This window comes from Sporosarcina sp. P37 (assembly GCF_002109365.1).
Lineage (GTDB): Bacteria > Bacillota > Bacilli > Bacillales_A > Planococcaceae > Sporosarcina.
This window is the reverse complement of sequence record NZ_CP015349.1, coordinates 3097170-3153079: the sequence shown is the minus strand read 5'-3', so window position 1 is coordinate 3153079 and position 55910 is coordinate 3097170. Positions and strand designations below refer to the sequence as shown.

At 44.3% G+C, this 55910-nt stretch carries 71 protein-coding genes (2 of these 71 cut by a window edge); 12 read left to right on the top strand and 59 right to left on the bottom strand.

The features are described 5' to 3' along the window. From SporoP37_RS15750 to SporoP37_RS15680, 19 genes are all read right to left on the bottom strand, one after another. Positions 1-171, bottom strand: partial view of a hypothetical protein gene (locus SporoP37_RS15750; protein WP_085431430.1) — the 5' end (the start) only. The gene continues 210 nt to the left of window position 1, outside the view; 171 of the gene's 381 nt are visible here — the first part of the coding sequence; it begins with the start codon at positions 169-171; its stop codon lies off the left edge, out of view. A 195-nt stretch (positions 172-366) separates the two neighbouring features. After that, on the bottom strand, positions 367-1077 hold the full coding sequence (locus tag SporoP37_RS15745) for a hypothetical protein (protein ID WP_085431428.1): 711 nt from the start codon (positions 1075-1077) through the stop codon (positions 367-369). Positions 1078-1098: 21 nt separating this feature from the next. Then, positions 1099-1500 carry a replication terminator protein gene (locus SporoP37_RS15740; protein ID WP_085431426.1) on the bottom strand — a complete coding sequence of 134 codons (402 nt, stop codon included), beginning with the start codon at positions 1498-1500 and terminating at the stop codon, positions 1099-1101. 20 nt (positions 1501-1520) lie between these two features. After that, positions 1521-1661: a hypothetical protein gene (locus tag SporoP37_RS17140; RefSeq protein WP_157118660.1), complete on the bottom strand. Its 141-nt coding sequence runs from the start codon at positions 1659-1661 to the stop codon at positions 1521-1523. After that, on the bottom strand, positions 1661-1870 hold the full coding sequence (locus SporoP37_RS15735) for a hypothetical protein (protein ID WP_157118659.1): 210 nt from the start codon (positions 1868-1870) through the stop codon (positions 1661-1663). The genes SporoP37_RS17140 and SporoP37_RS15735 overlap by 1 nt, the downstream gene beginning before the upstream one ends. A gap of 40 nt (positions 1871-1910) precedes the next feature. Next, positions 1911-2045 carry a hypothetical protein gene (locus tag SporoP37_RS17635; protein WP_255414203.1) on the bottom strand — a complete coding sequence of 45 codons (135 nt, stop codon included), beginning with the start codon at positions 2043-2045 and terminating at the stop codon, positions 1911-1913. Further along, positions 2038-2262, bottom strand: coding sequence for a hypothetical protein (locus tag SporoP37_RS15730; protein ID WP_085431422.1), 225 nt, complete (start codon positions 2260-2262; stop codon positions 2038-2040). The genes SporoP37_RS17635 and SporoP37_RS15730 overlap by 8 nt, the downstream gene beginning before the upstream one ends. Positions 2263-2285: 23 nt before the next feature. After that, positions 2286-2474: a hypothetical protein gene (locus SporoP37_RS15725; RefSeq protein WP_085431420.1), complete on the bottom strand. Its 189-nt coding sequence runs from the start codon at positions 2472-2474 to the stop codon at positions 2286-2288. Positions 2475-2485: 11 nt separating this feature from the next. After that, positions 2486-3328 carry an ATP-binding protein gene (locus SporoP37_RS15720; RefSeq protein WP_085431419.1) on the bottom strand — a complete coding sequence of 281 codons (843 nt, stop codon included), beginning with the start codon at positions 3326-3328 and terminating at the stop codon, positions 2486-2488. After that, positions 3258-4052: a DnaD domain-containing protein gene (locus SporoP37_RS15715; RefSeq protein WP_085431417.1), complete on the bottom strand. Its 795-nt coding sequence runs from the start codon at positions 4050-4052 to the stop codon at positions 3258-3260. Before SporoP37_RS15715 ends, SporoP37_RS15720 begins: the two co-directional genes overlap by 71 nt. After that, on the bottom strand, positions 4049-4729 hold the full coding sequence (locus SporoP37_RS15710) for an ORF6N domain-containing protein (protein WP_085431416.1): 681 nt from the start codon (positions 4727-4729) through the stop codon (positions 4049-4051). The genes SporoP37_RS15715 and SporoP37_RS15710 overlap by 4 nt, the downstream gene beginning before the upstream one ends. A 65-nt stretch (positions 4730-4794) precedes the next feature. Then, positions 4795-5091 carry a hypothetical protein gene (locus SporoP37_RS15705; protein WP_085431415.1) on the bottom strand — a complete coding sequence of 99 codons (297 nt, stop codon included), beginning with the start codon at positions 5089-5091 and terminating at the stop codon, positions 4795-4797. Positions 5092-5106: 15 nt separating this feature from the next. Next, a complete protein-coding gene (locus SporoP37_RS17630; RefSeq protein WP_255414202.1) occupies positions 5107-5235 on the bottom strand; it encodes a hypothetical protein in 129 nt (42 codons plus the stop codon). 158 nt (positions 5236-5393) lie between these two features. Continuing rightward, positions 5394-5552 (bottom strand): hypothetical protein, encoded by a 159-nt coding sequence (locus SporoP37_RS17135; protein ID WP_157118658.1) that lies wholly within the window; start codon positions 5550-5552, stop codon positions 5394-5396. A 14-nt stretch (positions 5553-5566) separates the two neighbouring features. Further along, a complete protein-coding gene (locus SporoP37_RS15700) occupies positions 5567-5857 on the bottom strand; it encodes a helix-turn-helix domain-containing protein (RefSeq protein ID WP_085431414.1) in 291 nt (96 codons plus the stop codon). Positions 5858-5975: 118 nt separating this feature from the next. Continuing rightward, a complete protein-coding gene (locus tag SporoP37_RS15695) occupies positions 5976-6158 on the bottom strand; it encodes a hypothetical protein (protein ID WP_085431413.1) in 183 nt (60 codons plus the stop codon). A gap of 16 nt (positions 6159-6174) precedes the next feature. After that, entirely contained in the window at positions 6175-6363 is a 189-nt protein-coding gene (locus tag SporoP37_RS15690) for a hypothetical protein (RefSeq protein ID WP_085431412.1), read from the bottom strand. Between the two features lie 237 nt (positions 6364-6600). Next, on the bottom strand, positions 6601-6933 hold the full coding sequence (locus SporoP37_RS15685; protein WP_085431411.1) for a hypothetical protein: 333 nt from the start codon (positions 6931-6933) through the stop codon (positions 6601-6603). A 242-nt stretch (positions 6934-7175) separates the two neighbouring features. Next, positions 7176-7373, bottom strand: a complete 198-nt coding sequence (locus SporoP37_RS15680; RefSeq protein WP_085431410.1) for a hypothetical protein — start codon at positions 7371-7373, stop codon at positions 7176-7178. A 74-nt stretch (positions 7374-7447) separates the two neighbouring features. Here SporoP37_RS15680 and SporoP37_RS15675 point away from each other — a divergent pair, with 74 nt between their 5' ends. Continuing rightward, positions 7448-7684, top strand: a complete 237-nt coding sequence (locus tag SporoP37_RS15675; protein WP_085431409.1) for a hypothetical protein — start codon at positions 7448-7450, stop codon at positions 7682-7684. On the opposite strand, the gene SporoP37_RS15670 is transcribed toward SporoP37_RS15675, so the two are convergent. After that, the gene (locus tag SporoP37_RS15670) at positions 7673-7852 is read right to left on the bottom strand and encodes a hypothetical protein (RefSeq protein WP_085431408.1); all 180 of its coding nucleotides are present in this window, start codon (positions 7850-7852) and stop codon (positions 7673-7675) included. The two genes, SporoP37_RS15675 and SporoP37_RS15670, sit on opposite strands and share 12 nt — an antisense overlap. Before the next feature lie 31 nt (positions 7853-7883). Next, positions 7884-8093 (bottom strand): helix-turn-helix transcriptional regulator, encoded by a 210-nt coding sequence (locus tag SporoP37_RS15665; RefSeq protein WP_085431407.1) that lies wholly within the window; start codon positions 8091-8093, stop codon positions 7884-7886. Positions 8094-8280: 187 nt separating this feature from the next. Here SporoP37_RS15665 and SporoP37_RS15660 point away from each other — a divergent pair, with 187 nt between their 5' ends. The 5 genes from SporoP37_RS15660 (at position 8281) to SporoP37_RS15640 (ending at position 12690) form a co-directional block, all read left to right on the top strand. After that, positions 8281-8673: a helix-turn-helix domain-containing protein gene (locus tag SporoP37_RS15660; RefSeq protein WP_232329776.1), complete on the top strand. Its 393-nt coding sequence runs from the start codon at positions 8281-8283 to the stop codon at positions 8671-8673. Positions 8674-8703: 30 nt separating this feature from the next. Next, a complete protein-coding gene (locus SporoP37_RS15655; protein ID WP_085431405.1) occupies positions 8704-9432 on the top strand; it encodes an SWIM zinc finger family protein in 729 nt (242 codons plus the stop codon). A gap of 96 nt (positions 9433-9528) precedes the next feature. Next, on the top strand, positions 9529-10107 hold the full coding sequence (locus tag SporoP37_RS15650; protein WP_085431404.1) for an ImmA/IrrE family metallo-endopeptidase: 579 nt from the start codon (positions 9529-9531) through the stop codon (positions 10105-10107). Between the two features lie 27 nt (positions 10108-10134). After that, the gene (locus SporoP37_RS15645) at positions 10135-11268 is read left to right on the top strand and encodes a hypothetical protein (RefSeq protein ID WP_157118657.1); all 1134 of its coding nucleotides are present in this window, start codon (positions 10135-10137) and stop codon (positions 11266-11268) included. 18 nt (positions 11269-11286) lie between these two features. Continuing rightward, positions 11287-12690, top strand: a complete 1404-nt coding sequence (locus tag SporoP37_RS15640; RefSeq protein ID WP_085431402.1) for a hypothetical protein — start codon at positions 11287-11289, stop codon at positions 12688-12690. Between the two features lie 118 nt (positions 12691-12808). On the opposite strand, the gene SporoP37_RS17130 is transcribed toward SporoP37_RS15640, so the two are convergent. Continuing rightward, positions 12809-13006 (bottom strand): hypothetical protein, encoded by a 198-nt coding sequence (locus SporoP37_RS17130; RefSeq protein WP_157118611.1) that lies wholly within the window; start codon positions 13004-13006, stop codon positions 12809-12811. 18 nt (positions 13007-13024) lie between these two features. Between SporoP37_RS17130 and tnpB the strand changes: the two genes are divergently transcribed. After that, positions 13025-13378: an IS66 family insertion sequence element accessory protein TnpB gene (tnpB, locus tag SporoP37_RS15630; RefSeq protein WP_085430172.1), complete on the top strand. Its 354-nt coding sequence runs from the start codon at positions 13025-13027 to the stop codon at positions 13376-13378. Positions 13379-13492: 114 nt separating this feature from the next. Here tnpB and istB read toward each other — a convergent pair whose 3' ends face one another. Both istB and istA read right to left on the bottom strand, forming a co-directional pair. Then, positions 13493-14218 carry an IS21-like element helper ATPase IstB gene (gene istB, locus SporoP37_RS15625; RefSeq protein WP_085430033.1) on the bottom strand — a complete coding sequence of 242 codons (726 nt, stop codon included), beginning with the start codon at positions 14216-14218 and terminating at the stop codon, positions 13493-13495. Further along, positions 14215-15633 (bottom strand): IS21 family transposase, encoded by a 1419-nt coding sequence (istA, locus tag SporoP37_RS15620; RefSeq protein ID WP_335696860.1) that lies wholly within the window; start codon positions 15631-15633, stop codon positions 14215-14217. Before istA ends, istB begins: the two co-directional genes overlap by 4 nt. A gap of 213 nt (positions 15634-15846) precedes the next feature. Between istA and tnpC the strand changes: the two genes are divergently transcribed. Together tnpC and SporoP37_RS15610 are read left to right on the top strand one after the other, a co-directional pair. After that, complete coding sequence (tnpC, locus tag SporoP37_RS15615) at positions 15847-17415, top strand: IS66 family transposase (RefSeq protein ID WP_085431677.1); 1569 nt, start codon at positions 15847-15849, stop codon at positions 17413-17415. 134 nt (positions 17416-17549) lie between these two features. Beyond that, on the top strand, positions 17550-19376 hold the full coding sequence (locus tag SporoP37_RS15610; protein WP_085431401.1) for a recombinase family protein: 1827 nt from the start codon (positions 17550-17552) through the stop codon (positions 19374-19376). Positions 19377-19394: 18 nt separating this feature from the next. On the opposite strand, the gene SporoP37_RS15605 is transcribed toward SporoP37_RS15610, so the two are convergent. Then, positions 19395-21662: a DEAD/DEAH box helicase gene (locus SporoP37_RS15605; protein ID WP_085431400.1), complete on the bottom strand. Its 2268-nt coding sequence runs from the start codon at positions 21660-21662 to the stop codon at positions 19395-19397. Continuing rightward, on the bottom strand, positions 21655-22032 hold the full coding sequence (locus tag SporoP37_RS15600) for a YppE family protein (RefSeq protein ID WP_081244570.1): 378 nt from the start codon (positions 22030-22032) through the stop codon (positions 21655-21657). The genes SporoP37_RS15605 and SporoP37_RS15600 overlap by 8 nt, the downstream gene beginning before the upstream one ends. Before the next feature lie 201 nt (positions 22033-22233). Between SporoP37_RS15600 and recU the strand changes: the two genes are divergently transcribed. Together recU and SporoP37_RS15590 are read left to right on the top strand one after the other, a co-directional pair. After that, a complete protein-coding gene (gene recU, locus SporoP37_RS15595) occupies positions 22234-22845 on the top strand; it encodes a Holliday junction resolvase RecU (protein ID WP_081244569.1) in 612 nt (203 codons plus the stop codon). Between the two features lie 24 nt (positions 22846-22869). Next, a complete protein-coding gene (locus SporoP37_RS15590) occupies positions 22870-25575 on the top strand; it encodes a transglycosylase domain-containing protein (RefSeq protein WP_081244567.1) in 2706 nt (901 codons plus the stop codon). 52 nt (positions 25576-25627) lie between these two features. Here SporoP37_RS15590 and SporoP37_RS15585 read toward each other — a convergent pair whose 3' ends face one another. The 14 genes from SporoP37_RS15585 to SporoP37_RS15520 form a co-directional block, all read right to left on the bottom strand. Then, positions 25628-25963, bottom strand: coding sequence for a YpoC family protein (locus SporoP37_RS15585; protein ID WP_081244566.1), 336 nt, complete (start codon positions 25961-25963; stop codon positions 25628-25630). After that, on the bottom strand, positions 25960-26607 hold the full coding sequence (gene nth / locus SporoP37_RS15580) for an endonuclease III (RefSeq protein WP_081244565.1): 648 nt from the start codon (positions 26605-26607) through the stop codon (positions 25960-25962). The genes SporoP37_RS15585 and nth overlap by 4 nt, the downstream gene beginning before the upstream one ends. Before the next feature lie 8 nt (positions 26608-26615). After that, on the bottom strand, positions 26616-27323 hold the full coding sequence (locus tag SporoP37_RS15575) for a DnaD domain-containing protein (RefSeq protein WP_081244563.1): 708 nt from the start codon (positions 27321-27323) through the stop codon (positions 26616-26618). Positions 27324-27367: 44 nt separating this feature from the next. Beyond that, positions 27368-28561 (bottom strand): pyridoxal phosphate-dependent aminotransferase, encoded by a 1194-nt coding sequence (locus tag SporoP37_RS15570; protein ID WP_085431399.1) that lies wholly within the window; start codon positions 28559-28561, stop codon positions 27368-27370. Between the two features lie 37 nt (positions 28562-28598). After that, a complete protein-coding gene (locus SporoP37_RS15565) occupies positions 28599-29078 on the bottom strand; it encodes a cell wall elongation regulator TseB-like domain-containing protein (protein ID WP_081244560.1) in 480 nt (159 codons plus the stop codon). A 69-nt stretch (positions 29079-29147) separates the two neighbouring features. After that, positions 29148-31922: an ATP-dependent DNA helicase DinG gene (gene dinG / locus SporoP37_RS15560; protein WP_085431398.1), complete on the bottom strand. Its 2775-nt coding sequence runs from the start codon at positions 31920-31922 to the stop codon at positions 29148-29150. Between the two features lie 281 nt (positions 31923-32203). Further along, a complete protein-coding gene (gene panD, locus SporoP37_RS15555) occupies positions 32204-32587 on the bottom strand; it encodes an aspartate 1-decarboxylase (protein WP_081244557.1) in 384 nt (127 codons plus the stop codon). Continuing rightward, on the bottom strand, positions 32580-33461 hold the full coding sequence (panC, locus tag SporoP37_RS15550) for a pantoate--beta-alanine ligase (RefSeq protein ID WP_335697318.1): 882 nt from the start codon (positions 33459-33461) through the stop codon (positions 32580-32582). Before panC ends, panD begins: the two co-directional genes overlap by 8 nt. Continuing rightward, positions 33458-34297 carry a 3-methyl-2-oxobutanoate hydroxymethyltransferase gene (gene panB / locus SporoP37_RS15545; RefSeq protein ID WP_081244555.1) on the bottom strand — a complete coding sequence of 280 codons (840 nt, stop codon included), beginning with the start codon at positions 34295-34297 and terminating at the stop codon, positions 33458-33460. The genes panC and panB overlap by 4 nt, the downstream gene beginning before the upstream one ends. A gap of 247 nt (positions 34298-34544) precedes the next feature. Continuing rightward, positions 34545-35528 (bottom strand): biotin--[acetyl-CoA-carboxylase] ligase, encoded by a 984-nt coding sequence (locus tag SporoP37_RS15540; RefSeq protein WP_081244554.1) that lies wholly within the window; start codon positions 35526-35528, stop codon positions 34545-34547. After that, entirely contained in the window at positions 35506-36693 is a 1188-nt protein-coding gene (locus SporoP37_RS15535) for a CCA tRNA nucleotidyltransferase (protein ID WP_085431397.1), read from the bottom strand. The genes SporoP37_RS15540 and SporoP37_RS15535 overlap by 23 nt, the downstream gene beginning before the upstream one ends. After that, positions 36690-37829, bottom strand: a complete 1140-nt coding sequence (gene bshA, locus SporoP37_RS15530; RefSeq protein WP_085431396.1) for an N-acetyl-alpha-D-glucosaminyl L-malate synthase BshA — start codon at positions 37827-37829, stop codon at positions 36690-36692. Before bshA ends, SporoP37_RS15535 begins: the two co-directional genes overlap by 4 nt. A 25-nt stretch (positions 37830-37854) precedes the next feature. Continuing rightward, on the bottom strand, positions 37855-38655 hold the full coding sequence (dapB, locus tag SporoP37_RS15525; RefSeq protein WP_081244549.1) for a 4-hydroxy-tetrahydrodipicolinate reductase: 801 nt from the start codon (positions 38653-38655) through the stop codon (positions 37855-37857). Beyond that, positions 38652-38990: a nucleotide pyrophosphohydrolase gene (locus SporoP37_RS15520; protein ID WP_085431395.1), complete on the bottom strand. Its 339-nt coding sequence runs from the start codon at positions 38988-38990 to the stop codon at positions 38652-38654. The genes dapB and SporoP37_RS15520 overlap by 4 nt, the downstream gene beginning before the upstream one ends. Positions 38991-39165: 175 nt before the next feature. Between SporoP37_RS15520 and SporoP37_RS15515 the strand changes: the two genes are divergently transcribed. Beyond that, entirely contained in the window at positions 39166-40038 is an 873-nt protein-coding gene (locus SporoP37_RS15515; protein ID WP_099662753.1) for a YitT family protein, read from the top strand. Positions 40039-40085: 47 nt separating this feature from the next. Here the strand turns inward: SporoP37_RS15515 and SporoP37_RS15510 are convergent, their stop codons facing one another. The 19 genes from SporoP37_RS15510 to SporoP37_RS15420 form a co-directional block, all read right to left on the bottom strand. Beyond that, positions 40086-40754: a zinc metallopeptidase gene (locus SporoP37_RS15510; protein WP_369922761.1), complete on the bottom strand. Its 669-nt coding sequence runs from the start codon at positions 40752-40754 to the stop codon at positions 40086-40088. Positions 40755-40829: 75 nt separating this feature from the next. Further along, complete coding sequence (locus tag SporoP37_RS15505; RefSeq protein ID WP_232329775.1) at positions 40830-41399, bottom strand: lipoprotein heptaprenylglyceryl N-acetyltransferase LhaT; 570 nt, start codon at positions 41397-41399, stop codon at positions 40830-40832. Positions 41400-41522: 123 nt separating this feature from the next. Further along, the gene (locus SporoP37_RS15500) at positions 41523-42290 is read right to left on the bottom strand and encodes a menaquinol-cytochrome c reductase cytochrome b/c subunit (protein ID WP_081244542.1); all 768 of its coding nucleotides are present in this window, start codon (positions 42288-42290) and stop codon (positions 41523-41525) included. 51 nt (positions 42291-42341) lie between these two features. Continuing rightward, a complete protein-coding gene (gene qcrB, locus SporoP37_RS15495) occupies positions 42342-43016 on the bottom strand; it encodes a menaquinol-cytochrome c reductase cytochrome b subunit (protein WP_081244540.1) in 675 nt (224 codons plus the stop codon). Between the two features lie 22 nt (positions 43017-43038). Then, positions 43039-43542 (bottom strand): QcrA and Rieske domain-containing protein, encoded by a 504-nt coding sequence (locus SporoP37_RS15490; RefSeq protein WP_085431392.1) that lies wholly within the window; start codon positions 43540-43542, stop codon positions 43039-43041. 373 nt (positions 43543-43915) lie between these two features. Next, a complete protein-coding gene (locus SporoP37_RS15485) occupies positions 43916-44365 on the bottom strand; it encodes a DUF2487 family protein (protein WP_158233623.1) in 450 nt (149 codons plus the stop codon). 85 nt (positions 44366-44450) lie between these two features. Next, positions 44451-45011 carry a ReoY family proteolytic degradation factor gene (locus tag SporoP37_RS15480; protein ID WP_081244535.1) on the bottom strand — a complete coding sequence of 187 codons (561 nt, stop codon included), beginning with the start codon at positions 45009-45011 and terminating at the stop codon, positions 44451-44453. A gap of 1 nt (position 45012) precedes the next feature. Further along, on the bottom strand, positions 45013-46275 hold the full coding sequence (locus SporoP37_RS15475) for a tetratricopeptide repeat protein (RefSeq protein ID WP_085431391.1): 1263 nt from the start codon (positions 46273-46275) through the stop codon (positions 45013-45015). A 27-nt stretch (positions 46276-46302) separates the two neighbouring features. Next, complete coding sequence (gene aroA / locus SporoP37_RS15470; protein WP_081244532.1) at positions 46303-47598, bottom strand: 3-phosphoshikimate 1-carboxyvinyltransferase; 1296 nt, start codon at positions 47596-47598, stop codon at positions 46303-46305. Between the two features lie 15 nt (positions 47599-47613). Then, positions 47614-48726: a prephenate dehydrogenase gene (locus tag SporoP37_RS15465; protein ID WP_085431390.1), complete on the bottom strand. Its 1113-nt coding sequence runs from the start codon at positions 48724-48726 to the stop codon at positions 47614-47616. Positions 48727-48738: 12 nt separating this feature from the next. Further along, complete coding sequence (gene hisC, locus SporoP37_RS15460; protein WP_081244529.1) at positions 48739-49830, bottom strand: histidinol-phosphate transaminase; 1092 nt, start codon at positions 49828-49830, stop codon at positions 48739-48741. A gap of 29 nt (positions 49831-49859) precedes the next feature. Beyond that, entirely contained in the window at positions 49860-50225 is a 366-nt protein-coding gene (aroH, locus tag SporoP37_RS15455; RefSeq protein WP_081244527.1) for a chorismate mutase, read from the bottom strand. Then, on the bottom strand, positions 50222-51328 hold the full coding sequence (aroB, locus tag SporoP37_RS15450) for a 3-dehydroquinate synthase (protein WP_081244526.1): 1107 nt from the start codon (positions 51326-51328) through the stop codon (positions 50222-50224). Before aroB ends, aroH begins: the two co-directional genes overlap by 4 nt. 1 nt (position 51329) lies before the next feature. After that, positions 51330-52511, bottom strand: coding sequence for a chorismate synthase (gene aroC, locus SporoP37_RS15445; protein WP_085431389.1), 1182 nt, complete (start codon positions 52509-52511; stop codon positions 51330-51332). A gap of 23 nt (positions 52512-52534) precedes the next feature. Beyond that, positions 52535-53308, bottom strand: a complete 774-nt coding sequence (locus SporoP37_RS15440) for a CheR family methyltransferase (protein ID WP_085431388.1) — start codon at positions 53306-53308, stop codon at positions 52535-52537. Positions 53309-53419: 111 nt separating this feature from the next. Continuing rightward, complete coding sequence (gene ndk / locus SporoP37_RS15435; RefSeq protein ID WP_081244521.1) at positions 53420-53866, bottom strand: nucleoside-diphosphate kinase; 447 nt, start codon at positions 53864-53866, stop codon at positions 53420-53422. A gap of 90 nt (positions 53867-53956) precedes the next feature. Beyond that, a complete protein-coding gene (locus SporoP37_RS15430) occupies positions 53957-54931 on the bottom strand; it encodes a polyprenyl synthetase family protein (RefSeq protein ID WP_081244520.1) in 975 nt (324 codons plus the stop codon). Positions 54932-54957: 26 nt separating this feature from the next. Beyond that, entirely contained in the window at positions 54958-55653 is a 696-nt protein-coding gene (locus tag SporoP37_RS15425) for a demethylmenaquinone methyltransferase (protein WP_099662754.1), read from the bottom strand. A 17-nt stretch (positions 55654-55670) separates the two neighbouring features. Then, positions 55671-55910: the 3' end of a heptaprenyl diphosphate synthase component 1 gene (locus tag SporoP37_RS15420; RefSeq protein WP_081244518.1), read on the bottom strand. 492 nt of this gene lie beyond the right edge of the window; 240 of the gene's 732 nt are visible here — the last part of the coding sequence; its start codon lies beyond the right edge, outside the window; its stop codon occupies positions 55671-55673.

Below are 55910 nucleotides of genomic sequence, written 5' to 3'. Positions count from 1 at the left end.
CAAATTACAATACCGTTCTAAATATTCTTGGGCATCAAAATCGTCATCGAATTTTATGACTGCCCAATTATGATAGTCAACGACAACGACTGGACATTGATCCCACGAATCACTTGTCACGATTTGTTCTACTGCCTTTTTAATCGCAGCTTTTACGATGTTAAATTCCATTTTCCCACTCTCTTTCTGTCGTATTATCCGTCTAATGTTCATCAATACGGCTTGCGTCTTCCAGCCTTCCTACCAGCTCGTTTTCCATCCACCCAGCCATGGTTATAGCCGGTGTGAACACCGGCATGATAACCTACGCTGCGGCCGATCCAGTAACACAAAGGAACAGCCAGTAAGAAAAACAGCCACCAGAGATTAAGCAATAATCATGACCTTCTTCTGCTCGATTAGATCCTGTAGTTCGGTCTGCAGGTATTCTTTGATGCTGTGCATGGCGTTCAATTCCCATGAACCGCCGTCTGCTTGGAAGAGGGCCACTTCTCCACCTTCCCGCAGTCGAAGGATGAAGTCTGATTCTGGCTGGGCAATTTCTACAAAAGTACGGAACGGTTTCAAATTCACCGGGTTAGGAATCGTTTTATTCCCAACGGTTGCCACACCGGTTTTTGCAGTGACGCGCTGTGTGACGCCATCATCGTTCTGCGTAACTGAATTTTCTTCAACAATGGAAGCGATCAGCTCTAAAACCTTTTCCTTCGTGCCGTTGCCTACAAAGCAGGACTGCAGCATAATATTAAATGCTTCGCGTGACATGAACCGTTCAAAATGGATAGTCGGCAACAGAGCTTTTGCTTTGATATAGGTTCGTCGATCATTCATATCATTCAATGAATCAAATACATTCACCTGCGTTGGTGATTCCACGTGAATCATTACAGACCGCTCATGGTCAAAATTTGAACGGATATAGTCGATCAATCCCGACAGACTTTGAATGTGAATCGCTGCTACTTCTTGCTCTACATCCAAACGATTCAAAGCACGGGTAGAGTACGTGTGCCCTCCAGCCTCCACTAACTCAGGTCGCTTCAATTCCAATAAATACTGCACAAATTCTTTCAACATAATTTCATCCTCTTCTCTGTTTTATTTAAAGTTAACGACTTTCCTGTCGGTAGCTTTCGCTTTTTCTTCCTGCACTTTTTCTCCACGGTCATCCAGTACTTCGCCATTTTCATCAGCATACATTTGCCCGACAAGACCGCTCTTCAGTTCAGCACCAGTAACTTTCCCGTCAGCGGCCAAATCAATAATCAAGTCGGTGCTGATCGGCTTGCTAGGCGCGATGGTGGACTTAGCTTCTACTGCTACATTCGCCAGATCTCGGTTTTTATTTGCCTTCAATGTAACGGTCAATGTCACTTTCCTGGCTTTCTTAAAATCGGTATTCGGATCTGCAATGTTATCCAGCACACGCTGCATTTCGTTATTGAATTTTTCCGCTGCGGCTCCGCCGGCGAAATCGTTGAGGTTGATAATAGGTTTCATAAGTTTCACTCCTGATCGTTTTATTGTACTGCTGCTCGTTTGACGGCCAGCAGATATTTCAATTCTTTGTATGTCAGTGTCTCTACAGGTTTCTTTTGATTATTCTCTCGTACATCCATTTGTTTCAGCTGGCAAAGGATATATTGCTTTCGCATGGTCATCAACAGATCTCCTTTCTCACCGGTACCAGTTCATCAGCATAAAATATGCCGTTGCGTAGCACGCCCGGAAATGATACTTCAAACTGATTTAACTGCCGGCTTGTCCGTTTGATCACTTCTCCAGTCCTGCCTTCGAATGACTGGAGATAATAAAACGTCTCTACATCATCCGCTTCGATCGCCTGTCGGACGGTAACTTGATCAAACATTCGAAGAGTACTTGATTCAGCAGTGAATAAGTCGAGCTGTTCATACATGGCTCTCGCTGCATAATCTGCTATGCAATATCCGTAATTCTTTATCAGATAGGTTTTCTAAATAAGACAATGAGTATTTGGTTTTTAACGTGATTTCGGCAATCAATTCTTCGCGTTGTTCAAGCATTCAATTCACCTCCAAATATTCCGTTGGAGCGGTTCTTAATCAACCCTTGCTCCCCCTGCTCTAGTGCCATTAATGCAATTTCTAGCGGCTTTCTTCGCAGTTCTTCTGCAATCTTCAGAATGTGTTCCCCGTCATTCCACATTTCACGAAAACGGTCAGGTTCACCCGGTCTGACGCACCAGTCGATTGCCAGACTGTCCAAGAGTATTTGGTCCATATTCCACAATCCCTTTCCTTTCGTTAAGCGGCGGCTTCATCGCTATTCAGAGACCTCAGAAGTATATGCATTGCGCCGTCGTGATCTGTATCTGTTAGCAACTGCAGTTCAAACAGATATTGGTCAAACTGATTCTCCAGCACCTTGTCCCGCTGTCCTGATTCATTCCAAGCCCCTGCAGTGAGTATGAGTTGATTGATTATGTGCTGCATGTCAGCACCTCCTAGAAAGTAATATTCCGGATCCGTTTGTCTGTTGTCTCCCGAAAACGAATCAGAAAAGTATTTCGCATAAGCCGAGAAACGAGTTTCGGATCGTACATTTTCTCCAAAGCTATAAGTGACAAGTTGCTTGTGATGATTGTCGGCTTGTTCTGCCGGCCGTTTGCAATGCCGTATAGCACGCGCATGGTGAAATCCGTAGCTTTCTTTTCCGTCCCTGTTCCGCCTGTCTCGGCTCCCAGATCGTCCAGTACGAGGAAGTCTGCTTTGGTAAGCAAGTCGATAAAGTAAAATTCCGTGTACTTGCTTTCTTTGTCGCTGAAGCTGCTCCGGATCCGCAGCAGCATTTCATCCACGCTGACGAACAGACAGCTTTTATCACGTGTTCCCATCTCGTTGCAGTTACGCAGGATGCTCATGGCCAGATGGCTTTTCCCGACTCCCGGATTACCGACGAGCCATGTATTGAACACTTGCTCCTGTTTATAGCGCCTGAATGCTTCAGCAGCTTTCTCTTTATTCGCTGTTTCTTCCGGCTGCTCTGCGATATAGGTTTTGAACGAAGCTTCCAGCAGGCCGATATCGGTCAGGATGCTGTCTCGCTTGAACATGCTGTGCTTTTGGTTTTGATCTGCAGCATTCAAACGATCGGACTCCTTTTTCTCCAGGGCCTCTGTTTCCTTCTGGCACTCACAGGCCGGACAGACTTTTTCACCGTCAATGATCATCATGTAAAAGGGCCGTTTTTTATTATTCGGATGGTTATCGCAAATCTCAGAAGTCGATTCCATCGTAATGCCCGTTTGGATGTTGAGCAGGCTTTCCAAGCCTTTCATTTCTGCCATGCTGTTCCCTCCCTGCTGTTCTCTTAGCTTCTGTAGCCAGTACCTGATCTACGGTAACAAGCTTTTTATTGCTCCAATCCCGCAGGACGCTTTCAGCATAATTCCAGCGAAGCGCTGAATTTTCCACTGCTATTTTCAAAGAGTGCAAGACCAGATCTTCTCCAACATCGTCAATCCATGCTCCTATTTTGTCTGCGATGTGAGGTGTCAGGATGCCGAACCCATTCTCTTCGAAAAAACGGAATATGGTTGCGGGAGTCGCGCTCGCGTTGTTGTTGTTATTATCTGTAGTACTCTCTGTAGTACTCTCTGTTAATGTTTCTGACGTTTTGTCAGAATCCATTCCGACATTATGTAAGATTCCATTCTTACCTTTTGTCAGAATCCAATTGACAAGATTGTCAAAACGTAATTTATAATGGACTGTCGGTGCACCGTTCGCTTTCAGCAGCTTCGTCTCGATTAGCTCTTTCTCTTTCAGCTTCTTCGTCGCATGCCGGACTTGCCGCTCAGTCAGACAAATTTCTTCAGCCCATTCCTCGTACTTTTTGTAGAAATAGCCGTCTGTGCGGCTGGACTTGTCCGAGTAAAAAACAATCTGATTCAGCAATATAGCTTCTGCTAGGCTGCCTGTAAGCTCTATGTACAGTTTGGGTATCGTGACGACTCGATCGTGACCGCTGACTTGAGCTAAAATGTGTCGTACTTCACTGTAAGCACTCATGATGCGCCTCCCCAATTAGAGACAAACTGTAGCGCGTCTTTCAGTTGGCTTTGTCTAATATCCCGATAGGAATCGACCTGGTAACGCTCACGTATTTCGGAATAAATAGCCCGGAATATGACCGGACGTGCGCCGGCTTCCTTTCGGGATAATTCATAGACCCGCTCACCTACCGCATTGCGCAGACGCCGCTGTTCTCCTGAGTGCAAAGTAACCTGTTGTAATTGATTCTCCAAAACTGTCAACCTACTTTCCAATTGATTGATGACCTGTTCAACAGCAGGTGGCAAGGCGGGCGTCATATTGACGCCACCCCTATTGAGCTGCTTTGATAACTGATAGTATTGGTCATTCAGCATATGATACGCTTGCCAGGCTCGCTCGTTATTTAAGGACTTCGCGTGAAGAAAAGCCCCCTGTTCCGTCCAAAGATACAGAACAGAAGTATATTTAAGGCTGACGTCACCTTGACGTGACGCTTTAAAAAACTTCAGTTCTTCGCCTGCCAAGACAAAATAATGTGTCCCTGCGATATAGTGATCCTGATTGCGCTGGAAGTTCCGAGCGATCACTTTGCTGTTAGTTACAAATGCTTCTGCCAGCTGGCTCGTCGTCAGCACACGCTTCTCTTCATGCTCGATCACCTTCAGCTGATGCATCGTATCATCCCCTTCCACTTGACACCTCTCCTATGACGCGAGATAATCACAGGAGAACAATTGTTTCGAATTTGTTTCATTGCTCATTCGCATGCCAGTGCGGATGGGCTTTTTATTTGCTGAACTTCGTTGTGATGTACTAATGCTAAAAACAAAATGCCTTCCATTTCTGTGTGCAGTTCAAACGGATAAGGATCTTTACATAAACGATCGACGACATCATAAGTAGAAAAATTTCCAATGAAAAAATCGAGTGTGCAATGGCATCTGAATTGCCCTGTCATCGATTCTAAGGTGATAGAGATAATACCGGTTCCCGCATCGTCCATTACTGAATTAAGCCTTTGTGATAGATCAATCACTTCATGAATGAGATTCATCAAATTCCCTCCTCTTTAAAACATTGTCCATATTCCATGCGCAACAATAGCCGTACCTTTCAGCAAAGCAAACGCTGCTACTTCTATCAATAGAATCGCCAGTATTAGCCAGACAATCTGCTTGCGGTTAATTGCCCAATACATAATGTTCCACCTCCATTCAGATGGCTTGGTATCCATCGAGCAGCCCAGGAACAAGAGTGGTATTTGTCGGTTTTATGATTTTGGGAGGAAATCATTCATTGACAGGTTCCTAGACTGCTCGACGGAAGCCAAAAGCTCCGTCATGTGTTATAATGTTTTTAGTAATGTATGGTGTGCAGATTTTCATTGCCGATTGACGTTCCCGCGTCAGTCGGTTTTTTTATGGCTACAATATCAATTCCGGCCAACTGCATTTTCTTTACGAACAGTGTCAGATCTCTTCTCAGCTTGTCCGACTCCTTCTCCTGTACTTCCATCAGCTTTATCCTCCTCACAACAAGAAATAGATGAATCCCCCTACAGCTTTCGTCAGCATATCTACTAATAGATTGATATCCACGCCGTTGATCATGTAGAGACTCGTTTCAATGGTGACTGCATTCGTCGTCAGTTTCGTCTGAATCGTCTGCATCCACCGGATGAAGTCCTCCGTCGCCAGTGTCATTTCGTTTCGCTCGACTTTTGAAATGGTGCTTCTGGAGATATTGACTAACGGGGACATAGCTTCCTGCGTCAAGCCTGCTCGTTTACGAGTAGCGCGCAAGAGTTGTCCTACGTTCATTCGTCGACCTCCCTTCAAATGTTCAAAATCTGAACATGTTCAGACATTGAACAGCAATTTTCTATGAAGCTGGTAAAATGTTTAATAGAAGCAAAGTACAAAATCTAAACAACCCCCGTTACGCTCCCCGCTTTTGCCGACAGGAATACCAACGGATCTTGTCATTCACCGCTTTCAACTCTCCGGCATACTTCGCCAGCAGCCCCAGACGGAACCTCATGACCTCTTTGGAGGGGCTGTTGGCAACTGCCTTCATCTCCTTGTTCATGCGCTTGATCAGCGCCTGCCTCTCTTCTTGCATGCTGAATACCCCCTGTTCATGAACTGAATTTTACTTCGTATGGTGCCAGAGCATCGGTTACTTCTTTCCAAAGTGTCCGCAGCGTCTTTGTTCCGTCACCCCATGCCTGCAGCAATTCGAGTGCAGTGTCAGGTTCCGACTTGGCCAGCTCTGCCAGCTTCACTGGCATATACGCGTTCATTTCAAGCAGTTCTTTTGCGATCATGTTCCTTCTCTCCTTTCCTCTCTATGAATGTGTTACGATTTTCATAGAAGGTTGGGCGCTAAATTAAGGAGGAAGCCCGTGTCCAAAATTGTTAGCGCCGTCTGTCCCGAATGCCAAACGCCTATTCAAATTGGAAATAGCCAAGACTTAGTAATTGGTTACGTGCAGTGTGCCAACTGCAAAAGCCAAGTTGCTATTGAAGGTCTTTACAACCTCAACCAAGAATTGACCGAAAACTCACTCGCAACTAGAATAATCATCCTGTTGTTTATCCATCGAATACATCAATAGAAAGCTGTTAAGCAGTGAATACAACGGCTGCAGTCTATCAATAGACTCTTCAATCTGCTTGTCCGCAAACTGTACTAAAAATGTAATCGTATCCTCCAATACAGCCTTCAGGTTCACCTCTTCTGATGAACGATCAGTTAAGCCGTATAGTCTTACGTACATATAAAAGGCAGAGTACATTTTCTCTACTTCTTTGATAGAGGCAGACTTTCTTTCCTTTTGAATCTTCTTATGCAGCAGCGGTAAATGATTTTGTACCAACGAGTTGATATCTTCCACTTCCCTCACCTCCTATCCAACTTCTTTCCTTTTTATGAATGTGTTACGATTTTCATAGAAAGGTGGTGAAAATATGCTGAATTCAAATCCTTACTTTTTTGCAATTGATGTCGTTCCTATGCCAGAAAATGAAAACTACGGAAGTATTGCTGGTGCAAAGGCACACATCTGGGTAATGTAACATGATAAAGAAAGTGCAAAGCTGCGTGCAATTGACTATAATGACCGTTTCAATTGGAAAATCATAAGCTTTGAATACGAATTTGAGATTCACGAAGAGCAGCTTCCTTCGTTTCATAAAGACGAACAGCGCATGTATCAGTCTGCTTTACGTCATGGCATCGCAGCAGAATACATTGCCCATCCGAGGCCTTTGAAAGAAATGTAGTTTTATCATTAGCCATCGTTCCAGCGGTGGCTTTCTTCTCAAATGGTTCCACTTTTCTCACCCCCTATTCAACTTCTTTCCTTTCTAAGAATGTGTTACGATTTTCGTAGAAAGGTGGTGATGAACTTGTCAGAACCTAAAAACTTTGCTGTTGATGCTCAGGCTTTTGCGCTCGCTGTTGTTCAATCCGTAGATGTGAATGGAGACTCCCCAGAATCCATTGCAGAACAAAAGCTGGAGTTGTACTTAGCTGCTATTGCTAAAGTCGTTGAGCACAATCAACCGATACTGGATGCTAGAAAAAAAGCTTCTAAAGAGAAAAACCGAAATAACCGAAGAGTAGTGAATAATTTAGACCTTTGATCGTAATTCAAGGAGCGAGAGAGCCATTTTAGAAACCCGATAAATGTCAGCCTCGCTCCAACCTTGTTCCTGAGTCCATTCAAGGAATTCCAAGAAAATTTCACTTGCTTCTTTGAGATCTTCAATATCTGCTGTGAACTCAAGAGGTTTAAGCAAATCCACTGCCACTTCCCTCACCTCCTATCCAACACGCCTATTGTTAACTTGTAGTTAAATCTTTAGTTAAAAAAATTTCGTCTGGTGTCTTATTTAATATCTTGGCAATTTTAATCGCCATTTCATAAGATAAACCTCTCTTGCCATTCTCAATCATCCAATACGCCTGAAATGAAATACCCAATTTCGTAGCCATATCCTGATATGAAAAACCAAGTTTATTTCTTACCGTTTGCAAGTTTTGCAAATTCATTTCTTCACTCCTTTAACCTGGTGTTAAATACATCATAATTTAACTAAGTGTTAAAGTCAACACTTTTATTTAATTAATTTTCTATTTAGTTAAATGTTAAGAAATTCATGTAGTTTAACGAACTGTTAAATTACAATACATAGTATGAGGTGATGAAATGCTTGGTCCACGACTAAAGAAATTAAGAGTGGCGAAAAAGCTGACCCAAAAACAGCTTGCAGATCAAATTAAAGTTACTCACGTTTCTATTTCGGGTTATGAAAATGGAAATCGTTACCCAGATACAGATACACTGCAGCGCTTAGCTGATTACTTTGATGTCTCAACCGATTACCTTCTAGGTAGATCAGACAGCGTTCGGGCTCAGTCCATTATCGTCGCCGGTAAAGAAATTGATTTATCGGCTGAGGAGCTGGAGCTTTTCAATGAACTAAAAAAGCATCCGGTGATGTTCCATGATCTTGCTTCGAACCCGGAGAAGAGCGTGAAGGAATTTTTGCAGTATTACAAGATGAAGAAAATGTTTTTAGAAGATGAAGAGGAAGAGTATGGCGATGGGTTTGGGGAGCTGGAGGATTAATCTAGTGATTTAACAAAAGGGGGATGCTGTATGACATTAGAAGAGTTGTGGGCAATCTGGGGAGATATCCACGATGAAGAAAGTCAAACTAAGCGTATTGTTTCTGCAAAAAAGGTCGAATGTACACCTTTAAAGTTGGACCGCGAAAAGGTTGAAGCGATTTTCAAGGGACGGGCTTCTCAATATAATTCATCGCTAGAGTATTGTGAATGTATCGACTTTAGGAGAAACAAAAAACCTTGCAAACACATGTATCGGTTGGCAATGGAGATGGATTTGATAGAAGAACAATTCGAGTCAAATCTTTTAAAAATTATAGACCAACTTGCTATTGATGATGCGCTTGTTGTTATTGAATCGGTATCTGAAGGCGCCCAAAAGGTACTCCAAGAATTTTTATACAATAACCTTTATCAAAAACGAGAAAATTTTGGTTTTATTAGAACTGCGGAAACAGAAGAGCTACTTGACCATAATATCATCATGAATGTGGGCTGCCAGCATTCACTATTCGATCCATATGGTCGTAACGAGATAAATAAATTAGTTACGCCTTTCAACATTGAGGGGTTCAAGAAGAACTGGAAAAAAGAGATATTGGTTGATTGGGTGGTTGCTGAAGCTCCCGAAATTGTTCCACAGATCACACAGGACTCTATCTCAGTTACTATTAATCCAAAATTTCATAAAGTTAAAAGAAAAGTCTATTCCCACCTTAACCAGAAGTTCCAAGAAGATGTGAGCTGGTTATGGGAATAAGCACTTTTTTGCGGTCTAATAAGCCGTATTTATTTTTACCTAACACATGGTAATATCTCACTATGTTGTGCATGTGAGACAAAAGGTTGTGAATTCATGAAGCTCAGACAACATACAGATTACTGGAAGGAACGGGCCGACAAGGTCCTCTCCCATTTTCATTATACATATCCGGACGAAATCGACATGTACGATATTTGTTGGCGCTACGGCATCCGCATTCTGCCGCTGGACAAGCCGTTCATCGAGCCGCTGGTCCAAGACAACATGCTCCATCATCTCAAAGCCTTCTCTCTGCCCAGTGAGCGCAGCAGGCGCGGCACAATTTTCCTGAAGGAAGGACTAGACGCCATCGAGAAGAAGCTCCTGCTCGCAGAAGAGTTCTGTCACCTGTACGCCCATCATCAAACGCAATTCAGCGCCGATCCATATGCCATCGGTAAATGCGAGAACCAGGCAAAGCGAATGGCCGCCTACCTTCTCATGCCTGCACGCTTCATGGAAGAAGTATACGTCGCCGCCTTCGAGCAGCCGGTTGTCATTTCGGAAGTAGCCGATTACTTCCTGGTTTCAGATGAGTTTGCATCTTATCGACTTGAGTTGATATTCAAGCATCGGGTGGATGGGTTTGTTGGAGTTGATGGGAAGTTGGGGACTGTGGAGTGGCTGGAGTGAAATCCATCTAAAAAAACAAGATTGGACGTGAGTAAAATGACACAAAATCAACATAGTGAAGAAGTACAACAAGTAGATGCTGTTGGTAAAAAAGTAAATTTGTTGACTAACCTTTATAATATAGATAGAGAACAAGATGCACCTATCCACAGAGAAGTAAACAAAAATGACGACGCGCAAAGTTACGTAGATAAACTCATTAACGATTCACAAGAAAATCCAAATAAAAGATTTTATCATTTCACAAGTGACTCTTCTCCAATCTATTCTAGTATTATCTCATTTTTCACACAGAAAAACGAAGGTTCAATTGAGACCTTATTTAATTTTGAATGTAAGAAAATAGCAGACAGACTGTTAAGAGCTGAAAAGAATACCGCTGATACTTACCCAGGCATTAGACCACCTAAAAGAGGTAGTCTAATAACCACAATGGAGCAGATAGATTCTGATCTAAGGCTCACAATTGCTAAAATAGAAACCGAAGAGTTCTTGGATGATATTGATTTAAAACTGTTAAGCGGCTTACCCTACAATAAAAAGGCACTTAAAACAGCAATTATAAACGTCACATTATTAGAAGACGATGAACTTCATATTGATATAACTGTGACTGATACTAATAGCACAATATCAAAATACTGGACTACTGATTTTCTTGAAGTCACAGAAGTAGTGGGTGACGCTAAAAATACACTAAATTCATTCACGGAAATTGAAAAAGTTATATCGAAAAGTTTAAAAACCAAATCACCAGCTGACTATACTGAACTAAGAAATAATCTTGTAGGTTATTTTAAAACACAATCTTCATTTCAATTAGAAAATATGATAGAATATGTGTTCGGGGACTATCAAATTGAAAATGAAGACATTAAAATTGATGACATAAGAGGTAAAGTTAAAGACCTGGCAACCAAGCAGAAGTTTGACACACATTTTGATATCATTTCTAAAGAAATTAAAGCAAGATTTAGAAGGACTTATAAAGTTACTAATGATATTGAAATTAGAACGAATGGTCATATAGAGGGTTTAAAACATATGATTCATTCCGCCGTGAATGCAAAAGGTGAGAAAGTTTTAGAAATTAAAATTGAAGATGAAAAAATATTCCAACAATTTAACTTTGATAAAAAAACTGAAGAAAATATAGATTAAGGGGTTGGGAGGAGAAATATGCTCAATATAAAAGAGACTGTTCAAACCTATTCTTTTGAATGGCAATTTACGGATGGCAAAAAAATAGATATGCAACATCTCCTCCCCTCCCATGATTCTTTAATAAGTGGCGACACATTAAAAATTAGTGTTTCAATTGATGGGATGGATCCTTCTTCCTTTGTTATCAAAGTTAGAGAAGATTTAGATATCGTAATCCAACAAAATGAATATATTGATTCCGATTCATCAACCATCATTACAATAGAAATAATAAAAAACACAACGAGCTCTATTAATATTTATAATTTAGATATCTTTGTTAAATATTTAGAGAGTCTTACACTCCAGCAACTCTTTCAAGTACTAAAGGATTATTCAGTATCCAAAGAAAAAGTTTTAATTCACTTTCAGGAGTTTGGTGATGTAAAGTTCTCTTCAAATCTGTTCAGTACTATCCCATCTATTAAGGATATATCTGATAGTATTAAGAAAGAAAGAGTAGAAAATATAAACCTAGTTTCTAATACCTCTGGAATTACTGGTATAAATTTAATACCAGAGGACTTAAAAGTCTATGAGTCTTCTGCTGAATTGAAAAAACTGGAGTCTTATTTCTCTAGAATTTCTACTTTGTTGTGTATTGCTTTTATTTCAGATTGGTCTGAGTTTGATAATAATCAGCTTAATTTCAAAATTCTAGGCTACCAAAAAATAGATTGTTCGTTATCAAGCGAAACAAGTATAGATGATGACTCAATGTTTTTCAAAATTTATCAATGGATTTTCGAGAGTGGTAATGGAAGTATTGAAGATAAACTTGGCTTATCAAGAAATATTATATCAAGGTATATTCGATACAATAAAACATCTCTCTTCTTAGACAAAGATGCTTATACATCCATAATAACTTCTTATAAAATTTATCTTAAAGAAAATGTGGAGAAGTATATTGAAACAAAAAACAAAGTTGCAGAGTTAATGACTGAAATATCACTAAAAAACAAAGACGTTTTAAATTTTATTAATTCTAGTTTTAAAAACAATAACCTTACAATATTGGGTTATTTCATTTCAATTTTCATATTTAATTCACTTTCAAACAATGACGGGCCAGTGTTCAACTTAGAAAGGTACTACTTGTCATTAATATTTTTGCTGATTTCAACAATCTATTTTTTGATAACTGCTAAGCAGTTAAAAAAAGATCTTATTGAAAATGCTCGATATTTTTTTAGCATCAAACGAATATATAAGGATTTATTTAGCCCACAAGACTTAAATAGAATTTTTGATAATAGACAATTTAAATACAATATTAAAAATGTTAAGAGCAATGCTAATAGATACTTAGTATTTTGGCTAATCGAAATAGTGCTTTTGCTTTTCTTGACCATTGCTATGACCTTTTATATACCATAATTTCTCTTGAGATCCTTGCTATTTTTGTAAGGATTTCTTTTATAGTATGAAAAAGAACGTAAGCCCGTAATCAAACAACGCATATATTTTCAAAGCGCCTCCCGGTAAGATCAAATTATTATTTGATTTGGGAGGTGCTTTTCATGCCAACAATAAAACCGTTAACGATTGTCCCCGTGACTTTACATCCGATTTCCTCTCCCAGCCTTCCGGCTGCCCCTGCTAGCAGTTCGCCGGGCACTTGCTCCGTCAAGATAGCGAACGCGGAAATCCATTTCCATAACGGCGTAGAAGAGCGCATCATCCGAGCCGTCATGAAGGAGCTGATGCATCCATGAAACAGGATTATACGGATGTGCAGAATATATATATTGTCTGCGGAAAGACCGATATGCGAAAAGGCATTGATGGACTGGCGACATTAGTCCAAGACTCTTTTGAACTTGACCCTTACAGCGACTCCATCTTTTTGTTCGCCGGTTGGAAAAAAGACCGCTATAAATGTCTCTACTTTGATGGGGATGGATTTGCGATGTTGTATAAGCGGCTAGACACAGGCAAACTGCAATGGCCACGGAGTGAAACGGAGGTCAAGAACCTGACACAACAGGAACTGCGCTGGCTGCTCGAAGGGTTGTCCATCCAACAGCCAAAAGCGATTCCCCCTTCTGCAAGAGGTGTGTTTTAAAAATAGCTATTCACGTCCTGTGAAATCCGGTATACTACTCACTGTGTTTTGCAAGATAAAAGTGCAGAAGAATGCAAAGTAAAATACATAAGCTTGCCAGCCTTCATTTCAGTATTATTTTTGACGTGATAAAGCGTTTGTTACTCTAAAACTATCTCCCGTAAAATTCAATATATGGGCATGATGTATCACCCGATCTACTAATGCTGCAGTCAATCTAGAATCGCTAAAAACGCGATTCCACTGACTAAATTCCAAGTTTGATGTGATGATTAAACTTTTTTGTTCGTACCAGTCAGAAATCAGCTGAAAGAGGAGTTCTGCCCCTTCCTTATTGAATGGTATGTACCCCATTTCATCCAATATGATAAGGTCTACGTTTTTAAAACGCGCTCTAAACTGCGTTGACTTTCCCTCCTGCCAGGATTTCTCCAATGCTTCTGCTAGATCTGAAACCCGGTAAAATCGTACTTCAAGCCCTCTTTTACACGCATCATAACCAATGGCCGTAGCTAAGTGAGTCTTTCCTGTACCGGGCGCACCGGTTAGAATGACATTCTCTTTGCGCCTGATGAAACTTAACGTACATAATTCTTGCGAATCAATATGAGAGGGAAAATGAATCTGTTCATTCCATTGAAATGCCGAAAGGGACTTCTTTTGCAGAAATCTTGCTTTCTTAATCAATCTCTCGGCTTTCGTTTCTTCCCGTAACTGCAGCTCTTTTTTTAATAAAGCTTCAAGAAATTGAGCAGAATTTTCAAATGGGATATCTGAATAAACATCATGCACGTGCGCTAAGCGCAATGCTTTGCACATGGTCTGTAAATCTTGGGTCATTTCCCCTCACCTTCAATCTGAGGAGCACTCTGAAGCTGATCATACTTGCTCCAATCAATGTTATAGGGATGCGCATCTGGCTCTTTTAACTCGTCCGATTGACCACTTAAGAGTTCGTAGAATTGATTATTGATTTCATTCATTTCATACGTAGCTAAAAGCCCGATAATCCATTGAATACGCTCTTTGCGAATCGAAAGATTAGAGATGTTTAGATATTCAAAGAGTCGACCAGGTAAATAAGCTGAATAACGTGAATAGCTTACTGCCCGTGGTTTACTCAACCATGCTTTCAAGATGGATTGCCAAGGAATCTCGCGATTCTTATGCATATAGGGTCGGTTGTCTTGATATAACGGCTCTCCGTGAGGAGACACCACCTTAAAGCGATCCCAGTACTTCACTACGGATAATTGACTGTAATTATATCCTTTTGGAACATACACCTTCGTTTTATCTAACGTGATTTCTCCATACTTATTCGCTTTTGTTTTCTCCTCTTTGAATACTGGATATTCTTCTTCAGGTAATGCTAAAAGATATTGATGCTCCTCCTCCAGTAACTCTTGTAACGGAACTTGCTTCTTATAGTGAATACGTTGTCGATCTGTCGTTAGTTGCTCTTGCAGTAGCTTTGTCAAGTGGTCTAAGTCCTCTATAACAGGGGCCGGAGTGATAAAGTTATATCGAACATATCCCACCTTATTTTCTACATTTCCTTTTTCGTGACCAGAATATGGATTACAGGCTTGTGGTTCAAATCCATAATGAGTGGCGAACTGTAAAAATTCTTGGGTAAAAGCAGCCTCTTCATTTCTATTCCTTGGTTTCACCACTGCAGTTTTCATGTTATCAATACGGATTGTTCTTGGAATACCACCAAGTTGATCGAAGATAAGTTTCATACCGTGTAAAAGACACTCTTGATTTTCTGCTGGCAATGGGATGGCAAATGCACTGTTACTAAAAGGAAGCGTCATAACCAAACAATGAACATCTCGGTATTTTCCATCCTGCACAGCTTGCATCAATCCGAAATCTAATTGTGCCTCAGCAGGGGGATGGATGAGTCTCTCATAGCTTTTGTCTTTCGTTTCATCCTCCAGGTCTTCTCTTCCTTCACGCCATTCTTGAATATAGTTTGAAACAGTCCGATAGGACCCCTCGAATCCCATCTCTTGCAAGGCCTTAAAAATTCCTTTATTAGTTCTTCTATCTTTTCTTTTAAGCTTCTGATCTTCCCAAAGCCAATCTCCAACAATTTCTCCCCATTTTTCTCTATACATCATTCCCGATCTTTTTCTCTTTGCTTCTTTAGGTAATAGATCACCATCAGCATACTTTTTAGCAGTTCTCCAATTAATTCCTAAGGTTTTAGATATCTTGTTGATAGATAATGATTTCTGATTTCTCATTAGTTTGATACAATTAATTTCAGGCATTGTCAGCATTCCTTTCAACCTCCACTGGTTTTGATTCGACACCAATACAGTAGAGAAGTTTGAAGAGGCTGGCAAGCCTTTTTTTATTGAAACTTACGTTGCAATGTTATGTACTTTTTCATTTCAAAACTATGTACTTCTATTTTGCACTAAACACTCACAACGAGAAGGAAAGCGGTGAAGGAAATGGCCAAGCGTTCAGCAGAAGAATCATTGGAAAAAGTCATTGCGCTATTGGAAGAACAACTGGCGTATTCCAATGAACAAAATGAAAAGCTGTCCCGACAGGTGGAGACATTGACTCAACAGGTACAGTATTTGACCAAGCAATTATTTGGTTCCAAAACAGAGAAATCCAAGTATCAAGTGCCCGACGGGCAAGGATCCTTATTCGATGAGGACGAGAACCCTTTTCCCGATTCTGAGCAGACAGAAGAACAAAGCCAACAGATGATTTCTTACACTGTTGTCCGAAAACGTCCGAAGAAACGAAATGATCTATTTGATGAGGGGATCCCCACAGAAGTCATTCATCATCATCCCGAGCAGTTGGAATGCAACTGCTGCCTGCATCCATTGACAGAGATGGGTGAGGGTCAAGTCGTTCGGGAAGAGGCAGAATTCATCCCAGCTAGCCTGAAACGTATTCAGCACGTAGAACATACCTACGAATGTACACACTGCAAGACAGATTCGAACACTTCCTCCATGATTGTCAGAGGAAAGGCCCCGCAGCCCGCCATTCAAAGAAGCGTCGCTGGACCGAGTGTCTTGGCCCACGTCATTTACCAGAAGTTCATGCAATATCTTCCCCTTTACCGACAGGTAAAGGAATGGGCACGTCATGGGCTCAAAGCTAATGACAAAAATTTGTCTAACTGGGTCATCCGTGCAACCGAAGACTGGTTAGCTCCTCTCTACGAGCGAATGAAAGAACTGTTGACTTGTCGGAACGTCCTGCATGTGGATGAAACCTCAGCTCAGGTACTCTTTCGCACAGACGGTAAACCGGCTCAAAGCAAGGCTTATAATTGGGTGTGCAAAACGATTCCTTGCCAAGGTCCTGTCATGGTGCTGTTCCATAGTTCCCTGTCGCGTTCTCGTGCCGTTTTGGAATCTTTCATCCAAGGATTTCGGGGAACCGTCATTTGTGACGGATATTCTGCTTACGGTAATCTGCCGGATATACAATTCGCCAACTGTTGGGCGCACGTCCGTAGGTATTGGCTGAAAGCCAACTCCAAGAATGGACAAATCGGCGTGGATTTCTGTAACCAACTATATGCGTTAGAACGAGAGTTTCGCCAACTACGGCCAGGGAAACGCCGACGGATGCGGAAAAAGTATTCCAAGCCGATCGTGAAAAAATTCTTCGCATGGATAGAAGAGAGTCCTTTTTACGGAACGAATGCGCTGGCAACAGCCGCAGACTATACGTTGAAGCGGAAAAAAGAGCTTCAGCTATTCTTAACAGATGGTCGTCTGGAAATCGATAACAATCCGGCAGAAAACGCTATCCGTCCGAACGTGATCGGTCGAAAAAATTGGCTATTCTCTGTCAGCGAAGCGGGCGCGAAAGCGAACGCCATCTGTCTCAGCCTAGCAGAGACCGCCAAATTACATGGGATTGATTTCTATATGTATTTGAAAAAGGTCTTTTCGGAACTTCCGAATCTGGAATTCGGCCAGAATCCTTCACGACTGGATGACTATCTGCCGTGGTCGCCACAAATCCAACTGGAATGTAAAAAATAACAGCCCGCTGCTTCAAAAACAGGAAGCAATCGGGCTATTTGTGATGACGTACCAAATAGGTACGTTTTTTTATATTACGGGCTTACAAAAGAACATAGGTTCTTATGTATTTATTGGGAAGGGACTGGTTTTAAATGAGAACAGCCATCTACATCCGTGTATCCACCAAGCTCCAAGAAGACCGATACAGTCTAAACGCCCAGACGACCGAACTCACTCGCTATGCACAATCACAGAACTGGCAAATCGTAGATATCTTCAAGGACGTGGACAGCGGAACTAAGCTAGACAAAGACGGATTGGAAGCGATGCTGGATCAGGTGGAAGACGGCAAGATTGATGTTGTCCTTTGCATCGAACAGGACCGTCTCTCGCGTCTGGATACGATTAAGTGGGAGTACCTGAAAGGCGTACTGCGTGAGAACCGTGTGAAGATCGCAGAGCCCGGCAGCGTGGTGGATCTGGCCAATGAGGATGATGAATTCATATCGGATCTGAAGAATTTGCTCGCCCAGCGTTCACGGCGTGATCTGCTTCGGAAGATGATGCGTGGGAAACGGCAGAAGACCCGTGAAGGTAAGGTGTGGGGCAAGCAGCCGGAAGAGTACTGCTACAACAAGGATACCGAGGAAATCACGGTGAATGAGGAGCGTTCCTGGCTGATTCCCTACATCGACGACCTGTACATCGAGAAACGGCTGGGTGCGACTGCTATCGCCACTGAGCTAAACAAGATCAGCAAGACGGCAGAAGGCAAGCGCTGGACGAGCCAGCAGGTGCTCAGCAAGCTGAAGAACCCTGCCTATCATGGCGTTTTGCAGAAGTCATTCAGCAATGGAGAGACGATCACTGTGCCCGGCGTGTATCCCCTGCTTCGCACTGAGCTGATGTATGCCCGGATCCAGAACGAATTGAACCGGCGCTATCGACGTAAACCTGCTGACCCGCATTTTCTCCGTGATGTGACGGTCATCTGCGCGTCCTGCCAAAAGGAAATCAGCGTGAAGAAACAGTACACGTATAGCCGGAACAAGTCTCAGCGATATGGCTTGTACGTCTTGACACATACGAATGAGAAGACACTTTCTGACTGCCCGGCAAAGCCTAGCATTAATGACAAGCGGATCAAGCACCGTATCGCTCAGGCTGTGAAGGATATCCTCACCGATACCGATAAGATTGCAGATTATATTGATTCGGATTTTGACGAAGCCGAACTGGCCAGATTGGATGTCGATGTAAAACGTTTGGAGAAAATGAAGACTGATGTTTCTGGCAAGATGGACAAGCTGCTGGATCTCTATCTGGATGATAAGTGGCCGAAGGAGAAGCTGGATGAGCGTCATCGCTTTCTGGAGAAGCAGGCGCAGCAAATCCAGAATGATTTAGCTGAACGCAAACGGAAACGCGACTTGATCCAGAAAGATAAGCTGAATTTCGATACAGTTGCAGAGTTTTTCGGGGTGGCCAGTCGCTTTGAAGAACTGCTCGATCCAATCGATCAGCAGAAACTAATCGGCAGCCTCTTCCCTTCTGCTACCCTGCAGGGTGATGTATTGATTCTTCATGCTCTGTTGCCTCAGGAAGTGAATGTGGATGTAAAAATACGAATTGAAACGATGGAGGAGACAAAAGAGCGTGAATTACTGGAAAGTTCACGGAGTCGGTATGCGCATGCTCAGAAGACGCTGTCCGAACACAAGGGGCTAACATTAGAAGCACTGGGAAAAATGATTGGCAGCCAGCCTTTTACGCTGAAACAGGACCAGGAACGGTTTGGACCATTCAAACACCTGGCACCGAATAGGCTTTGTCCTAATTTGAAGCAGCAGCGGATAATTGTATTACAGGAAGTGTTGAGAGTAAGTCCCAACTTGAGTGGACGACAATTGGAGAAACAAACGGGGATTAATCGGAAGACGATTTATAAATTATTAGAGGAAGAGGAGCTGAAGCGCTGACCGCCTCGGCTCCCCTTTTTATTTAATCAGATCTCTTAATAACTGCTCAGCATTCGTTTTATTGTGTACTTGTCCTGCTTCCTGGGCGCCAATACAAATCGGGCAGCCGTGTTTGCAGTTACAGTCATTGATATGGTCAGCAGTCATGTCGAGCAGTTCATTCCATCGATCAAAGATATTTTCGCTCAATCCAATACCGCCTGGATAGCTGTCGTAGATATAGAAAGTCGGCTTCTGCGTGTGCGTCGCCTTCACTTGCGGCACAACGTGAATATCATTTCTGTCACACTTAACGAACAGCGGGATGAGTGACTGAATAGCATAAGCTGCAGAGTTCATCGCGTCAGTCAAATTAGACTTATCCCACCCTTCCGGTATATTAAACGCTAGCCAGGTACCATTGGTATGCAGTTCTTCGGCCGGGAGCGAGATTGGACCCGAACCGATATTGTCATGACTATTACCAAACTTAATCTTCTTAAAAATCGTCGGAATCGCAAGCACTGCCAAGTCTCCATAAGCGGTTGTGCGGTCTCCGTCTTCCGTTCGCTTGTCTTCACTGATCACTTTCAGTTCCACTGCCAGATTGGCATCAGTGAAGTAATCGACATCCACCACTGTGACGTATGCTTTCTTCTCTTCCCAATCCAGTTTCTCAACCTGGTATTGCGTGCCTTGATGTAAGTAAATCGCTTCTTCATGCAATAATGTCATGGCGCTGAAACGGTCCATTTCACCAATGACACGTGTCTCTTTCGGGAATGTTTGGTCAATGATAATAACATTTTCCTGAGAAGCGGAACGAAGACTGATTTCACCTGCCGGAAAACGGTCGGTCATCCAGTGCCATTTATCTGATGTCTGCAAAAGCACTCCTTCACTCTGCAAAAACGCCAGCAGCTCCTGCACTTCAAATTCACCGTACGTCTCTGTCGAGCTGAACGGCAGCTCAAATGACGCACATTTTAAATGATCCATTAAGATCAGCATATTGTCTGGATGTATATGAATTTCTTCAGGCTGCCGTCCGAGCAGATATTGCGGATGCTGAATAATATACTGATCAAGCGGCATCGACTGCGCCACGTAAATGATCAGCGCATCTTCCTGACGCCTGCCCGCACGGCCGGCCTGCTGCAACGCACTCGCAATATTTCCCGGGTAACCTGTCATAATACACGCCTGCAATTGACCGATATCAATACCGAGTTCCAGCGCATTTGTGCTGACGACGGTACGGATATCTCCATCTTTCAGGCCGCTTTCAATCTTTCTGCGCTCTGACGGCAGATAGCCGCCGCGATAGCCCATTACAGTGTCATCGAATAATTTTTTCTTTGTCAATTCTTTCATATACGTTACCAGCATTTCCACCCGGACCCGGCTGCGTGCAAAAATAATAGTTTGGATATGCCGCTGATATAAAAATGCGCCGAGATCACGCACTTCAAGCACCGCACTTCTTCGGATGCCAAAGACATCATGGACAATCGGCGGATTATAGAAAATGAAATGTTTCTTGCCGCGCGGTGCGCCGTTTTGATCAATCAGCACCATATCTTTATTCGTCAAGTTCTCTGCCAGTTCTTTGGCATTTGAAATCGTTGCGGATGTACAGATAAAAATCGGATCACTTCCGTAAAACCGGCAAATGCGCTGTAACCTTCTGAGAACATGCGCCACATGACTGCCGAACACCCCTTTATACGTATGAAGCTCATCGACAACGATATATTTCAGGTTCTCAAATAAAGAAATCCATTTTGTGTGGTGCGGTAAAATAGCTGAATGCAGCATATCAGGGTTTGTCAAAATAATATGACCCGACTTTCGTACTTTTGTCCGCAAACCGGGTGCGGTATCGCCGTCATACGTATGACTTAATATCGTTTCTCCGCTCGCCTCAATCAATTCATGAAGGTCTGCCAGCTGATCTTGTGCCAGTGCTTTTGTCGGAAATAAATATAACGCACGCGATGCAGGATTATCGAGAATCGACTGCAGCACCGGCAAATGATAACACAAAGATTTGCCGGATGCTGTCGGTGTGATGGCCGTGATGGAATGCCCTTCCTCCACTGCATCAAATGCCTGCCGCTGATGGCTGTATAGCTGACCGATGCCTTTTGTCGCCAGTGCTTTGCGAATGGACGGATGAAGGGACGGGGGAAATTCGGCTGTGACCGCTTCCTGTTCCTTCAGCGTTTCAATATAGGCGATATTCGGCCCAAAGCGCGGATCAGCGAATAACTGCTGAATTGTCTCCGGTATATTTTGTTTATTCATTCACATGGTCCTCTCCCTTTTCTGCATTCATTGCATCCAGAACTGTCTGCAGCGTATAACGTGCCGCACGGATGGAGAGGATAAAACGCTTTTTTCCGGTCGCTTTGTAAAATGACTGCACAACAAATTGAGTCATAGAATCTTTTAAGGAGTCAATCTGCACTTCATGAACGTAACGCGGTTTTTCGTCCTGTATCCACGTCTTCATCTCTTCAGCCCATTTCGCAATCGCCTGATGGCTGGCGTCAGCATACGGTTTCACCTCTTTAAAGAAATCAGGTTCATGACCGGTCTCTCTCATTCGATAAAATCGCTGTTCGCACTCATCGCAAATCGTCAGCAGTAACCTTGTGTCTTCCACCTTGCTCATATATAGTAAACTCCTTTATAATCAATCATAATAAAACGTACTGTCTTTCATTTTATCAGAAATGCAGCTACACCTCCACTTTCTGCGAACAAACATTCCAAATCGTCACGAATTTGTCCTCATTTACTTCCAATGAAACCTTCTTATCGGTAACTCGTCTACTAGTGGGTATGGTATGATGTAGTGTACGAGGTGGTCACATTGGCGATACGTTATCCGAACGGAAAAAAGTTCAATCCGTCCGTTTCTTCTGCGCAAAAAAAGAGATATGACTACTCCTTCAGTAATCGGGGTAAATCATTAGAGGACGAAATCAACGACACAAATGAATACTATCTGGCCCATGGCATGGCCGTCATTCATAAAAAGCCCGTTCCGGTGCAAATCGTCAACGTCCGTTACCCGGCAAGAAGTGCTGCAGTGATTACAGAAGCATACTTCCGCACTCCTTCCACAACAGACTACAACGGCGTTTGGAACGGCTACTATGTCGACTTTGAAGCAAAAGAAACGAAAAATAAAACTTCATTGCCATTGCAAAATATTCATTTGCATCAGGTGCAGCATATGAAGCAAGTAAATGATCAATCAGGACTTGCTTTTTTTATTGTCAATTTCACACTGCTCGACCGATACTTTTTATTGCCGTTTCAAGAGTTTTACCCCCTATGGAAACGAATGGAGGAAGGCGGAAGAAAATCCATCACGTTACTCGAAATCGAGGAACGGTCCATTGAAATCAAAACCGGTTACCAGCCGCGGCTTGACTATATTCAGGCTGTAGCCGATTGGGTAACACGCAAGACCGATTAATGACAGCGAAAGGCAGGAAATAATATGAGTGACAATATAAACTCAAGAACAGCCAGAAGAAAGCAGCAGGTGACGGAGCAGCCCAAACGTCCGCGAGGTAAATTCCCTAAAGATTTATGGAAGAAAATTTTCATAGGCATCGTTGCATTATTCCTTGCAGTCATGGTAGGCGGAATCTCCTTATTCGCTTATTATGCAAGTACCGCTCCTGATCTCGATGAGGAACTGCTGAAAGATCCATTGACATCCAACTTCGTGACAAAAGACGGAGATGTATTCATGAAATTCGGCGCAGAAAAACGGGAGTTCGTGCCGTATGAAGAAATCCCCGAACAGATGAAAGATGCGATTCTCGCCACCGAAGATGTCCGCTTCTTTAAACACGGCGGTATTGACTTTTACCGGCTGGGCGGTGCTGTACTTGCCAACCTGCGCAGCGGATTCGGTTCACAAGGTGCTTCGACACTGACGCAGCAAGTGATTAAAAACTCTTTTTTAAAAAATGAAAAGACATTGAAACGGAAAGCACAGGAAGCATGGCTTGCCCACAAATTGGAAAAGGAATATACCAAGGAAGAAATCTTTGAAATGTATTTCAATAAAGTGCTGATGTCAGGAAACCGCTACGGATTCGGAACTGGCGCCAACTATTTCTACGGAAAAAAAGTAAGCGAACTGGAACTGCCGGAAATCGCTATGCTTGCAGGAATGCCGCAATATCCAAACGGCTATAACCCATTTAAATATCCGGAACGTGCTGAAAAACGCCGGAATACCGTGCTGACTCTGATGGAACGCCATGGTAAAATTTCGACGGCAGAAATGAACGAAGCGAAAAAAGTGCCGGTCACTTCTACTTTATTGGCAGAAGAGGATCGGCAAACGTTCAGTAAGTACCCGGCTTACGTAGATGCGGTACTCGATGAAATCGAGGCAGCCGGTTTATCCGATATGCTGGCAGAAGGCGTAACGGTTCAGACAGCGCTTGATCCGAAAGTGCAGGAAACTGTCGAGGCAGCGATCAATGATCCGAGTTATTATGAATCGGAAGACATGGAAGCCGGAATGACCGTGCTTGATACGAAAACCGGCGCCATTGTAGCACTTGGCGGCGGGCGGAATTATTCTGGACGAAACATGAACTTTGCAGAGCTGAAACGTGCTCCAGGCTCAAGCGTTAAGCCGATCCTCTCTTACGGACCTGCAATTGAAGAGCTGAACTGGTCAACTGGACAAAAAGTTGTCGATGAACCATACAAATATAAAGGGATGAATAAATCCGTAAACAACGCGGATGGACGTTTCCTGGGAACGTTAACGATGCGTGAAGCATTGTATTGGTCTCGAAATGTTCCTGCAATCAAAACATTTGAAGAAGTCGGCGCAAAAAAAGCCAAATCATTCGCTGGAAAACTTGGATTTGCTTATGAAAACCCGACTGCCGGCAACGCACTTGGCGGTGGGGAGGCAGAGTTCTCCACAGTCCAGATGGCAGGCGCATATGCCGCATTTGGTAACGGCGGAATTTATACGAAACCGCACGCGGTCACAAAACTGGTATTGCGTGACGGGAAAACGGAAAAGAATCTACGCCCTGATCCGGTCACAGCGATGAAAGATTCCACTGCTTATATGATTACCGATATGTTGCGTGACGTGTTGACGGCAAGCGAAGCTACGGGAACACGTGCCTACATCAACGGGATGGATATTGCAGGAAAAACAGGAACGACAAATTATCCTTCTTCGTTAATTCAAAAATACAATATGAAGAGCACTTACGTTCCGGATACATGGTTTACAGGATATACAACCGAATATACGATTTCGACGTGGGGAGGATATGCAGACTATAAAACTCCGATTACGACATATGAATACGGCCGCTTTGTACCGCAAAAGTTATTTAAAACGGTAATGAGCAGCATAGCGAAAAATCCCGGAACATTTGAAAAGCCTGCTTCAGTTGAAGAAGCCGCAATTGTCAGAGGCAGTGATCCTATTATGCTGGCCAGTTCATTCACTTACAGTAATCTAATCCGTAATGAATTGTTCGTCAGAGGAACATTGCCGGATAAAACGTCTATCCCGGAGACGGTGACGATTCCAAGCCCTGATGATTTCACAGCGAAGTTTAATGCCGAGTCAAATACGATTCAGCTGAATTGGAATTACTATGCTTCGGATAAATACAGCAGTCTCGGCAATCCTGCATTTACTGTCAGTGTCTCCGTTGATGGCGGCAGCCCTCAAACCATTACGACCACTTCCAGTAAACAGGCAGCCTACTCGGGTGTAGAATACGGAAAAAGCTATACATTCTCCGTCAGCGCCAGCATGGGAGGCTATACGAGCGGCTCTGTCACAACTTCCCTGTCGATAGAAAATGCAAGTGAACCTGATAGGGAAGAACAGCCATCGGATGACTCCGATACTGATGATGATCAGAACAACGGAAATAATAATCCGTCTGACAATGAAGATAACGATAACGATGGTGAGCAAGACGGTCAAAACCCGCCAGACTCTGATGGCTCTGGAAACCCGGATCAGACTAACCCCGATAATCAGGGGAATCAAGGTTTTCCAAACCGAGGTGAAAATCAAGGGCAAGGCCAGAACAATCAAGGACAAAGCAATCAAGGGAACCAGGGAAATCAGGGACAAGGAAATCAGGGACAAAATCAAAATGATTCCGATAATATTTCGTCCGATTCCTCTTCCAATTAACTAAAAAGAGCGGAACGACAAGTACATTCACTTGCCGTTCCGCTCTTTTATTTTATTGCTGCACACGCAATCGCGCGGCTTTCTTTTTCATTTCATCGTATAGCATCATCAGTTGAATGAGTGCATAATGACTGCTTTTCTGAAGTTTAATAAACTCTATGCGTTCTGTGTAATTATTCGGCTCAAGTGCATGATGCATGTTGCCGGTATGGGGATTTCGCACGATTTCACTCTGCGCGATCAGCCATGCCAGCTGATCAATCGCTGGCTCGATTAAAGTCAGCCGGCGCTCATCACGCACCGCGTACATTTTCTCTAGTTCGGGCTGCTGCTGCTCCCACTCGGTAAGCACCCGCTGTATGTGTTCTTTCAATTCGTCATAGCTCATTTTGCCTTCATCCTTTTTCGGCCTTCACGGCATAGATCCAACAGCGGACATTCCGGACAGTTGGGGTTTTGCGCTTTGCAGTGATAACGTCCAAAGAATATCATCTGATGATGAGTCTGTGTCCATAATTCCATCGGTGTCCAGCGCATTATTTTTTCTTCCACATCAATCGGCCGGTCTTTCCAGCGATTCATGCCAAGGCGCTTTGCCACACGCTCGACATGGGTATCCACAGCGAGGGCAGGCACGCCGAATGCATTCGACACAACCACGTTTGCGGTCTTCCTCCCCACACCCGGCAGCGTCATCATTGTATCGCGGTTCGACGGCACTTCCCCGCCGAACTCTTCGATTAGCCGCAGACTGAGTGCCTGAATATTTTTCGATTTATTGCGGTAGAGTCCGATAGAACGAATATCCTGCTGCAGCTCTTCAATCGGTACGCTGAGATAATCTTCAGGAGTTTCATATTTCTGAAACAGGTCTGCCGTTACACGGTTAACAAGGACATCCGTACACTGCGCAGATAACAGCGTGGCTATGAGCAATTCAAATGGATTTTTATGAACCAGTTCACAGTGCGCTTCAGGAAACATCTCTTCAAACGTTTTCAGGCACGTTTGCCATTGCGTTTTTGTCAGCATCGTTTCACCTACTCCCGTTCTTCGAGCCAATTATAGAAAGGCACATGCTTTATTTCCGTTTTTGTCTGTGGCGCTGTGGCGTTGACTGCCGGACGAAATGCTTTCGTCTGCCTTTCTACATCACGCATCGTTTTGACATTCTTCTTTTTCCATTCAAACAAAATACGGTCAATATACCGCAGGCTCATTTTTTGTGCCAATACTGCTTCACGCAATGCTGCACGGATAATTTCAGCAGAATGGCCGTCTTTATCTATCCACATTCCAATGGTTTCAAATTCCATCGGTGACAGGAACCGGCCGAATTCCTGCTCGAAAAGCGAGAAGATTTCTCCCTCTTCCTGCTTGATCTCCTGTTCCTGCGTTTGCATAGCCTGCTTTTCTACCACATCGATTAAACGCTCCCATAAAGGATAGAATGAAAATCGTTCGTGCAATACTTTATTTTCATCTGTGCTTTGTTCGATGGTAAATAATCCTTTTTGCATCAAGCGCCGCAAGCAATCCGTAACATCCTTCTCTTGCTGCTGCATACGGTTCGCAATGTCAGTAGGAGTCGGGAAATGGTTTCCCGCCTCTTGAAATGCAATCATATGCAAAATTACCATGGCGTCACTATCGGAAATCAGCAGTTGTTTATAGTGTTGAAAAAAGAGCTGGGAAATAGAAACATTTCCCCGCTCAATCCAAATTTTCAGCCGCTTATCTTGCTGCATATTTGAAACTTCCTCTCATCAGCAACATACGTGTTGCTTCTGTATTACGCTTTCCAATGATCTTTTACAAATTTTTCGATTCGTGCAATTCCTTTTTCCAGCTGATCGATTGATGTCGCATAAGACAAACGAATCGTTGTTTCAGAACCAAAGCCTGTTCCGGGAATCACCGCAACATTCGCTTCTGTCAAAAGCGCGTGTGCGAAGTCATCCACGTTGGCATAGCCTGTCTTTTCCACTGCTTCCTGTACATCCGGCAGGAAATAAAATGCCCCTTGCGGCTTCAGCACATGGAATCCAGGGATCGCAGCCAATTTTGGATATGCCTGATTCAAGCGGGATTCAAAGTCTTTCCGCATCGTCTCTACAGCATCCTGAGGCCCGTTGTACGCTTCAATCGCTGCGTATTGGGAAGTGGTCGCAGGATTGGATGTAGAGTGGCTCGCCAAATTCGTCATCGCTCCGACTACTTCTGCATCACCAGCAATATATCCAATTCTCCACCCTGTCATCGAATGAGATTTTGAAACACCGTTAATGATGAATGTGCGTTCTTTTGCATCATCCGACAGCTGTGCAATCGAAATATGCTCTTTGCCATCATAAACAAGTTTCTCATAAATTTCATCTGAAATGATCCAAATATCTTTTTCACGGCAAACATCCGCGATTGCTTCAAGTTCCTCTTTTGAATAGATCATTCCCGTCGGATTGCCGGGTGAATTGATGATAACTGCTTTTGTCTGTGCCGTTACAGCTTCGCTGATCTGTTTGGCTGTCACTTTAAACTGCTCAGCTGCCGTTCCTTCAATGAAGACCGGCTTACCTTCAGCAAGCTTTACCTGTTCAGGATAACTGACCCAATAAGGAGAAGGAATGATGACTTCATCACCTTTATTCAGTAATACCTGAAATAGCGTGAAGAGTACGTGCTTCGCTCCCACACCGATTAATACTTCGTTACGATTGTATGTTAATCCTTGATCTCTTTTCAATTTGTCAATTATCGCATCTTTTAATTCCGGAAGACCGCCGGACGGAGTATATTTCGTCTTGCCATCTTTCATTGATTGATACGCTGCTTCCAAAATGTTTTCAGGCGTATTAAAATCCGGTTCACCTGCTCCGAGCCCGACTATGTCGATGCCGGATGCTTTCATTTCTTTCGCTTTCGCAGTAATCGCTAATGTTGTCGATGGTGATAAAGTAGTAACTCTGGACGCTAATTGCTTTCTCAAATTGACCGCTCCTCTTTAGTTCTAATTCCCATTTTCTCTATAACTTCATAATACGCTTCTGCCACTTTCCATCTGCAAAGTTCAGATAGGCGTAATTCAGGCTGTCATCTTCTGTCAGATAGCTGACTTCCCAAAATACTGCCTCACCTTCGAGTCCAAGAGATGTCCGAAGTATTTTCTTGACGCCCTTTTCCTTCTTTACAATATCAGTGGCTTTCTGCTCAGTAATACCTGATTTCAGTGACACAGCTTTTAGAATCTTTGTAGTTTTTTCCTCTACAAAAATAACCTTTTCCTGATTCTTTTCATCGGTGCCATAGACTGTAACCCATGAATTCTTCCCATGATAGTGATCAGTCTTCTGCACGTTTTTTAGAACTTCATGCTTCAGTACGGCTTTTTTCGCTGTATTTTGTGCATCAGCAAACGGCCTCTCCGCCTGATAGAAAACGATTAGCGTAACCGTGATCCCCAGGGTGAGTAAAAATAGGAATAGAAACTTAATCCAGTTGAGCATAAGCAACACTTCCTATCGAATGAACCGCTGATTTTTTTCGATTCATTTTCTAACCTGCTTTCTAGTAGTTCAACCTTTATTATAGCAATTTTCAATCTCGTTAACTAGACCCTCCAGCGATACTTTTTTTACAAAAGACTGCGGCAGCGCCTCAAGGAACGATTTCCCGTAGGATTTCGTTTCGATGCGCCGGTCCAGTATAATGAAGAATCCCTGCTCATCTGAAGAGCGGATCAGCCGGCCGAATCCTTGCCGAAAACGCAGGATGGCTTCAGGCAGACCGAGATGCGTAAATGCATTTTTATGTTCTGCCTGCAAAGCTGCGGCGCGTGCTTTAAACAACGGTTCTTCCGGTGATGTAAACGGCAGGCGGACCACGACCACGGCCGATAATTGCTCACTTGGCACGTCCACGCCTTCCCAAAAACTTGTCGTGCCGAATAGTATGGCTTTCTCCTGCTTTTTAAATGTTTTCAATAGTTTATGCCGGCTGCCTGAACTGACACCCTGTGCAATCAGCATATACTCTTCGTCCAATGATTCGCTGTCAGCCACAGCCTGATGCGTTTTCCGCAGCATGTCATGTGACAAAAACAGCGCAAAAACTTTGCCTTCAATGGCAACCGCTGTCTGAATTAATGCGTCGGCAACGGAATCAATATACTCATCATCCGATACTTGCTGTATATCGGGCATATCTTCTACAATCAATGTATGCGCACCTTCATAGAAATTGGCAGGTGCCTGAAATGTATAGAGCGGAACGGATGGCGGCAGCCCCGCCTGATCCAGCACGAAGCGGTCCTGCGCTTTAGCTGTCAGCGTGCCTGAAGTCCAGACGATTCCGGCTTCGCCGTCAAGCGTATCTATAAAATCACGGATAACAGCGGAGCCGCTAATCGGACTTTTCTTAATCTGCAGACTGCCCGGCAAGCTGCGGCTGTCTTTTTCTATCCATACCGTTGCGTTGGTCTGGGGCTGCTCCATGAACAGCTCAATCCACTCGCCTGCTTTTATTTTCATTTCATTCACCCAGTAAAACCATTCATTCACGGCAGCCTGCTCTTGCTGCGTCAGTTCATCTTGCATGGTTTGTAATGGAATGCCATAGTTTTCACAAACACTGATGTATTCGTTCATCTTCCGCAATACGATGCCAAAGCTTTCATTTGCCCGCAGGCGTTTGGAAAACGGTTTTATGGAGCGCGTCATTTGCTTATGATCCGTTACCGTTTTTGAATTCATGAGGACAAGCATCGATTCATCAAAAGCCAGCATGAATTCATCAAATGCATGCTGAAGACGTTCAGTTGAATATTTATGATTAACATGAAATTTCGTCAAGATGTCCTGCATGTCGAATAACAACTGGCAGCTGCCCAAGCCATTCAGCTGACTCATGACATATTTCCAATTCGTATAAGAAAACACTTGCTGATGTGTGCGGATGGCCGCCTGATTCATTTGATGCGCTTCATCAATCACCAGTCCGCTGATGGAATGAAATAACGGATCATGCCGCTGCCGATCGTTCATCAGCATGGAATGATTCGTCAGCAGGACCATAGACTGCTGACAGTTTTTTAACGTATGCGTATAAAAATCAGCTGCCCGTTCATCTTCCTTCGCCCGCATGGAACGTTTGCGGATCCGGTCAATAAACAGCTGGCCGCCTCCGGAAACATTGACTTCATCCAAATCCCCTGTGCGAGTCTCTGTCAGCCAGACGAGCAGCTGCATAATCGTAATCGAATCATCGTACACTTCATCAGTAAAATGCAGAAGTTCCTCAAACTTACCGATGGATATATAATTCGCCATGCCTTTAATAATAGTGGCCGGAATCGTCATTTGAAGAGCCTGTTCCAGTCTCCGCACTTCTTCAGCCAGCGTATCTACTAAATGGTTCGTGTACGTACTGATGACCACAGGCTGCCTCATCACATGCGCACGGATTACTGCCGGAACTAAATAACCGATCGTTTTCCCCGCCCCTGTAGGCATTTCGACAGCCACTTGCTTCTTTTCAGTAAAGGACTCCCATGTCAGATCCATCAGCCGGGCCTGACCTTCCCTTATATGAAATGATGGATCGATTTTCTGCATGATTTGATCTTTTGCTGCCTCATCTGCCGGAAAGCCGATGGGCCGTTTCCAGGAGGCAGTCTCCACTTTCGACTTCAAGTATGGAATGCCGCGGAACAGCCCATACATACTCGATGTTTCACGGCCGCGTGCCCGTTTTAGTGCTTCATAGAACAATGTCGACACATCTGATTTCAATGCGAATGAGCGCTCATGCATGTGCTCCAGCGTCTCCCTAGGCAATGTTTCTATCTTCTCTATTGCCTTCAGCAGGAACAGCGCCGTCGCTTCCGCATCATCATCTGCACGGTGTGCCTGAAACAATGAAATGCCGAGTGAATCAGCAATGTCCTGCAGACGGTAGCCCGGTAATGTAGGATACATAATTTTGGCCAGCTCCACCGTATCTACTTTCTTGCCGTGCCACTGTGATACACCGCAACGAATCAATTCTTTTTGCAAAAAAGACACATCAAAATCTGTATTATGTGCGACAAAAATACATCCGGCAAGCAAATCCGCCACTTCCTCGGCGATCTCTTCAAAAGGAGGTGCATTCTTCACATCTTCATCACCGATGGATGTCAATTGGTGAATAAAGGGAGGGATAGAGCGCTGCGGATGCACATAGCGCATATATGTATCGATTATTTTATTATTTTCAATAAAGACAATTGCAATTTGAATGATCCGATCTCCCTTTGAAGGCGAATGACCAGTTGTTTCCAAATCGACAACTGCATATTTGCTTGTAGACATACCATCATCAACTTCCTATTAGGTTTCTAAAGCAAATTGTATCATACTTACCACGGCGACTCACGTCTTGCCCCGGGTAAAAAGAAACTCCGTCAAGTCGATGAAAGGAAAGAGACGGAAAGTGAGTGATCCGCAATTTCAGCATTGGCCGGTGACTAGTTCAGGCGGCTCACCTGAATGAATGTATCTGCCTGAACGGCACGGCTTCTTCCCTATCCAAACTCCAATTTTACAAACTAAACCCCCACTCGATTAAATCAAATGGGGGTACTTCTCTAGCTTTAGTAAATTGCGACACCTGGTTTTTCTGTAATGACTTCTTTTACGCGGTTCTGTTCATCCATAATCAGAACTGTCGGCTGATGCGTGCGTGCTTCCTCGTCCGATACGTAAGCATAGGACAGAATAATGACAATGTCGCCAGGCTGCACAAGGCGTGCGGCAGCTCCGTTGACACAGATTACGCCGCTGTTTCGTTCTCCTTCAATAATATACGTCTCAAAACGCGCACCGTTATTGTTGTTGACGATTTGTACTTTCTCATTCGGCAGCATCCCCGCAGCTTCCAATAGTGCTCCATCGATTGTAATGCTGCCCACGTAATTGAGATTGGCTTCAGTGACTGTTGCGCGGTGTAACTTTCCATTCATCATCATTCTAAACATTTTTCTCATCCTTTATAGTTGACATAATTATATTATCTATCAGTCTGGCTGAAATAAACTGTACCGCGGCGGCAAGGATGACTTCTTCGGCTTCACTAATGTTTTCATCTAATGAAGGGTAAGCCAGAACATGGACATAATCAATCGTACCCGAAGTTTCTTCTTCAATCGTTCTTCTTACAATTTTCTCTACTTCTGTCAATGGCACGCCTTCATAATAGCTGCGTTTGCCTATGCCGAGAGCACGGTAGATTGCACTTGCTTCCTTCCGTTCATGTTCAAGCAAGCGGACATTGCGCGAACTTTTCGCCAAGCCGTCTTCTTCACGCACAGTCGAAACTCGCGTAATCGATGTTCGCAAATTGAAATCCCGAACAAAAGTTTCAATAATTGCGAGCTGCTGTGCATCCTTCATTCCAAAATAAGACTCATCAGGGTCGACAATATTAAATAACTTCAAGAGAACTTTCAGCACGCCGTCGAAGTGCCCCGGCCTTGAAGCCCCGCATAAACGCGACGCCTGCTCGCCCGGCAAAATGCTAATTCCGCTTTTACGCGGATACATCTCCGTGACTGATGGAATGAATAAATAGTCAACACCTGCTGCGGCAGCAAGTTCAGCGTCGCGCTGTTCGTCGCGCGGATACGCTTCATAATCTTCCCCCGGACCAAACTGAGCGGGATTAACGAAAATGCTCATGACAACAATGTCATGATCTCTTCTTGCCTGCTTCACCAATTCGAGATGTCCTTCGTGAAGGAAACCCATCGTCGGCACAAAACCTACCGTGCGGCCTTCACGTTTTCTCGGATTGAGGATGTTTTTCAATTCAGCAATTGACCGGACAATTTGCATCGTTGCACTGGCATTCATAGTGTTTTTCCCCCATACAGCGCATCCAGTTCTTCTTCTTTCATCGTAAAGCGATGGCTTTCAGAAGGGAAAGAACCATTCTTAACTGCACTGTTATATAATCTCATCGCACCTTCAATATCTTTTCCGACTTCCGCATAGCTTTCGACGAATTTCGGCAGTTTGTGATTGCCGTAGCGCACCATGTCATGGAACACGAGCACTTGTCCGTCCGTTTCTGCACCTGCGCCGATTCCAATAATCGGAATAGATACAGCGCGTGCGACTTCTTGCGCCAGCTGGAATGGAATACACTCGAGAACAATCATGAAAGCGCCTGCTGCTTCACAAGCCATAGCATCTTCAATCAGCTGTTTTGCTGCAGCCGCTGTTTTGCCTTGCACTTTATATCCGCCTGTCACTCCGGCAGACTGGGGAAGTAATCCTAAATGTGCACAGACCGGCATACCGGCTGATGTCAGCAGTTTGATTTTGTCGATGACTTTTCCGCCGCCCTCTACTTTCAGCGCATTCGCAGATGTTTCCTGGAATAAACGAAGCGCTTGCTGCAGTGTCGCATCATCAGAGCCGTGATACGTCCCAAAAGGCATATCCACAATGACGAAAGTATCTTTCGCACCGCGTCTGACCGCTTTTCCATGGTGAATCATTTCGTCCAGTGTAACGAGTGCTGTCGAATCATAACCCAATACCACCATGCCAAGGGAATCTCCGACTAGAAGTACATCGATCTCCGCTTGTTCTGCAATTTGCGCTGTCGGATAATCATACGCAGTCAGCATACTGATTTTCTCACCATTCGCTTTCATTTTTGAAAAATCTGTTGTGGATTTCACTGTCAATCTTCTCCTTTACGTCTGATTTCAGCAGGCGTGTAGCGGGCAAAAAAACCAAAAATAAAACCCTGCTGATCCAAAATTGGACAGAAGGGTTGCGTAAGCGTAGGGTTCTGCTTCCTCCGTCCCTGTCTATAAAGATCAAGGCAGATTTCTAATCTCATTCATTTGCCAATCAGGTGCAGCTCTGCAATCGATACCGCCCTATGTTGTATACTATATCAAAACGGTAAGATTCTGTATAGTTTTAATTCTTCACTTCTATGTCTGCAGAATAAATTCCTCGAACCGTGCCGTCTTCCAGCTGCAGTTCAAGCATGCCGTCATGGGAAATGCCAAGCGCCACGCCTTCTACTGTTTCATGGACCATGCTCGCTTTAATTTTCTTGCCTGTAATTGCTGCGTAACTTTCCCAAAGAATTTTAATGGGGGCAAAACCTTTTTCGACATAAAGATCCGTATACTGTTCGAGATACTTCAGAATGGAGGCAACCAGCTGCGCACGGTCTATCGTTTCGCCTTTTTCAATTCGCAAAGAAGTGGCGATTGTCTGTAATTCCTCCGGGAAATCAGAGGGTTCCTGATTGGCATTGATACCCATGCCGAGAATGACCGCTTTCACACGGTCAGGGTCCGCCTGAAGTTCTGTCAGGATGCCAGTGACTTTTTTGCCGTTAATTAATATATCATTCGGCCATTTGATGACCGGCTGAATATTTGCCACTTCTTCTATCGCGCGCACAATCGAAACAGCCGCCACCAATGTCAGCTGTGGAGCACGCTGCGGGGGCAGATCCGGACGAATAATCAGACTCATCCAAACTCCGCGATTCGCTTTTGATTTCCACGGTCTTGCCAAGCGGCCTTTACCTGCCGTCTGTTCCTCCGAAATAATTAACGTGCCGTCTGCCGCACCGTTTTGCGCTTCTTCATGCGCAATCGTCTGCGTGGTCGGAACTGTCGTAAAATACTTGACAGCACGCCCGTATCGTTCAGTCGTTAAATACTCCGTTATGTTCCCTTGGTTCACAAGATCTGGCGCTTCTATTAAATAATAACCTTTTTTACGCTGTGATCCGATTTCATATCCCTCTTCTTCCAGCTCTTTGATATACTTCCAAATCGCCGTACGGGACAGGCCGAATTCATCCGCAATATCCTGTCCGGATACGGGCTCGCCCTGCGCTGCAAACAATCGTTTCAGTAATTCACTTTTCACGGGTGATTTCATCTATAAACCATTCCTTTATCGCCTGTGCGTCATTTTCAATTCGTCCATGGACAACCGCACGCTCAATTTTCTCAATCCATTCACTCGTCCATTTTCCGCCCTTTTTTCGTGACCATGTTAATAAGTCATTTCCGGTGAAAGCCAGATCTGCACGCTGCTGAATGGGCAGGCATTCTTTTTGCTGCTCTATCTGCTGCCTAGACAATCCACTGCTTTCATGATTCGAATGTGTAATTTTTTCTGCCGTTTCCAATACGTCTGCCGGAAACGAATAGTAATCCCAAGAATCAAATTTGCGCTGTGAACGGATCGCACGCGCTTCTTCACATTGTGTTAAAAATCGTTTTTCTTCATTGGATAATTTAAAATACCTCGACAGTTCTGCAGCTGTTGCATCCGTCAGTGCAAGCATTGCCGCATAGCCATGACGCGCGTGGAGAAATGGCGTGCTGGCGTCAAGTGAATTAAACGCTGACAGGAACTCGGGAAACAGCTGCGGCAAACCGATTTCTCGGCTGTAATGAAATGCACGGGATGGATTTTCCCCTTGAAACAGCTTATCCAATTCCGCTTTAATTCGCTCGATGGTAATATGGCGGAGTGAAGGGGCAAGCTTTTTCATTGCGTCCAACGTTTTTGCTTCAATATCAAAATCCAGAACGGAAGAAAATCGCAGTGCCCGAAAAATGCGCAATGCATCCTCGCCAAAACGTTCTTCAGGATCACCCACTGAGCGAATAATTCGTTGTTTCAGATCATCCTGTCCGCCGAATAAATCGATCAGCCGGCCGTCCACCGTCATAGCAAGTGCATTGATGGTAAAATCCCGCCGCTGTAAATCCTCTTTCAAGGATGTGACATAAACAACTTCATCAGGCCTGCGCAAATCACTGTATGTACTTTCTGTACGAAACGTCGTCACTTCAACCGCTTCGCCTTGCATCAGCACTAAAATGGTGCCGTGAGCAATTCCGATATCGACCGTGCGGCTGAATATGGCTTTGACTTGCTGCGGTGTGGCAGAAGTCGTAATATCAATATCCAGCGGCTGTTTTCCGAGCAACGCATCACGGACTGCTCCGCCAACAAAGTATGCTTCATAGCCTGCAGCCTGCAATTCCCGGATCACTTGCCGGCTGGCCGCCGTACTGAATGAAATCGTCATTTCATCGCCGCCACTTCATAGTATAGTTTTTCATATTGCGCTACGATCGCTTCGGAACTGAATTCTTCCTGTACTGTCTGAATCGCTTTTTCTTTCATTTGCTGATGCAGCACCGGGTCGCTTAACAAGTGCGTCACGCGGTCGGCAACCGCTTGTACATCTCCAAGTTGCACCAAGAAACCATTGGACCCGTCCTGCACAACTTCCGGTATCCCTCCAATTGCTGTTGCGACGGCGGGCACACCGCAGGCAAATGCTTCAAGCAGAACAAGTCCGAATGCTTCTTTTTCAGAGAGCAGAAGCATGACGTCGCTGATTGACAATAGTTCCGGCAAATCATCACGTTTTCCGAGAAACAGAATATCATCCTGAAGCCCGTTCTCTTCTGTATACTCTTCTAGATCAAATTTTTCCGGACCTTCACCGACCAGCAGCAATTTCGCTTTATGCTTTCGGTCAATCAGCCGAAAACTTTCAATAATATCCGGAATTCTCTTCACTTTGCGGAAGTTGGATATATGAATTATTACTCTTTCATCCGGTGCCAGTCCGAGCTGTTCACGAAGGTGACTGTTTTTCCGAGGATAATATTTTTCTTCATCAATAAAGTTATAGATGGTCTGAATAGCTGTCGTCGGATGAAGCAGTTCAATTGTCTCATTTCGTAATGACCGTGAAACGGCAGTCACGCGGTCCGATTTATTGATGCCATAAGACAATGTATTTTTTAACGCAGGGTCGCGGCCGAGAATCGTTACATCGGTGCCATGCAGTGTCGTAATGATGCCAATCTCAGACTCCGCCATGTCTTTCGCCAAGATGGCAGAGATCGCGTGCGGCACAGCATAGTGCACGTGCAGTAAATCCAATTTTTCTAATTCGATGACTTGTGCAATGCAGTTGGCAAGGGCTATGTCGTAAGGAGGATATTTGAATACAGCATACCCTTCTATTGTTACTTCGTGGAACTGGATATTCGGATGGACATCTAAAAAGCGAAACGGTTTGCTTGATGTAATATAATGCATCTCGTGCCCTTTATCCGCCATTTTAAGTCCCAGCTCCGTCGCCACCACACCCGATCCCCCAAGAGACGGATAGCAAATGACGCCTACTTTTAATTTTCTATGTTGCATACGTAAACCGCCTCACTGCAAAAGTTTAATCAATAATTTTTTCCAGACCGTAAACGAATTTTGGTGAAGATACCGCTTCACGGACCGCCAATAAAATACCCGGCATGAAGGATTTGCGGTCAAATGAGTCATGACGGATCTTCAGCAATTCGCCTTCGCCGCCAAGCAACACTTCCTGATGAGCGAGCAGTCCCGGTAAACGAATGCTGTGTATTTTCATTCCTTCTACGTCCGCACCGCGTGCTCCCTTCAGTTTCTCCTGCTCTTCCGGATGCCCTTGGATGTGGGCAGCCCGCACTTCACGGATCATTTCCGCTGTTTTAACAGCTGTTCCTGATGGCGCATCCAATTTTCGGTCATGGTGCATTTCAAGAATTTCAACGTCACCGAGATAACGTGCAGCCTGCTGTGCAAATTTCATCATCAGCACCGCGCCGATTGAAAAGTTCGGTGCAATAATACAACTTTTTTTCTGTTCAAGCGCGATACTTTCCAAGTCTTCAAGCTTCTCTGCTGTCAGTCCTGATGTGCCAATGACTACATCCATACCAAGTGACAGTGCTTCACTCGCGTTAGTGAATACTGCATCAGGATCGGTCACATCCAATAATACGTCAGGATGATGTGCAGCCTGAAGCGCCTGCAGAGAAGTGTAAATTGGAATCCCTTCCTTCGTATCAGTTACGCTTCCATTATGTAAAAATTGGCCATCATGTTTATAATCAAGTGCCGCCACAATTTCAATGTCTGCCGCTTCAGTGGCCGCAAGTATTGCTGTTCCGCCCATTCTTCCTCTTGCTCCTGCAATAGCTAATTTAATTGTCATTCCGTTTCCTCCTTTTTAGTCCAGCGGTCTTTATCTCTTGTGTTGAATTTTGTCAGAACTGTTTCCAGCGCTCTAGTTAAATCAATGTTCTGTGAGTTGGCGAAGCAGATTAAGACGAATAATAAATCGCCCGTTTCTTCCTCAAGTGTCCGGATTGCTTCCGTCGATTTTTTCTTTTTCATGCCGTAGCGATCCTGAACTTCACGTGATAATTCCCCAAGTTCTTCAGTCAGTCTTGCTAATAGTTCCATCGGAGGGAAGTAGCCTTCTTTAAATCCAGTTATGTATGTGTCAACTTCCTGCTGTAATTGCTCCATTGTTTTCGTCATCGTCATCAGCTCCCCTTCCTATCGTATGCATTCTGTTGGCTATTGTCAAAATATAATATTTGGCACATACTAGCTATATTGGACGCACGGCAATAAGAAAATACGTCTGTACACAGGACAAGCCGTCCCGAACTAGAGACGCGATTACATCAAGAATGGATTTATGGAAGGAGTGTTGTTTTTGTTCGCTGGAATTCGAGTACGGAATATACTAGTAATTATACTCGGTGCTGCGCTGTTCAGTTTCGGATTGGTGAATTTCACGATTCAGCACGAACTGGCGGAAGGCGGATTTACCGGGATTACGCTAGTATTGTTATTCGCATTTAATTGGGATCCTGCCGTGATGAACCTGGTGCTGAATGTTCCCATGTTTATTATCGGCTGGAAAATGCTCGGCAGGCGCCCCTTTATTTATACGGTAATCGGAACCGTCGCAGTATCAATTTTCATCAAGATATTTATGAAATATAAAGTAAATATTCATATGGAAGGCGATTTATTTCTAGTATCTCTGTTTGCCGGAGTTTTTATCGGCGTAGGTCTTGGTATTATATTCAGGAGCGGCGGTACAACGGGAGGTTCCGATATCATTGCCAGATTGGCACATAAAAAATACGGGATTACAATGGGCAAAACCATGTTCGCGTTTGATGCAGCCGTCATTTTGCTGTCGTGGGCAGTCTACCTGGATTACCGTTCGATGATGTACACGCTCGTTGCCTTATTTGTCGGAGCACGGGTCATTGATTTTGTGCAGGAAGGAGCGTATTCCGCAAGAGGGGCGTTCATTGTCACGAATTCCCCCCATGAACTGGCTGAGAAAATTACGGGTTCGATGGGAAGAGGAGTAACTGTATTCAAAGGATATGGTCATTTTTCAAAAGAAAACCGTGAAATTCTTTATTGTGTCGTTGGTAAGAGTGAAATGATCCGGTTAAAAAACTTGATCACTTCCATAGATCCAGAAGCATTTGTTTCCTTGATAGAAGTTCATGATGTTATGGGTGAAGGCTTTACTTTAGATGAACAAAAGCGCCCGATTGCTGATTAGAAAAAAATCCGTCTGCTCACATGAGCAAACGGATTTTTTGATGGTAATTAGTCGCGGTTTACAAAGATCAATATTAAACGCAATAGTTCAAGGACAGCGACCGCTGTTGCGGCAACATAAGTCATTGCTGCTGCACTCAATACTTTCTTCGCCTGCGGTTCTTCGTCATTACGGATGATACCGAGTTGAACAATTTGGTCCATCGCACGTGACGATGCATTAAATTCGACAGGAAGTGTAACGATTTGGAACAGCACTCCGACTGCCATGAGAAGAATACCGATTCCAAGCAATGAATTCATGCTGGAGAAGATAATTCCAATCATGATGAAAACCCATGCGGCATTTGACGTCAGACCTGCAATGGGTGCGAGTCTGTGACGGAAGCGCAGAAACGAATAGGCTTCTTTGTCCTGAATAGCGTGGCCGACTTCATGCGCTGCCACTGCTGTACCTGCTACAGATGCTTCATGATAGTTGCTTGTGGACAGTGCCACAATTTTCGTCAGCGGATTGTAGTGATCGGTTAAGAACCCCTGGCTTTCCACTACTTTCACATCATGTAAACCATTTTGATCCAGAATTAATCGCGCTACTTGGGCACCTGTCATTCCGGAAGTAGAACGGATCTTTGAATACTTCTTATATGTGCTTTTCACTTTAAATTGCGCGTAGATAGGAAGCAATAAAATGATACCAAAGTAAATCCAGAACACGTCTATCTCTCCCCTTTCTCTCTACCCTTAATTTTATAATGTTTGCTTGCTTACTGCAACTTTTAACTACAAGTCCTAACGGGACAGCACACTTCTTGATTTATAGCTCCACATCGCAATCCCGATACACGCAATCGAGAGCCAAAATGTGAAATAGCCAATTTGCGGACTGAACTGTGCCAGGTCATGATAGATCGGCATTTGTCCGAACACGTAGTCAATTACATCATTATGCAATGTCCAGATCGCCGCAATCGCAATATGCCAGCCGGTAAACTTATATTTCGGCAAATAAAGAATCCCTTGCAGCGCCATTGCAAAATGTGAACCGATCAGCATCCAGCCTACCCATCCAATCGAGCCGGTTACTGTCAGCGTAAGCAAATTCATAACAACCGCCCACAAGCCATATTTCACTAACGTAATAAGCGCAAGTGCTTCCATCAATTTAAAGTTCTGTTTAAGCAGCCAGCCGATAATGGCAAAACAGAAAAACAATGTTGCTGTCGGACTGTCAGGCACGAAAATCCAGAATTTCGGCTCCGTAATTTCAAGCTGCCACATATACCAATCATATCCGTAGACCGAGCCTAATATATTAATAAAAAGAAGAATCCATAAGAAGGATTTATGAGAAAGCATCATACAAGTCTGTGCCCAAAGCATTCGCAAAAACATCACCTCTGTCTATTATGTGCATTTCGTTTATGTATATAATAATTCACCTTGAATATAAAGAAAAAAGAGTCAGTTTCCTGACTCTTTTCCTTACTTCGATTCTAGCTCAGATATAAATTCAGCAAGTACTTGAAGATCTTCATCTGAACCTTCCCATGTACCCGGAGGCATTGAGCCGCGGCCATCATGAGCGATTTCGATAATTTCTTCTGGCGTCATGCCAGTATTCGTTAACGGTAAGCCCAGACCACCCTGGAATGAGTCACCGTGACAGCCAATACAGGAAGAGCCCTGATAGATCTCATATCCTTCTGCTGTTTCATCAAATTCTACTTCGTCAACGATTGCACCTTGAACTTTTGCAGCTTCCCAGTCGTGGTTGACGACTGATTCCCAAGTCAAGTAGAAAATCGCCAAGAATGAAAGAATCATGAAGCCTGTCGGCAATGGACGCTTAAATGGACGTCTTTCTTTTGTTGTGTCCATGAAAGGTACCAGCATTAATGCCATTACTGCCAATCCAGGAATTACAATCGCACCGATCACGTTATAAGGACCGGAAGCGAATTCATATTTCAATAACTGATACATGAATAGGAAATACCAGTCTGGAACCGGTATATACATTGTATCCGTCGGGTCCGCCTGACGCTCAAGCGGTGACGGGTGTGCAAGTGTGACAATCAGGTAGCCGATTAAGAAAATCGATCCGATCATCCACTCTTTCAATAGAAAGTTTGGCCAGAACGCCTCAGTTTTACCTGGGTATTCTGAGTAATCTTTTGGTGTATTCGGCATCCTGCCAGAAGCTTTAATACGCGAATCACCAACAAATTTCATCCCTTTTCCGCGGTGCATGTTATTCCCTCCTTCTTAAATTTCAGATGACCCTAACCAAAAAATTGGTTCTTATAGTGGTCCGGAAATACCTTGTCTTCTGATCATGATAAAGTGTGCCGCAAGCAACCCAAGCAAAGCAGCTGGTAGGAAAAATACATGAATCGCGAAGAATCTTGTTAACGTCTGCGCACCTAAAATCGTGGAATCACCCGCGAGAAGGATTTTAATCTGTTCTCCGATGAAAGGTACCGACGCGGCAATCTCAATCCCAACTTTTGTTGCAAATAGAGCCTTCATATCCCAAGGCAATAGATATCCTGTGAATCCTAGACCTAACATAACGACGAAGATCAATACGCCGACGATCCAGTTCAATTCACGTGGTTTCTTGTAAGACCCTGTAAAGAATACACGCAAAGTATGTAGGAACATCATTACAATAACTAACGAAGCCCCCCAGTGGTGCATCCCGCGCACAAGTTCACCGAATGCAACATCATTTTGAAGGTAGAAAACTGATTTCCATGCGTTTTCAATATCCGGCGTATAATACATTGTCAGGAACATACCGGACAAGATTTGGATAACCGTAACGAAAAACGTCAAACCTCCAAAACAATAGATGAATGCAGAAAAATGATGTGCAGGGTTTACGTGCTCAGGTACTTCATGGTCAGCGATATCTCGCCAAATTGGAGTGATATCTAACCGTTCATCCACCCAATCATAAATTTTATTTAACACTGTGGTCGTACCCCCTTACCCTTTAGACTAATGTGTTCGGTATTACTGCACCAAGATAAACAAATCCGTCGATGATTTCTACTTCATACTCATCAAGCGGTCCAAGCGGTGGTGTTCCTGGAATGTTATCACCATTTTTTTTGTAACGTCCAGCGTGACATGGGCAGAAAAATTCGTTTTTGTGCTCATCGCCTTCCCAGTTTACTGTACACCCTAAGTGCTTACAGACTGGAGAAAGTGCTATGACCTTGTCGCCTTCTTTGTAGACCCAAGCCGTGTTAGATTCATCAGAAGTATACCATGCATCTTGTCGATCTTTGATTGTATAGTCTACACGAACCGGCACTTCCGAAAGATCGGCTTCTTTTTGCGGCGTTGGAATCATGTCAGAACCGCCTGCACTTGCCAGAACGGGATCAATTGCGAAACGAATCATCGGCATCAGCATTGCAGAGGCCATGAACCCACCAGTTCCCATAAGTGTATAGCTAAGGAACGTGCGTCTTGACACTTTATTGCTCATCAGTAATTTCCCTCCTCTTACTCCAAAGTCAGTCCCACGGACATTCTTTTGCTAATTGTAATACTAGGACATATCTATGATATATCAATATGAAACTAAATTCAATAATGCTTTTAGAAGGCACCTAAGTTTGTGAACAAATATTAAGATTTGGTGACAAACAGACACAGTTCTTTTTTTGCTTGCAAAAAGTGCCTGATGCTCTCTCAAGAAGGCGCGTACTGGAAAGCCGGCCAAGGTGAAATGGGCAGCGGCAGATTGACAATAACAGATCAGCGGATCAAGGGGCATGAATGTATGCTAAGGAACTTCCGCTGCACCTTCAGCTCATCCGCAAGCCATTACCACGCAGACGTTTCTATCCGCATGTTCAAAATTACTGCATATTCCAGCTTTCCATGAAATGTGTCAGCACTTGCCGCAGCTGATCTTCCATAATAGTCTGGCGCAAATGGTCATCCATCGTCTCCAGCGGAATGGACGGCAGCCAGACAACTTTTCCTTCTGTGTTTATGCTTGTCCACTTCGGGTCAGTGGTCAGATAGAAGATATGCGTAAATGAAGATTTCTTCAGGTCTTCTGACAGTGTGTCTGCGATCTGCTGCAAGTCGGTTGACTGCGTATAGGAAACAGGCGGCATGAACATCATGCGGCCTTTAAACTGCTTCTCGATGAACATTGACAGATTCATCAGGAACTCTGAGGAAGAAGCACTGTTTTTCATCGTTTCCGGCCGGGTATCGACAGCAATCAGCGGCACAACAATTGTGTCGATATATTCTTTCTGATTTATGTAGGTATCTACATCTTTTGGAACCCAGTTCATTGTCATTCCCCCTAACATTATTCAGTAAAGTGTAGCTCATATGTTCCCGCAACGCAAACCAATGACTTCACCGCAAAGGGCGAAATCATCGGTTGGTGTCCTTGTCTTTTTTCATCTCATTCAGCATTGCCGTCAGGCTGATAAATAATTCACGGTCGCCATTATCCAGCGCTTCATCAATTCTTTTCAGCAACATGTCGTTTGTCGTCAACGTGAAGCTTTCTTCCAGGAGTTTCTCTGCTATTTGCTGATCCTTTCTTTTCTTAAGAAGATCTTCCGGCAAATAAGGATTTTCCTCCGCTACACTGGCATACTCCGGACATTTATTGCTGTCTTTGAAGTTCAGCTGGATGAACATATCTTCATCGGGATGCAGCCTGAGATCATGAAATGATTTTTCCGCATCAGCTGTCATCAGATTCCCTTTATAAAAGCGAAACGGAATGCTGTCAACTTCAGTTGTAGAAATAATCATGGCCCTCGGACAATGATGAGCTTCATCTGTAAAGTGAACATTCGTCAATAGATGTTCATTGCTGAGAAGATAATTTAAAATCCATACACATTCCCGCCGCTTTAATCGATAGCGTTTCAAAAACCACCTCAAGAATTCTTTTTTGGCAGTTACAGGAACCATGGCCATCATCTTATCCCTCCTCTTCAGATTGCGCGATATATGCTGTCCATTCTTCTTCATGCGGTGCGATTCGCACTAATTGCTGAATAACAGGCAAAGCCTCGTCACGTTTACCTTCCTCCAGCAGGAATCGTGCATATTGATCCAAAAAGGCAGCATCTTCGTTCATCCCATCATATGCTTTCAAATACATTTCATACGCCTTTTTAAAATCTTCTGTGCGTTCATAGGCATATGCAAAAAATGCGTGGAGTAAAGGTATCTCTAACTGATCAGCTTCAGCGTAGGTCAGCAGTTCGATTAAGAGGTCATCCTTTTCCTGCTGTTCATAGAGCGACGCAAGCGTTACCAATGCATCGATATATTCCGGATCAAGCACCAGCGCCTCCTGCAAATGTTTTTCAGCCTCTTCAGGCAATTGCAGTTTCAATGCGGATTTTCCGGCAGCAAGCTGTAATTCTTTATCAAATGCATCCCGTTCAATACCTTTCTTGAACCATTCATAAGCCTGCTTATCTTCATTCATCTGCGCGCAGCTTTGTCCTGTAAGCATATAGGCAGAGAAATAATCCGGGTCCATTTCAAGCAGCTGCTCCAGACGCCGGATTGCTTCCGTATAGCGGGCTGTTTGATAATAAGCAAGGCCCAGACCGAACAGCTCTTCAGGATTTTCTTCTTTATCCAGGAGCTCCTCGTAGAACGGGATAGCCTCCTCATACGCAGCACCTGCACTGTATGCTTCCGCAAGACGTGAAGACAGGCGCACACCTGCCAGCTCATCATGCGCCTCGTGAAGTTTCTGATAGATCCTCACGGCTTCACTGTATCTTCCTGAATCCAGCAGCAGTTCTGCCTGCGCGAGCTGAATCACCGGTTCGTGAGGAGCCAGGCCGGCCGCTTCCCGCACTTTGGACAGGGCCGTTTCCGCCAGTCCCACCATCTGATAGTAATCTGCCTGTGCAAGCAGTGCCTGTACATACTCTTCCTCATCTGGTGAAATGTCAGTCAGCAATAATAATGCTTCATCTTCTTCGCCGAGTTCAAGTAATGCTGCGGCACGATCTATCTTGAGCTGTGCTTCGCCGGGAAATACAAGTAATAGCTGAGAGAATATAAAGTCTGCCTGCCCAATAAATCCATAGTCGATTAACATGTTTGCCACATCGTATAATGCGTCATATTCATTGGATGCCAGCAGTTTCTGTATGTTATCCTCAAGGGCATTCAAATCTCCGTCGAGTAAAATTTGCTCCAATTCCTGCAATACATTCATTTTTTCACCTGAGCTTTCTGTTCTGCTTTATTGATTGACTAGCCCCGAAAGGTCCTCGAAAAAACGCGGATACGAAATAGCGATACATGACGGATTCTCTATATGAACAGGACCCGACGTAATCAGCCCAGCGATTGCCGCCATCATGCCAAGACGGTGATCTCCGTAGGATTGCAGCACAGCACCCGTTAAAGGCGTCGGTCCGGTAATAATCATTCCGTCCGGCGTCGTTTCGATATCCGCCCCAAGTTTCCGCAGTTCAGCGGCTACCGCTTCAATACGGTCAGTTTCTTTGACACGCAGTTCCTCCGCATCTTTGATGACGGTCTTTCCTTCAGCTTGTGTAGCCAGCAGTGCAAGCACAGGAAGCTCATCGATTAATCGCGGAATCAGGTCTCCGCCAATTTCAGTCCCTTGTAACTTAGAGTGGCGAATTCGCACTGTGCCGTACCGTTCGCCGGAAAAACCTTGTTCATCCGATTGTTCGATATGAACACCCATCGAAGCCAGTACGTCCAGTATACCTGTTCGAGTTGGATTCAATCCAACTTTTAAGAACGATACATCACTGTTTTCGACTACTGCAGCAGCCACCATGAAAAATGCCGCTGATGAAATATCTCCGGGTACCACTACGTCTGTTCCCGTCAACTGCTGTCCGCCTTTGATCCGTATAGTTTTGTCATGCTGTTCAAGTTTTGCGCCGAATTGCACCAGCATACGTTCTGTGTGATCGCGTGATACCGAAATTTCCGTAACGGCAGTTGTACCTTTGGCTTGCAGACCGGCAAGCAATACAGCGGATTTTACTTGCGCACTCGCGACGGGCATCAAATAGTCAATAGGCTGCAATGGTGTACCAGTTATGGTCAGCGGCAAGTAATCTGCCTCTCCCTCACCAGTAATCTTGGCACCCATTTGTTCCAGCGGGTTTGTCACGCGTTTCATGGGACGCTTGGACAAATACTGGTCGCCGCACATCGTGGAAGTGACAGATGAACCCGATAAAATACCAAGCATTAAGCGGGCTGTCGTTCCGGAATTACCTGCATCGAGCGCTTTGTCAGGCGTCTGCCAATCTGCAATTCCGGGACTTTCCACCGTAACATCGGTCCCATTGCGTGTAATGGATACCCCCAGCTGTTTGAACATCTCAATTGTGCTCAGGCAATCTTCTCCATCTAAAAACCCGGAAATCGTCGTCTTTCCTTTGGCGATTGATCCCAGCATAACCGCGCGGTGAGAAATGGATTTATCTCCCGGCACCTGTAATGTTCCGCGCAGGACGGGCTTTTCATATGAAACAGTCTGTTGTTCTGACATAGCGCTCTCCCCCTTTTAAAGTACGTGCATCGAATAATCAGTTTCTGCTGTCAATACTTGACGGGCCCGCTTACGTTCAGCAGCCGATTGAAAACTGATGACCAGAATACCGTAAACATCTGTCCGTGTTTCCACAATACGGATATTCGTCAGACTGATATTGGCATCTGCAAGGATTTTCGTAATTTCAGAAATGACACCCGGATGGTCCGGAATATCAATGTGTAAATCAAACGTCATATACAATGCGCCTTGAACTGCTCCTTCGTTCGTAGAAGGCAGCTGATCCCGGTACGTTTTTGCTTGCGCGAAGAAATCGAAAATCTGCTCGGGATCGTTCTCCAGCAGCATGTCACGAATATTGTTCATTTCGCCGAGCCAGCCGTCTACTTGCGCCAGCAGCTCTTCCCTATTTTGAATGGTAATATCACGCCACATGACAGGATCAGCAGAAGCAATTCTGGTTAAGTCACGAAATCCGCCGGCAGCCAACTTTTTTACAAACGGCTGTCCTTCTTCCTGCTGCGCCAGGCGGCCGACCAGTGAAGATGCAACCAAATGAGGAAAATGGCTGATGATGGCGGTCATGCGGTCATGCTCTTCCGCCTGCAGAACAATCAGCTTTGCTTTTGTTGTTTCAAGAAGTGTTTCAATTTGAGTGATTTGTTCTTCAGTAGTTGATTCATTCGGAGTCAGGATATAATAGGCGTTTTCAAATAAATGTTCCATGGCAGCAGTGACCCCGCTTTTATGGGAGCCGGCCATCGGGTGCCCGCCAATAAAATTGATTCCTTTTTCTTGTAATGCTTTTGCTGCATCCATGATTGGTTTCTTTGTACTTCCTGTATCCGAAACAATTGCATGCTCTTTAAAATCCCATTCGACAGCTTCTTCAAAAAGCGACACCGTCGTATTCACAGGTGTTGCAAAAAAAACAAAGTCAGCCTGTTCACAGGCTGATTTTGCGGAAGGTGCAACCGTATCGATAATTCCTCTGCGGAATGCCTCATCGGCTGTTGAATACGAGCGGTCAAAACCGATTATATGGATGTCCGGATTTCGTTTCAATGCGAGACCAAGTGATCCTCCGATCAACCCCAGGCCAATTATGCTTACAGTAGTTTTCATTGTCACCTATCCTTACTTGTCAGTTAATAATTGATCGAACGCCTTAAAGAATCCTGTATTTTGCTCATGCGTTCCAATGGTTACACGAATATATCCCGGCGTCCCAAGCAAATTTCCGCTGCGGACGATGAAGCCATTTTTCAATAGATTCTCGCATGCCTCATCCGCATCGCCAGGTACAGCTATCAGCACGAAATTCGTAGCAGACGGATAGATATCCAGCGAATGCTGCTTCGCATAGTCCATAAAACGTGCGCGCTCTTCATCATTTTTCGTTACACAATGCTGAAGAAATTGCTGATCAGAAAGCGCTGCTTCCGCCACTGCCAATGCCAGGGAGCTATTGTTGAATGGATTGCGCACTTTATTTAATTGGGAAATGTTAGCTTCGTTCGTGACGCCGTACCCGATACGGAAACTGGCAAGTCCATATGCTTTAGAAAATGTGCGCAGAACAATCAGATTATCATAGTCATGAATCCACGGGATCGCGTCTTGCTGCGCAGGATCGGTGACATATTCAAAGTAGGCTTCATCAAGAACAATAAGGGCAGTTTCAGGTGCACGGTCAAGGAAATCTCTGATTGCTTCGCTGGATAACAGATTGCCTGTCGGGTTGTTTGGATTACACACCCAGATGACGGCCGTTTCTTCATCCGAAGCTTGTAAGAAGCCTTCCAAATCATGATCACCATTTTCAAGCAGGGAAACTTCACGAATTTCCGCGCCTTCAATTTTTGCATTATGTGCATATTGCGGGAACGTAACAGAAGCCATCACCGTGTTCTTGCCAGGCTGCAGTAAAGCCCTTGAAATAATGGTTACAATCTCATCTGAACCATTGCCAAAGAGGATTTCGTTCGGATCGATCTGATGAAATTCCGCCAGTTTCGTGCGCAATCCCGCCGTATACCCGTCTGGATAGATTTCAAATTGTGCAGCCTTTGAACGTAAATATTCTGCGACTTCCGGTGAAGAACCATAGGGATTCTCATTTGAAGCGAGCTTATGTACTTCATGCAGGCCGTATGTACGTTTGACATCTTCTAATGAACGGCCGGGTGTATAAGGTTTCATCGTGTGTAAAATTGATTTCCATTTCATAGAGCGCCTTCTCCTTTACTTCCAGCAGATTATTTTTGCAGGTCTGGCCGCAGTTGAACGGCTTTATTCTGATAGATATGCTGGATTTCATGTTGTTCTTTAGAAGTATTGACATTCATCATGACGCGGATGCATTTGCGCATTGATCCCGGAACATCGATTTCATGGGTGCACATGACCGGCACGTAAGTCCAGCCTTTGATGGAACGGATAGATTTTGCCGGGAATGCCGCTTTGACATCCACTGTCGTAGAGACGATTACCGATCCGATATCTTCCGGTCCGAACTCATTAGCCTCTGCCATTTCCAATACTAGCAATTCTGTAGCCTTTAGGATTTCCTGTGCATCATCGCTCTCTACTGTTGTTGCTCCTCTGATTCCTCTGACACTCATACAATTCCCTCGCTTTCCAGCTTTTCTTTGAATTCTGCAAAAGCTAGCCGGCAGTCATCTGAACTGATTTCTTTGACAAACGGCTCTCCAATTTTTTTCAGTAAAACAAAATTCATCTTCCCGAAAGAGGCTTTTTTATCTTTTTGCATATAAGACAGTAACTCTTCAAAACTATAAGAGAATACAGGTGCGAAAGTGTAGCCGTTTTTCTTTGCGAAATGCAGATAACGGTCTGTGAACCCTTCAGGGATCTCTCCATACTTTTCACTTAGCAAGAAGGCGTATCCCATACCGATCATGACACACTCTCCGTGACTAAGGCTGCCGAAACCTGAAGCAGCTTCCACTGCATGACCAAAAGTATGGCCAAAATTCAGGAACTTGCGTGTAGAGTTTTCAAATTCGTCTTCTCCCACAATCGCAGCCTTGACTTTGATCCCTTGCAGGAGCTCTTTTTGAAGCCATGGAATCGAAGGTGCAGAAAACTGATCTTTCTCCAGCAGCTGTTCTGTCCACTTCGCATCCGAGATGAATGCGTGCTTGATAAGCTCCGCAAGGCCAGAACGCATTTCAGCAGCCGGCAATGTCTTGAAAACATCCGTATCAAACAGCACAGCGGAAGGCTGGTGGAATGAACCTACCATGTTCTTTCCTTCGGGCATATTAATTGCTGTCTTCCCGCCGACCGCGCTGTCATGCGCAAGAACCGTTGTCGGGCATTGAATAAAACGGATCCCCCGCATGAATGTAGCTGCTACAAAGCCCGTCAAGTCTCCGCATGCTCCTCCGCCAAATGCTATAAGAAGCGAGTTGCGCGTAAATCCTTCCGTCAGTAAAAAGGACTGGCAATCCACATAGACTTGCGGCACTTTGCAGCTTTCGCCGCCAGGCACGATTTTCACCGATACCTCGCGGCCTGAACGGATAAGCGCATCCTGCAGTAACGGCAAATGCAATTCAGCTACATGCGCATCCGCAATAATGCCGATTTTATCTGTCCCGTTTAATAACTCTGCATATTCAGTTGAAAATAAATCATATGTTTTTGATCCAACATGGACATCGTACTGTTGGTCGCGGACGGAAACGGTTAGCTTATCCATCTTAAAACTCCTTTACGTACTGTCTATATTGTTCAATATCCTTCTGTAAGCCGTCCATTGTATCTGAACGGAATTCTTCCATGATTGCTTTTGCCATCTCTGTGGCGATGACATGCTCCGCTACTACGGACGCTGCCGGAACCGCGCAAGGATCGGATCGCTCAATTGTCGCTACAAAAGGTTCTTTTGTGACTATATCCACGCTCTCCAGCGGTTTATAAAGAGTCGGGATCGGTTTCATTACGCCGCGGACCACGATCGGCATTCCCGTCGTCATACCGCCTTCAAGACCGCCTAAACGATTGGACTTGCGGTAATATCCCCGCTCTGCATCCCAGCCAATTTCGTCATGCACTTCACTGCCCGGCATTTTCGCCATCTCAAACCCAAGACCCACTTCCACACCTTTAAACGCATTGATGCTCATCATGGCGCCCGCCAGTTTCCCGTCCATTTTCCTGTCAAACTGCACATAGCTGCCAATTCCGGGAGGGCATCCTTCAATAATAACTTCCACTACACCGCCGAGTGTATCGCCGCGTTTCTTGATATCATCAATCGCTTCCGTCATTTTGACAGATGCTGCTTTGTCTGCACAATATACGGCATCTTCTTCTACGATGGCGCGCAATTCTTCAACTGACAAATCTGCATACGCTGCAGGATCTGTTTCAATGCCGCCGATTTCCGTCACATGGGCTACTGTCTCTATGCCCAGCTGACGGAGAAACTGCTTCGCCACCGCACCGATTGCCACACGCATTGTCGTTTCACGTGCAGAGGAGCGTTCAAGAACATTCCGTAAATCACGATGCCCGTATTTCATGCCGCCGACAAGATCCGCATGTCCCGGACGCGGGCGAGTAATTTGACGCTTTACATCTTCCGGGTTGACGTCTTCAGGAAGAGGTTCGACTCCCATGATTCCTGTCCAATGCTTCCAGTCATCATTGACGACTGTCAGGGTGACCGGTGAACCTATCGTCTTGCCGTGGCGCACTCCGGACGAAATTTCCACCCGGTCTTTTTCTATCTGCATTCTCCGGCCTCTGCCGTGTCCGCCCTGTCTTCTTTTCAATTCTTTATTAATCATTTCAGCTGTCAGTTCCATCTGTGCGGGTAATCCCTCAATGATGGCTGTAAGCTGCGGGCCATGTGATTCACCAGCTGTTATAAACCGCATATTCAATTCCTCCGTTGTATGTTTTAGTGTTTTTTTCGATAAAAGAATGTATCTGCCGATTCAAAATTATATTTTTCAGGGTTAAATATCTGCTCCGTACTTCCTACAAATAAAATTCCGCCCGGTTTAAGTGCTTTAGAGAAGTTCGTATAAATCTGATCTTTTGCCTCTTCCGTAAAATAAATCATAACGTTTCGGCATACTATCAAATCGTAGTTCGTATCGTATCTGTCCTCAAGCAAGTTATGCTGTTTAAACGTGACGGTTTTTTTGATCTCATCCACCACCTGATACGACGGGCCTTCTTTTATGAAATACTTATCAACGATCGGCTTCGGCACTTCTTTCAGGGCACGGTCGTTATATAAACCTATTTTGGCGCGATTCAAGACACCCAGGTCAAGGTCTGTGGCGGTAATCGAGATATCGCGCAGCGGGACGTGTGAGGATAGTACCATCGCCAGGGAGTAAGGTTCTTCGCCTGTGGAGCAGGCAGCGCTCCAAATTTTCAGCCGTTTATTTTTTTCCAGCAGCTGCGGGAAAATCTTCTTCTCCAGCACATTCCAGCGGACTGCATTGCGGTAAAATTCTGACACATTAATCGTCATGCGGTCCAGAAATTCTTCCAGCAAGTCTTTATCCGTCTGAATTGCCTGGGAATAATCCTTGAAATTACGGAAGCCCTTTTTCTCGTATAACGAAGTGAGCCTGCGCTTCATTTGTGCTTCTTTATAGAGTGATAAATCGATTCCGGTCTTCTTTTTTACCCCCTGAATCAGTATCGAATAATCAGACATTTCATCCCCCCTGTTCCTATCTTTCTATGTACGTTCCTATTATAACGGAAAAAGCATGTCCTATGTATAAGAAAAACAGCCTCGCGAAATTCGCTCGGCTGTTTGTGGCGATTAGTTAATCCAGTTATTCACTGTTTTGTCATAAGTCACAAGCTCTTCTTCTTTGAAGAACAAGTTGATCTCGCGGCTTGCTGACTCAGATGAATCTGAACCGTGAATGATATTCTTGCCTACAGTTACAGCGAAATCCCCACGAATAGTACCTGGAGCTGATTCTTTTGGATTTGTAGCACCCATCATCAAACGCGCAGTAGAGATTACGTTCTCACCTTCCCAAACCATAGCGAAAACTGGTCCGGACGTGATGAATTCTACAAGCTCTCCGAAAAATGGACGTTCTTTGTGCTCACCGTAATGCTGTTCAGCAAGTTCTTGAGAAATGTTCATCAATTTCCCGCCAACTAATTGAAATCCTTTGTCTTCAAAACGGCCAACGATTTCACCAATAAGGTTACGCTGTACACCGTCAGGCTTTACCATTAAAAATGTTCTTTCCATCTGTTAAACACTCCTTCATCCGTATATAGGGAATAACCCTTTTAAATACTACCATTGACACCTTTTTCTTTCAACTATTAACAAACATCGTCAATATTTTCGCTGACCGATGAAGTCCGCAATCTGTACCAGCGCCTTTTTGGATTTGCCGTTTGGCAGACTTTCCAGCTCTTTAAGTGCTTTCGCCAAGTAAAGATCACTGATATGCTGGGCTTTATCTATCGCACCGCTCTGACGGATATAACGAAGCATCGCCTGACGGTCAGACTCTTCCATCTTCCCCGTAAATGCACGTTCCATGTACGGTTTGAATTGTTCATCGTCTTTTATGTATAAAACAGGAAGAGTGATATGACCGTTTAATAAATCGCTTCCGGCCGGTTTGCCGAGCTCTTCGTCTGTTGATGTAATATCCAGAATATCATCAACAATTTGAAACGCCATGCCTGTAAAATAGCCGTACCGTTTCAATTTCTGCACAGTCTCTGCATCCGCATCCGCACTCAATGCACCCAGTTCACAGCTGGAGGACAGCAATAAGGCTGTTTTCCGTTTGATGCGCTGCAAATAATCACGCAAATTCTGTTCGGTTTGCTGCTGGAAATCAATCTGAATGATTTCCCCTTTGCATATTTCCAGCATCGTCTCTGCCAATATTTGATGTACAGGCGCTTTTTCGATATTTCCGATAGAAGTCAGTGCGCGCGAAAAGATGAAATCTCCTGCGTACATTGCCACCCGGTTGTTCCATTTCGCTTTAACCGTCTCCAAACCGCGCCGCATGTCAGAGTCATCAATTACATCATCATGGACGAGAGACGCCATGTGAATCAGCTCCAGCGATACAGCTACTTTTGAAGCATTCTCAAGCGAATAGGTTCCGAATTGAGCAGCCAGAATTACAAAGATCGGCCGAATTCTTTTGCCTCCCGCTTTCAGTAAATGCAAAGAAGCTTGACGGACAATGGGAGAAGAAGATTGCACGGAACGTTCAAGCTTTTTTTCAATATAGGACATATCTTTGCGGAAATCCGTATAAAGCGACATTAACTTAATTTTTTCCAACCCTATTACCTTCTCCCGTGTACTCATTATTTGTATGCGATATGGCCCGCCGCCGCACCGCCACTGTAAGACTTATACGATACTTCCTGATAGCCGGCCTCGACAAACAGCTGTGCCAGCTCTTTCATGCTAGGGAAATCATTTGCCGATTCCTGGAGCCATGAATATTCTTTATAGCTCTTTGCAAAGAGTTTACCGAATAACGGCATAATATACTTAAAATAAAAACGAAATGCTTGTCGGTAGACAGGGATTTTCGGCTGGGAAGTCTCTAAACATACTGCCATGCCGCCTGGTTTCAGCACACGGCGCATTTCCTTCAGAACAGTCAGGTAATCCGGAACATTACGAAGTCCGAACCCAATCGTTACGTAGTCAAAAGAGTTGTCGGGAAAAGGAAGTGCCATCGCATTCCCCTGAACCAGCGTAAGATTTGGGTAAGGAGCTGTTTTTTCTCTCCCTGATTCCAACATATTGGCACTGAAATCCAGACCTGTCACTTCACCTGACGGCCCTGCTGCTTCAGCCAGCGCAACTGTCCAGTCTGCTGTTCCGCAGCAAACATCCAGAGCTTTTGCTCCCGGACGAACATTCATGCGAACCATAATATCATTTCGCCATTTTATGTGCTGATTAAAACTGATTACGGAATTCATCTTATCATAGTCTGCCGAAATTTTTTCAAAGACGTTATGAACTTTTTCTTCTTTTGAGACCGCCACAGTTCGCCCTTCTTTCTTCATTTCTGTTTACTTTCTTCTTGCTTCGTCATTTTTTGCAATTCGTCCAGTACGGATTTATGTAAATAAAAGCTTTGCCCTACTTGTTTTTCCAGCTGTTGTCCTAGCTGACTGATCCAATATTGCGTATCATTGTCATCCGGCACCAAGTGCGGGAATTTCATCTGTCCCAAGTTTTGCCGCTTGCTGTCGAGCAGCCACATGTAAGGAAAGAATGTTTCGGCGATATGCGTGTAGCG

Coding starts and splice junctions, on each gene's coding strand:
- SporoP37_RS15745 (WP_085431428.1), bottom strand. CDS start 1,077: ATGTTGAAAGAATTTGTGCAGTATTTATTGGAATTGAAGCGACCTGAG.
- SporoP37_RS15740 (WP_085431426.1), bottom strand. CDS start 1,500: ATGAAACCTATTATCAACCTCAACGATTTCGCCGGCGGAGCCGCAGCG.
- SporoP37_RS17140 (WP_157118660.1), bottom strand. CDS start 1,661: ATGACCATGCGAAAGCAATATATCCTTTGCCAGCTGAAACAAATGGAT.
- SporoP37_RS15735 (WP_157118659.1), bottom strand. CDS start 1,870: ATGTTTGATCAAGTTACCGTCCGACAGGCGATCGAAGCGGATGATGTA.
- SporoP37_RS17635 (WP_255414203.1), bottom strand. CDS start 2,045: ATGCTTGAACAACGCGAAGAATTGATTGCCGAAATCACGTTAAAAACC.
- SporoP37_RS15730 (WP_085431422.1), bottom strand. CDS start 2,262: ATGGACCAAATACTCTTGGACAGTCTGGCAATCGACTGGTGCGTCAGA.
- SporoP37_RS15725 (WP_085431420.1), bottom strand. CDS start 2,474: ATGCAGCACATAATCAATCAACTCATACTCACTGCAGGGGCTTGGAAT.
- SporoP37_RS15720 (WP_085431419.1), bottom strand. CDS start 3,328: ATGGCAGAAATGAAAGGCTTGGAAAGCCTGCTCAACATCCAAACGGGC.
- SporoP37_RS15715 (WP_085431417.1), bottom strand. CDS start 4,052: ATGAGTGCTTACAGTGAAGTACGACACATTTTAGCTCAAGTCAGCGGT.
- SporoP37_RS15705 (WP_085431415.1), bottom strand. CDS start 5,091: ATGAATCTCATTCATGAAGTGATTGATCTATCACAAAGGCTTAATTCA.
- SporoP37_RS17630 (WP_255414202.1), bottom strand. CDS start 5,235: ATGTATTGGGCAATTAACCGCAAGCAGATTGTCTGGCTAATACTGGCG.
- SporoP37_RS17135 (WP_157118658.1), bottom strand. CDS start 5,552: ATGGAAGTACAGGAGAAGGAGTCGGACAAGCTGAGAAGAGATCTGACA.
- SporoP37_RS15700 (WP_085431414.1), bottom strand. CDS start 5,857: ATGAACGTAGGACAACTCTTGCGCGCTACTCGTAAACGAGCAGGCTTG.
- SporoP37_RS15695 (WP_085431413.1), bottom strand. CDS start 6,158: ATGCAAGAAGAGAGGCAGGCGCTGATCAAGCGCATGAACAAGGAGATG.
- SporoP37_RS15690 (WP_085431412.1), bottom strand. CDS start 6,363: ATGATCGCAAAAGAACTGCTTGAAATGAACGCGTATATGCCAGTGAAG.
- SporoP37_RS15665 (WP_085431407.1), bottom strand. CDS start 8,093: ATGAATTTGCAAAACTTGCAAACGGTAAGAAATAAACTTGGTTTTTCA.
- SporoP37_RS15655 (WP_085431405.1), top strand. CDS start 8,704: ATGACATTAGAAGAGTTGTGGGCAATCTGGGGAGATATCCACGATGAA.
- SporoP37_RS15650 (WP_085431404.1), top strand. CDS start 9,529: ATGAAGCTCAGACAACATACAGATTACTGGAAGGAACGGGCCGACAAG.
- SporoP37_RS15640 (WP_085431402.1), top strand. CDS start 11,287: ATGCTCAATATAAAAGAGACTGTTCAAACCTATTCTTTTGAATGGCAA.
- SporoP37_RS17130 (WP_157118611.1), bottom strand. CDS start 13,006: ATGACGGCTCGGATGATGCGCTCTTCTACGCCGTTATGGAAATGGATT.
- tnpB (WP_085430172.1), top strand. CDS start 13,025: ATGAAACAGGATTATACGGATGTGCAGAATATATATATTGTCTGCGGA.
- istB (WP_085430033.1), bottom strand. CDS start 14,218: ATGACCCAAGATTTACAGACCATGTGCAAAGCATTGCGCTTAGCGCAC.
- istA (WP_335696860.1), bottom strand. CDS start 15,633: ATGAGAAATCAGAAATCATTATCTATCAACAAGATATCTAAAACCTTA.
- tnpC (WP_085431677.1), top strand. CDS start 15,847: ATGGCCAAGCGTTCAGCAGAAGAATCATTGGAAAAAGTCATTGCGCTA.
- SporoP37_RS15610 (WP_085431401.1), top strand. CDS start 17,550: ATGAGAACAGCCATCTACATCCGTGTATCCACCAAGCTCCAAGAAGAC.
- SporoP37_RS15605 (WP_085431400.1), bottom strand. CDS start 21,662: ATGAATAAACAAAATATACCGGAGACAATTCAGCAGTTATTCGCTGAT.
- SporoP37_RS15600 (WP_081244570.1), bottom strand. CDS start 22,032: ATGAGCAAGGTGGAAGACACAAGGTTACTGCTGACGATTTGCGATGAG.
- SporoP37_RS15590 (WP_081244567.1), top strand. CDS start 22,870: ATGAGTGACAATATAAACTCAAGAACAGCCAGAAGAAAGCAGCAGGTG.
- SporoP37_RS15585 (WP_081244566.1), bottom strand. CDS start 25,963: ATGAGCTATGACGAATTGAAAGAACACATACAGCGGGTGCTTACCGAG.
- nth (WP_081244565.1), bottom strand. CDS start 26,607: ATGCTGACAAAAACGCAATGGCAAACGTGCCTGAAAACGTTTGAAGAG.
- SporoP37_RS15575 (WP_081244563.1), bottom strand. CDS start 27,323: ATGCAGCAAGATAAGCGGCTGAAAATTTGGATTGAGCGGGGAAATGTT.
- SporoP37_RS15565 (WP_081244560.1), bottom strand. CDS start 29,078: ATGCTCAACTGGATTAAGTTTCTATTCCTATTTTTACTCACCCTGGGG.
- dinG (WP_085431398.1), bottom strand. CDS start 31,922: ATGTCTACAAGCAAATATGCAGTTGTCGATTTGGAAACAACTGGTCAT.
- panD (WP_081244557.1), bottom strand. CDS start 32,587: ATGTTTAGAATGATGATGAATGGAAAGTTACACCGCGCAACAGTCACT.
- panC (WP_335697318.1), bottom strand. CDS start 33,461: ATGAATGCCAGTGCAACGATGCAAATTGTCCGGTCAATTGCTGAATTG.
- SporoP37_RS15540 (WP_081244554.1), bottom strand. CDS start 35,528: ATGAAATCACCCGTGAAAAGTGAATTACTGAAACGATTGTTTGCAGCG.
- SporoP37_RS15535 (WP_085431397.1), bottom strand. CDS start 36,693: ATGACGATTTCATTCAGTACGGCGGCCAGCCGGCAAGTGATCCGGGAA.
- bshA (WP_085431396.1), bottom strand. CDS start 37,829: ATGCAACATAGAAAATTAAAAGTAGGCGTCATTTGCTATCCGTCTCTT.
- dapB (WP_081244549.1), bottom strand. CDS start 38,655: ATGACAATTAAATTAGCTATTGCAGGAGCAAGAGGAAGAATGGGCGGA.
- SporoP37_RS15520 (WP_085431395.1), bottom strand. CDS start 38,990: ATGACGATGACGAAAACAATGGAGCAATTACAGCAGGAAGTTGACACA.
- SporoP37_RS15505 (WP_232329775.1), bottom strand. CDS start 41,399: ATGATGCTTTCTCATAAATCCTTCTTATGGATTCTTCTTTTTATTAAT.
- SporoP37_RS15500 (WP_081244542.1), bottom strand. CDS start 42,290: ATGCACCGCGGAAAAGGGATGAAATTTGTTGGTGATTCGCGTATTAAA.
- SporoP37_RS15485 (WP_158233623.1), bottom strand. CDS start 44,365: ATGAACTGGGTTCCAAAAGATGTAGATACCTACATAAATCAGAAAGAA.
- SporoP37_RS15480 (WP_081244535.1), bottom strand. CDS start 45,011: ATGATGGCCATGGTTCCTGTAACTGCCAAAAAAGAATTCTTGAGGTGG.
- SporoP37_RS15475 (WP_085431391.1), bottom strand. CDS start 46,275: ATGAATGTATTGCAGGAATTGGAGCAAATTTTACTCGACGGAGATTTG.
- aroA (WP_081244532.1), bottom strand. CDS start 47,598: ATGTCAGAACAACAGACTGTTTCATATGAAAAGCCCGTCCTGCGCGGA.
- SporoP37_RS15465 (WP_085431390.1), bottom strand. CDS start 48,726: ATGAAAACTACTGTAAGCATAATTGGCCTGGGGTTGATCGGAGGATCA.
- hisC (WP_081244529.1), bottom strand. CDS start 49,830: ATGAAATGGAAATCAATTTTACACACGATGAAACCTTATACACCCGGC.
- aroH (WP_081244527.1), bottom strand. CDS start 50,225: ATGAGTGTCAGAGGAATCAGAGGAGCAACAACAGTAGAGAGCGATGAT.
- aroB (WP_081244526.1), bottom strand. CDS start 51,328: ATGGATAAGCTAACCGTTTCCGTCCGCGACCAACAGTACGATGTCCAT.
- aroC (WP_085431389.1), bottom strand. CDS start 52,511: ATGCGGTTTATAACAGCTGGTGAATCACATGGCCCGCAGCTTACAGCC.
- SporoP37_RS15440 (WP_085431388.1), bottom strand. CDS start 53,308: ATGTCTGATTATTCGATACTGATTCAGGGGGTAAAAAAGAAGACCGGA.
- ndk (WP_081244521.1), bottom strand. CDS start 53,866: ATGGAAAGAACATTTTTAATGGTAAAGCCTGACGGTGTACAGCGTAAC.